Source organism: Pseudomonas sp. W15Feb9B (assembly GCF_000828175.1).
Taxonomy (GTDB): domain Bacteria; phylum Pseudomonadota; class Gammaproteobacteria; order Pseudomonadales; family Pseudomonadaceae; genus Aquipseudomonas; species Aquipseudomonas parakoreensis.
In genome coordinates, this window is sequence record NZ_JTKF01000001.1 from 1 (window position 1) to 57,671 (window position 57,671).

Here is a 57,671-nt window from a genome sequence, read left to right on the forward strand (position 1 = left end):
AGGCTGCGATCTTTTGATTTTAAAAAGCAAGATCAAAAGATCGCAGCCTGCGGCAGCTCCTACAGGGGAACGGGGCTTCAGTTGAGGCCACGTTCGGCGAGGAAGGCGGCGATGTAATCGATGAACGCGACGACCTTGGCCGTGGCTCGTCGATGGCTCGGGTACACCGCAAGAATGTGCGGGCCGAAGCTGTCCGGGTCGATTTCGTAGTCAGCCATGACCCGCACCAGACGCCCGTTGGCGATGTACGGTGCGGCGCTCCACAACGGCGTGTGCAGCAAGCCGCGTCCGGCCAGGGCGCCGGCCAGCAGCAGGTCGTAATTGTCACTGCGCAACCGCGGCGCCGTCGGCTGTGGCAGGCTCAGGCGCTGGCCGTCGCGCTCGGCCCACCAGAATTCGCGACTGAGCAATGGGTGCTGATACAGCAGCCATTCATGCTGTTCGAGGGTTTGCGGATTCACCGGCAAGCCCTTGCGCGCCAGATACTCCGGGCTGCCGCACAAGGCCAGACGATTGCTGCCAACCACCCGCGCAATCAGCCCCGGCAAGTCGTCATGGCCCTCGCGCAAGGCCAGGTCGTAGCCGCTTTCCAGCAGATTGACGAACGCGTCGCACAGATCCACTTGCAGGCTGATCTGCGGGTATTGCTGCAAGAAGCCGTCGCACACCTGATCAAGAAACGCCCGCCCATAAGCCAGTGGCGCGGTGATTTTCAGGTTGCCGCGCAGACCGTGCTGCAATTGCTCGATCTCTTCGCCGGCCTCCTCCAGCCGCTGCAACACCAGCCGTGCGGTTTCCAGGTAGACCCGGCCGATTTCGGTCAGCAGGATCCGCCGCGTGCTGCGCTCGAACAGGCGCGCACCGAGTTCCGCCTCCAGGTGATTGACCGCTTTGGTCAGGGCCGACGGAGTCTTGCCCAGTTGCTCGGCCGCGCGGCTGAAACTGCCGAGTTGCGCGGTGACCACGAACATTTTCAGTGCACCCAACTTGTCCATGCTTTTTCCATTCAGGCAAAAACGTTTTTCGTGAGGAAGGCGTTCTGTCGGCCAGTGTCAGCCACTAATCTGGCCATCAGACGCAATAACAAGGAAATCTTCAATGAAAAGATTCATCCCGCGCCTGTTGGTTGGCGCTGTAAGTTTTGCCTCGATGGAAGCCATGGCCGCCACTGATCTGGTGCTGGTCAACGGCAAGATTTTCACCGCCGACCGTGCACAGCCAAAGGTTCAGGCGCTGGCCGTGGAGAACGGCAAAGTGCTGAAAGTCGGCACCAATGCGCAGATCAAGGCGCTGATCGAACCCGGAACGCAGGTGATCGACCTCGGCGGCAAGACCCTTATGCCAGGCTTGATCGACAGCCATTCCCACGCGATTTTCGGCGGTCTGGAAATGGTCTCGGCCAATATGGAGGACGAAGTCGTCGCCCTCGATGAATTGCAAAAGCGTCTGCGCGCCTGGCGTGATGACGGCAAGGCGAAACACGGCGACGTGCTGAGCATCGCCGGCATGAGTTCAGCGTACTGGGCGCAGGCCGAAGCGCTGGGCAAGACGTTCAACCAGGGCGAATGGGCCGACGTGCCGGTGGTGTTCACCGGCAGTGACCACCACACCGCGTGGGCCAACAACGTGATGCTCAAGCGCGCCGGCATCGACGCGGCATTGCTCAAAACCCTGCCCGCTGCGGAAAAAGACACGATCGGCACACTGGCGAACGGTGAACCCAACGGTTTTCTGGTCGATGCCGGCTGGGACCGGGTCGCAGCCAAAATGCCGGTGCCGAGCCCGGTCGATATGCTCAGCGCGGCCAAATCCGCCGTGCGCTTCAACAACAGCCTCGGCATCACCGCGTGGATGGACCCCGCCGCCAATGCCGCCCCGGGCGAGGCCGTGTTCGCGCTCAAACCCACCGAGAAAACCGTCGGCGTGCTGCCGGCCTACAAAGCGCTGTCGGCAAGCGGCGACATGAGCGTGCACGTCGCAGCGTTGCTGGTCGCCAACCCGAAAAGCCTGCCGGCCGACCTCGACACGCTGGATAAAGTGCGCCAACAGTTTCAGGGCATCCCCAACCTGACCCTGCCCGGGGTCAAGATCTTCGCTGACGGCGTGATCGAGTACCCGGCGCAGAGCGCGGCGATGATCGATCCGTACCGCAATTCGCACAAACAGGGCGAACTGTTGATCGATCCGCAGCATTTCGGCGAACTGGTCAGCGCCATCGACCAGCGCGGCTGGCTGGTGCACATCCACGCCATTGGCGACCGCGCGGTGCGTGAATCGCTGAACGGCATCGAACGCGCGCGCAAGGATCGACAGAGCGGCATCACCCATTCGATCACCCACCTGCAAATGGTCAATCCGAAAGAGTTCGCGCGCTTCAAGCCATTGAACGTGATCGCCTCGATGCAACTGCTGTGGGCCAGCGCCGACGATTACACCACCGACATGATCAAGCCCTACGTCAGCGCCCTCGCCTTCCGTTATCAATACCCGGCGCACTCACTGCTGAAACAGGGCGCGACGATTGCCGGTGCCAGCGACTGGCCGGTGTCGTCACCCAACCCGTTCAATGCCATGGCCCAGGCCATCACCCGCGTCGGGCCGATGGGCGTGCTGAATGCCGACGAGCGTCTGGACCGCGAAACCATGTTTTACGCCTATACCGCCAACGCGGCGCGGACCACAGGCCTGGACAAACAGATCGGCTCACTGACGCCGGGCAAACAGGCTGATTTCATCGTGGTCGACCGCGACGTGTTCAGCGTCGACGAAAAAGCCCTGCATGACACCCAGGTCCTGCAAACCTGGTTTGGCGGGCGTCAGGTCTACACCGCCACCCCATAACAACACCGAACCCACCCTGTGGGAGCGAGCTTGCTCGCGAAGAGGCCAGTCCATTCAACATCTTCACTGACTGACCCACCGCTTTCGCGAGCAAGCTCGCTCCCACAAGGTTTTTGTGGATGCTTGGGATGGCATTCCCACACACAGTTTTCGTACTGCCCAAAAATAATCACAACACCGGGACTTCACATGAAAGCCTTGCCCTTGCTCGCCCTGAGTTCCTTGAGTCTGTTGCCCCTGAGCAGCCATGCGATTGCCTTGAACGACGATTTCGCCTTGCTGGTCGACCTGACGCTGGCTAGCGACTACCGCACTCGCGGCATTTCGCAAACCCAGAATGACCCGGCCGTGCAGGCCGGCCTGACCCTGGCCCACAGCAGCGGTTTATATGCAGGCGCCTGGAGCTCCAACGTCGATTTTGGCGGCGGCCTGAAAACCCGACAGGAAGTCGATTACTACGCGGGCTGGCTGTGGCAGGCCACCGAGGATGTCAGCCTCGATCTGGGCTACATCAAGTACGCCTATCCCAAAGAAAGCCAGTTCAACCAGAGCGAGGTGTACGGCATTCTCGGCGTCTACGGGGTGAAGCTGGCGGCGTATTACTCCAGCGATGCGCCGGGGATCGACAGCAAGCAGAGCTCGCTCTACACCTATGTCGGTTATGAAACCGAGCTGCCGTTCGATTCCGGGTTGAAACTGCGTTACGGCAACATGGATTTCAAGGACCCACACCTGTACTCGGCGTCCGGGCATACCGAAGACAGCTATCGCGAATGGGAGGTCAAGCTGACGCACAACCTGGCCGGCGTGGTGCTGGGCCTGAGCTACATCGATACCGATCTATCGCAAAGCCAGTGCCTGAGCAACTGGGGATTCAAGGATGTGTGCACGGCGACGGTGGTGGCAAGCGTGAGCAAATCTTTCTGACACCCCGCCTTGTGTAGGAGCTGCCGCAGGCTGCGATCTTTTGATTCTGAAAAGCAAGATCAAAAGATCGCAGCCTGCGGCAGCTCCTACGGGGAAACGGAGTAGTTGTTACAGGATGTTTACAAAATTTTTACCAATGTTCTTCTACAGTTACGCGCGTTACCGCGCGTGTTTTCTATTCTGCTAGAGGAATGTCTGTAATGGCTTTGGGCAAAGGACTGCGTTTACCGTCCATCACTTCAACCCGTCTGGTGCTGCTGTTTTCCCTGGCACTGGTGACGCTGTACAACCTGGCAACCTGGAAGGCGCTGGGGAATCTGATCACCTTGCAAGGCGCGCACAAACTGGCGTTTTTCGCCTCGTTCGGGCTGTTCCTGTGGGCGGCGATCACCCTGCTGCTGACCCTCGTTTCGTTTCGCTGGACGCTGAAACCGGCGCTGACCGTGGTCGCTCTGCTCTCGGCCTGCGCGGCGTATTTCATGAACGAATACGGGATCACCATTGACACGGTGATGATCCAGAATGTGTTCGAGACCAACCCGGCCGAGGCTGCGGCGCTGTTCAACGGCAAACTGCTGGCTTACGTGTTGCTGCTCGGCGTGCTGCCAGCGGTGCTGATCTGGCGCTGGCCGGTGAGTTATCGACCGTTCTTTCGCGGCGTGCTCAACAAGGTGCTGGTGATTGCCGCTTGCGTGCTGGTGATCGGCGCATCGGTGGGCGCGTTCTATTCGACCTACGCGCCGATCTTCCGCGAAGAAGACAAGCTCACCCACTTCATCAACCCAACCAACTACATCTACGCCATCAGCAAGTACACCAAGCAGCGCCTGGGTATCAAAAAGCACTTTGTGGTGCAGACCATCGGGGAAGACGCGGTGATGAGCACCAAAGCCGCCAGCCGCGAGAAAAAGTCGCTGATGGTGTTTGTGGTCGGCGAAACCGCCCGCGCCGATCATTTTTCGCTGAATGGCTATGAACGCCAGACCAATCCCGAACTGAGCAAACTGGACATCCTCAACTTCACCCAGGTGCATTCCTGCGGCACGTCCACGGCGGTGTCGGTGCCGTGCATGTTCTCGATGTTCCCCCGTGAGGACTACAGCGACAAGAAAGGCAAAACCTACGAAGGCCTGCTGGATATCCTGCAACGCGCCGGCGTGCAGGTGCTGTGGCTGGACAACAACAGCGACTGCAAGGGCACCTGCCTGCGCGTGCCGCACCGCGACATCGCGAAGAACCAGCCGGGGCCGTTCTGCGACGGCAACAACTGCCTCGATGAGGCGCTGCTGGCCGACCTGCAAAGCTACATCGACAGCCTCAAGGGCCACGCGATCATCGTGTTGCACGCCGACGGCAGCCACGGCCCGGAATACTATGAGCGCTATCCGAAAAGCATGGAGCGCTTCACCCCGATCTGCCACACCAACCAGTTGGGCAGTTGCAGCCGCGATGAACTGGTCAACGTGTACGACAACACCATCCTCTACACCGACCACTTCCTCGCCAAGGTGATCGAGTTGCTCAAGCGCAATCAGGACACCCTGGATACCTCGATGCTGTACGTCTCCGACCACGGCGAATCGCTGGGCGAAAACGGCCTGTACCTGCATGCGGCGCCGTATGCATTGGCGCCGGAAGCGCAGACGCATGTGCCGATGGTGATGTGGTTTGGCAACAACACGCTGGCGCAACTGGGGATTGATCGCGATTGCCTGCAAGGCAAGACCGGACAGCCGGATCTGAGCCATGACAACCTGTTTCATTCGGTGCTGGGGTTGTTCGAGGTGAAAACCGCGCTGTATCAGCCGGGGCTGGATGTGTTTCGCGGGTGCCGGCCAGCCATGACGGCTGCGCAGTAATCCGGATATTGCACAAAACCCTGTGGGAGCTGGCTTGCCAGCGATGGCGGTCTGTCAGTCACATAGATGCCTGATATGCCGGCCTCATCGCTGGCAAGCCAGCTCCCACAGGGAAAGCAGTGTTCTCAAGAACTGAGCTGTGCCAGATAGTCCCACGGGTAAATCCCGCGTTGATGGCCGTCGCTGAACACCAGTTGCACGCCGTAGCCCTGCGGGTTGATCTCAATCAGGCGAACACGCTCATCGACCCGCGGCGTCACACCTTTCAGGCGAAACGCGCGGCACTGCGAGCACGGGCACTGGCGGCGCAGTTCGGCGTGATTGAACAGCGATTCACGGCCGTCCGGCCAGCTCAGACGCAGTGTCCGTTCGCTTTGCGAGTTGCTCACCGACAGCGGATTCATTGCAGCTGACTCAAGGCAATCCGCACCGCTTTACGCACTTCCGGGTCACCGTCATCCTGCGCCGCCTGCAACGCCGCCACCGCACCGCGATCATTCAACTCACCGAGGGCCAGCGCGGCTTCCTTGCGCAGGTTGCTGATGCGATGGCCGAGGGTCTCAATCAAGGCGTCCAGCGCTGCAGCGAAGCGCAAACGCCCGAGGCTGCGGGTGGCGCGCAGGCGCACTTGCCAGTAGTCATCGCCAAGGGCTGCGATCAATGCCGGGCCGGCGTCGCTGTGGCCGACTTTGCCCAGGGTTGTCGCCGCTTCTTCGCGCACTTGCCAGGCAGCGTCCTGCAGTGCCTGACGCAGGGCCGGCAGAACTTCGGCGCAGGAGGCCAATCCCAAAGCCCCGGTGGCGGCGCGGCGCACTTCGGTGTCCGGGTCGGCACTGGCTAGACGCGCCAGAGCCGGCAATGCGTCGAGCTGTTTGAGCCAACCGAGCACGCCGACAGCTTCGCGGCGTACGTTGGCATCGGCATCATCAAGTGCCGCGACAGCAGCAGGCGCCGCAGCGGCGAAACGCAGTTCGCGCAAGGCACGGAACGCGGCGATCCGCACACTGACCTCGGCATGCTCGGTCCACGGCAGAATCACCCGGCCTGCCGCCTCGCTCTTGAGCAGGCTCAGACTTTGCGCGGCGGCGGCCTGCACTGCCGCAGACGGATCGGTCAGCGCCTGGCACAGCGCAGCCACCACCGGTTCGTCTTCCCACGCTTCCAGCAGCCGCGCGGCTTCGGCGCGGACGTCTTCAGCCGGATCATCGGTCAGCCTTTCGACCAGCCACAGCAGGCCGTCCGGTTCTTCCAGATCTGCCAGCTCGATCAGGGCAATGCGCCGCACACCGGCATCGTCAGCGGTCAGACGCGGTTGCAGGGCGAGGATGTTATCGTTATCGGTCACAGCAAAAAATGAGGTCATAGGGCAAATCGCGGCAAGGGGTGTTCGGGCGGCAGGCCGCCGGCGGCGCAATTGATGGTGGTGTCCTGGGTGCCGATGGCGATGCGGATGGTTTCGGCCGAGGCCGACAGAGTGAATGAAGCCAGTACCAGACCGGCGAGTGCTGCACGCAACATGGTGTGTTTCCCCTCGAATCATTGATTGGATGTTCGTCTCCGCCGCGATCAGGGCGCGGTGGGAAACGAGGGGTTTCGGTTATTCCAGCGTCCGGGGTATGCCGGATGGCTTTTGTGTTGTCCAGGCGGGCCTCATCGCTGGCAAGCCAGCTCCCACAGATTTCTCTGTGATTGCAAAGTCCGTGTCTCACTACAAATCCCTGTGGGAGCTGGCTTGCCAGCGATGGCGTCCGCCCAGTCACCGCAGGAGATAGGGGATTTCGACTTTCACCGCGCCAGTCGGGCAATCCTTTTCACAGGGCATGCAGTACCAGCATTCATCGAACGCCATGTAGGCCTTTTGCGTGGCCGGGTTGATCGCCAGCAGGTCCATCGGGCAGACGTCGACGCACACGGTGCAGCCCTTGTCGGCGATGCATTTGTCCTCGTCCACGGTGACCGGGGCGTTGGAGCGGAAGAAGATTTCCTGGGCTTGATAGGCCATGGTTCGGACTCTCTCTGGTGATGCATCAAGCGGCAAAAGCGCCCACTCGCAAGCGGTCGTAAGCCTGCATGTCTTCGGCATCGAGCGCGATGATGTAAGGCTCGACGGGTTTCTTGAAACTGGTCATGCGCCCGTCCTCGCCCTTTTTCAGGTGGCAGTGGCAGAACCACTCGCTGTCGTTGCGCTGCGGATGATCGACGCGGTAGTGGTACAGGCCCCAGCGACTCTCGGCGCGGAACAGTGAGGCGCGCGCGGCCATTTCGGCGCAGTCGCGGATTACGCTGGTTTCCATGGCGCGCATCAATTCGTGGGCGTTGTTGGCCTTCATCTGCTCAAGGTCGCGTTCGATGTCGCTGAAGCGCTGCAAGCCGATCTGCATTTTTTTGGTCACTTTCGGCGGTTGCAGGTAGTCGTTGACGAAGCGCCGCAGCTTGTACTCGACCTGCGCCGGCGGTAGCCCTTGTTCACGATCCAGCGGCGCGTAGACCCGGGCTTTCTCTGTTTCGATCTGCGCGGCATCCAGCGCCGAGAACTCGCGCCCGGCGACAAAATCTGCCGCGTTGTGCCCGGCAAACCAGCCGTAGGTGAACGCGCCGAGCATGTAGTTGTGCGGCACGGCGGCCATGTCACCGGCCGAGTACAAACCTTTGACCGAGGTCTCGGCGCGCTCGTTGACCCACACCCCGGACGCCGAATGGCCGCTGCAAAAACCAATCTCGGAGATGTGCATCTCGACCATCTGCGTGCGGTAATCGGTGCCGCGATTGGCGTGGAACTGACCACGACTCGGGCGCTCGTTACTGTGCAAGATCTCTTCGATGTTCTGGATGGTTTCCTCGGCCAGGTGATCGAGTTTGAGGAACACCGGGCCGTTGCCGCTTTCCAGTTCCTGGTGGAACTCCCACATCATCTGCCCGCTCCAGTAGTCGCACTCGATGAAGCGTTCGCCCTTGTTGTTGGCGGTGTAACCACCGAGCGGGCCGGTGACGTAGGCGCAGGCCGGGCCGTTGTAATCCTTGATCAACGGGTTGATCTGGAAGCATTCCAGGTTCGCCAGCTCGGCCCCGGCGTGATACGCCATCGCGTAGCCGTCGCCGGCATTGGTCGGGTTTTCGTAGGTACCCATCAGGTAACCCGAGGACGGCAATCCCAAGCGACCGGCCGCGCCACAGGCGAGAATCACCGCTTTGGCCTTGATCACATGGAAGTCGGCAGTTCGGCAGTCAAAACCCATCACCCCGTTGACCGCGCCCTCCTCGTCGGTCAGCAAACGGGTGCAAACGAGGCGATTGGTGATGCTCACCCGCGCCCGTTTCAACTGGCGGTAAAGGACTTTTTTGATGTCGTGCCCTTCCGGCATCGGCAGCACGTAGGCGCCCATGTGGTGGACTTTTTTCACCGCGTAATCGCCGGTCTCGTCCTTCTCGAACTTCACGCCCCAGCGATCCAGTTGCTCGATGGTCTCGAAGCTATGAGTGGCATAGGCGTACACCGCCGCCTGATTGACGATGCCGTCGTTGGCGATGGTGATTTCCTTGGTGTACTGCTCCGGCGTCGAGTGGCCGGGGATGATCGCGTTGTTCAGGCCGTCCATGCCCATGCTGATCGCGCCGCTGCGTTTGACGTTGGCCTTGTCCACCAGCAACACGCGCAAATCACGGTTCTTTTCTTTGGCCTTGATCGCGGCCATCGGCCCGGCAGTGCCGCCGCCGATCACGACGATGTCGTATTCCTGTTCCAACGTGTTGCGCGTCATGCCTGCTCCCCTTTTTGCCGGTCGATCCGCAGGCGGTACTGGAAGGCATCGCCACGGTAGTAAAGGTGCTCGAAGTCCAATGGCTGACCGTCGGCGTCGTGGGTCAGGCGCTCAATGCGCATGATGGGCGAGCCGGCTTCGACGTTCAGCGCCTGGGTCAAATCGCTGTCGGCCAGTACCGCGTCGATCGCCAGATCCGCGTGACCGAGGGCAATGCCGCAGTCGTTTTCCAGAATCAGGAAGATGTCGCGCGTCACCAGATCCGCCTTCTCCAGGCGTTCGCCGATGGCTTTGGGCAGGTAGGTGATTTCCAGCGAGATCGGTTCGCGGTTGATCAGGCGGACGCGTTTGATCTGCGCCACGGTCTCGCCTTCGGCGACTTGCAGGCGCTCGGCCACGCGTTTGTCGGCAGGGATGAATTTGAAGCTGCGCAGGCGGTTGATCACCTCGTAGCCGCGCCCGGTCATGGACTCGGCGAGGCCTTGCAGGCTGCTGACGTTCTGGAAGGTTTTCGGCTTGGCGACGAACGTGCCTTTACCGTGGATCTTGAAGATCAGCCCTTCTTTCTGCAGATCGCCCAGTGCCTGACGCACGGTGATGCGGCTGACTTTGAACAGCGCGCCGAGCTCGCTTTCGGAAGGCATTTGGCTGTCTTGCGGATATTCGCCGTCAAGAATGCGGGCGCGCAGCACGTCGCGCAGTTGCGTGTGCAGCGGGACACTTGCCAGGGACAGTACGTTATCGGTCATCACGGGATCACTTGTTATAACGAGTTATGACGTGATCTTAGAGACGTTATGACAAGCTTGAGAAATATTGTTTGGGCATAACCTTAGAGCTGGAGCAGTTCCTGAGGGCTCCCGTCTCCTGTGGCGAGGGAGCTCGCTCCCGCTCGGCTGCGCAGCAGTCGTAAACCCGGCTGAGGTGATTTACCTGGAATACCTCGTTGCCAGTATTTGGGGCCGCTGCGCGACCCAGCGGGAGCAAGCTCCCTCGCCACAGGGTTGGTTTTAAGACGTAAATCAATAACGTTTGAGGATCTGGTCCATCACCCAATCGGTTTTGAGGGCGTGTTCGGCGACTGCCGGATGCTGCGAATCACCACGGATATGCGCATTCATGCCCAGCACGTGATGCCACTGAATGTGCTCGTGATGGGGGATTTCCAGGCTGATCTGCTCATCGGCGAATAGCTGCACCGGATGTTCGTCAAACACGGAGAATGCGATGCGCCCCTGACTGCCGATTATTTCCACCCGGTCCTCGCGCCGATCCGCGACAAAACTCCAACAGCCCATGCCCAATGCTCCGGAGGCGAAGCGCCAACTGGCACTGACCGCGTCTTCCGCCGCATACAACCCGGCTTGCCGGGCGGTGAAACCGGCGACTTCAACGATGTCGCCGAGCAGGTACTGGAACAGGTCAAAACCATGGCTGGCCAGATCGGCAAAGTAACCGCCACCGGCGACGCTCGGGTCGGTTCGCCAATTGGCGCTGCCATCCAGATCCGCTGCCGAGGGGGCTTTGGTCAGCGTCCAGCTCAGGTGTCGTACCTCACCGATGCGGCCCTGCGCCAGCCATCGCCGCACTTGAGCAAAACGCGGCAACGACCGGCGGTAGTAGGAAACGAACAGGTGCAGACCGGCGTCGGCAAACGCCTGCTGCATCTCGCGGCTTCGCCCGGCGTTGAGCGCCATCGGTTTCTCAACGCAGCAATGCTTGCCGGCGGCAGCGACTTTCAGGCTGTAGGCGTGGTGGCTGTCGGGCGGCGTGGCGATGTACACCGCGTCCACCTCGGGGTCGTTGATCAGTGCGTCAACATCGGTGTAGACCCGGGCGATGCCATGTCGCGCGGCGTAATCGCTCACCGCTTCAAGGCGCCGGCCCATCACCGCCACCAGCGCCGAACCGGGCGCCTTGTAAAAGGCCGGCCCGCTCTTGCGTTCAGTGACGCTGCCGCAACCGATCATGCCCCAACGCACCACGTCCATGCTCAACTCCCTTTGTTTGAAACACTCAGCCGATGCGCAACGCGCGCAGATCGAGGTGGCCGTCCTTGATGGGCGGGCACCAGTAATAGCCGCCGGTAATCGGTCGGCTGATGCGGTACAGACCATCAGCGATACCGTCTTCCAGACCGCTCATGCGCCGCAGTTGCGCCTCGAAGGCGTCCAGCGAGAACCCGAAGGCGAGGAACATCAGACCGGCCCGGTCACCTTCAATCCATGGCATCGAACGGCGCACGACGAAGGCTTCGGGGGCGAAGCTTTCCTGGGCGGTGCGTTTGACGTGGGCAGAGACTGGCGCATCGTCGATCTCCTCGTTGTCGCTCAGGCGACGGCCCATGATGTTGTCCTTGTCTTCGCCGGACAATTGATGAAAACCCTTGAGGTCGTGCTGCCACTGCTGGATCGCGGCGAAGCTGCCGCCGACCAGACCTTCTGCGCCCTCGCCCAACAAGGCTGCAGCGATGGCGGCTTCGTCGTGCGGGTTTTCGGTGCCGTCTTCGTAGCCGGTCAGGTCATGGCCGTCCTTGTGGCGGAAGGCTTCCTGCCTGTCGACCAGGCGCAGCGCCGGGGCCAGTGCGGCCTCAACGGCGTTGCAGCGGTTGAGCAGTTCGCCACGGTCGTCACCGTGCAGCCAGACCCACAGCGCGTGCTGGGTCGAGGGGTTTTCCACGCCGACGCCGGTCATGGCCGGGAAGCTGCGCAGACCATCAATCTGTACGTTCAGCGCCTTGGTCAGGGATTCACCGAAACCGACCACCGCCGACTTGCCGTCCACCAGGCTCAGCAGGTTGTCGATCGCCTGCGGCAGTGCTTCAACCGACGCCAGGGCGAAAAACAGGTGGCGCGCTTGTGCAGGAACGGGGGTGGCGAGAATGCCCGGCTGGTAGTAACTCATGTGAACTCCTTGGGAAAGTGCGCGGGAGTTTACCTGTAGCTGAAGGGCTTGTGGGGTTGAAATACTGATGAGTGGCGCACGGAAGCCTGTGGCGAGGGAGCTTGCTCCCGCTCGGGGGCGAAGCACCCGCAAACCCCGCCGGCATGGTGTGTCTGGAGAAATGGCGTGGCAGGTTTTGGGTCTGCTGCGCAGCCCAGCGGGAGCAAGCTCCCTCGCCACAGGGGACCGATGTCTAAGCGGTGCTTGCATCCTGGCGCCACGCACTCGGGCTCATCCCGGTCCAGCGCTTGAACGCCCGACGGAAGCTGCGCACGTCGCTATAGCCGACTTCTTCGGTGATGCGTTCAATCGGCATGTCCGGATTCGCCAGCAGACTCAGGGTCCGCGCCTGCCGCACCTGTTCCAGCAGCGCTTCGAAGGTCAGTGCGTGCTCGGTGAGGCGCCGACGCAAAGTGCGGCTGCTCATGTTCAGGTCGCCGGCGATTTTTTCGATGTGACTGCCCCGGCTCAAGTCCCGGGCAATCGCCCGCTCCACGGCTTGAATCAAATCGAGTTTCTGGTGCACCTGCGCCGCTTCCAGCTCCAGCAATGCAACCGCTTGGCGCAGCGCCAGCGAATGATGATTGGGCAAGTTGACGTCCAGCCACTGAACATCGATCAACATACGATTGTGCAGACAACCGAAGCGCACATCGGGCCCGAGCAAGCGGTGGTATTCGCTCAGGTAATCCGGTGCGGCATGCACAAACTCCACGGCAATCGGCTTGAATTCACTGCCGGCCAAGGCCCGGCCATACACCAGCAGGCTGGCGAAAAACTCTTCGACGGCAAACACCTGAACGTCGGCGAACGGCAAGCGGCACTCGGCGTCGAGGTGCACCTGATCACCCGCCACATCGACGCTGGACACCACGATCCCGCCGGAGGTGTGCTGATGGCGGATGCCGAGGGCAAAGGCATCACGCAAGGTCTTGCACAGCGACAGCACATGCCCGAGCAGCCCCAGCGTACCCAGCACATTCTGCGCGCCGACCCACAACCCCAAACCCTGATTGGGCAACACTTTGAGCGCGCGCTGAATCATTGCCACAGCCTGGCGATAGGAAATCCGTTGCGCCGGATCCTGCAGATCATCGAGGGTGAAGCCCAGGCCGCGGCACAGGCTTTCGGGGTCGATGCCTTTGTTGTGCACGACTTCGGCGAGGGTTTGCAGGAGAAACGGCGAGACCAGCGCCAATTCGAAAGTGGGGTCTTGGACTTTTACGTTCATGGGAGCTGACATTCCGGATCACGCTTGATTGTTATTTTTGTAACCGGTTATGTCGAAGGAAGTTAGCACAGGGTTGGCCGACTGTCCGCAGAAGTCCCCCTAACTGTCCGCCAATACCCTGCCCCGTCGGGCCTCTAGCGCTTATTTCTATGGTGCCGGACGTTCTGCGTACCGGCGCCACGTCCCACCACAATAATAATGAGGACAGCCATGAGCCCGAACCGCGCCACTTTCCCCTTGCGTCTGGCACTGACTTTGCTCGGTTGCACCGCGTCCCTGTCGGCCCTGGCCACCGAAGCCGGCGTCGACAACATCGGCCCCGGCACCGACGGGTTCTTCATGCTGCCGCTGGAAGTCGACAGCCTTCCGCAGAACATGGTCGCGTTCAACCTTTACTACAACCATTACAAGTCGACGAAGCTCAACATCAGTTCGTTGGGCGGCAAGGTGCCGAATGTCGACATCGAATCCACGGCGGTCATTCCGCGCATCGATTACCTGAGCCCGGTACGCGTGTTCGGCGGACGCCTGGCCGGCTACATCGCCCAGCCCTGGTTGAAGCAGGAAGTGTCGGTATTCGGTCTCAGCGATACCCGCGAAGGCATGGGCGACACCACGATTGCACCGATCATCCTGTGGGATATGGGCAAGAACCTGACCCTCGGCGCCGCCCTGGAAATCACGGTGCCCACCGGTGAATACAGCGTCGATCGGCTGGCCAATACCAGCAACAATTTCTACACCTACAAGCCGCTGTTCTCGTTCACCTGGCTGCCGACCGACAAGACCGAGGTTTCACTCAAGACCACCTACAGCTTCAACGAAAAGAACAAGGACACCGACTACAAGTCCGGACAGATTTTCCACTTCGATTATTCGGCCAGTTACAAGATCACCGACGATGTGATGTTCGGTATCAACGGCTACTACCTCAAGCAGACCACCGACGACAAACAGTACGGCCATACCGTCCAGTTCGCCGGGCAGGATGTGGACGACGGCGTGCGCGGCAAGGTCTTCGCGATTGGCCCGGCGCTGCACTTCACCTTCCTCAAATACGCCAGCGCGGAGATTCGCTGGGCCAAGGAATTTGACGTGGAGAACCGGCCGGAAGGCGACATGCTCTGGGCCAAGGTCAGCATCCCCTATGCCTTCTGACCTCGACCTGCAGGAGCTGCCGCAGGCTGCGATCTTTTGACGTTGGTTTTCACAGGCCAGATCAAAAGATCGCAGCCTGCGGCAGCTCCTACACAGACGGCGGTGTTGTGGAGGAATCCGATGACAACGTGCGTCGATTTTCCCTTATGGGCAAGGGAAACGTCTGACATCTTTCCCGCCAGCGCTTGGGGATACTTGGCACTTCGTCTTGCCAGTGACGACAGCGAGCCACATCCCCCTTAGACTGCTTCACATTGATCATGGAGGTCACTATGAGCGCCGAACTTTCCCTTATCGTTTCAGACTTCGAAACCCCAGAGCAGGCCGCCAGCTATGATCGCTGGTTCAGGGCACAGGTACAGGCCTCGATGGATGATCCGCGGCCCAACATCCCCCACGAGCAGGTGATGGCCGAGATGCGCGCCCTCATCGAATCGAAACTCAACAAAAACAGTGCGGGTTGACTGGCGACCTGAAGCTCGCACTCAACTCTGGCAAACCCTGAACTACATCGCTGACCGTAACGCCGTTGCGGCCAGTCAACTGAACGCCGCCATCGAAGCGGCTACCTCCGCCCTCCCACTTCACCCCTACCTTTATCGCTTCGGCAAGGTCGCCGGCACCCGGGAAATCGTTGTCCATCCCAACTATGTCGTGGTTTATCGGGTGACCGAGCGGATCGAAATCCTAAACGTATTGCATGCTCGACAAGGGTATCCCTGAACCTTCCCACCTACACAAAAAAAGGGCGACCAACCGGTCGCCCAAAGTACTACACGAGAGTCCTTTACAACGTCAGCTGCCCCCGTTCCTCCTCGGTCAGCTGCTGTTTCGCCTGTTCATCCAGCACCCCGGCGCCCAGCACCTGCACCGGGCTGTTCGGGTTGTATCCGCTGGCCGGCGCACGACTGGCGCCATCGCGGTTTGGCGCCAGTTGCTCGTTACCGAAACTCAGCACCTGCACGGTGAACACCGACGCCTGATTCTGCCGCGCTGCTGCCTGCTGCTGACGGGCCACGTCTTCAGCGGCCTGGGTGGCTGAAGAGGCAGCGGAGCTTGCCGAGGTGATCGCCCCGGTGTTCACCGCCGACACAACTGGCACACCCGTCGCCTTGCCCTGCACCGAGATGTTGGCAGCGTTGACCACCGTCAGCGCGGCGATGTTGACGTTGCCCGAGACGCGAATCCCCGCCTCCCCGGCGTCGATGGTGCCCAGCGGCGCGATCAGGTCGATGTCGCCAGGTGCCACTTCGGCAATCGGGTTAAGGGTGGCGATACCCGCACCGGTGCTCGGCACCGATGGCGATAGCGTCACGTTGCCCCAAGTGTCATAGACACGTTTTGGCGGGGTGTAGACCACGGTGGTTTTCGAACCGCGACCGGCGTTGATGTCGCCCTCGGCCGACCAGCCGAGAATCGAACCACCGAAGGTGGTCATGATCCGGCTCTGCCCCAGCAGAATGCTGCCCTGCGAGTAGAGCTGAATGTTGCCCAAGCCCTGCGTAATGATCCCCGCCGTGGACGGTGGTGCTGAGTCTTCGATGCCGAACACCTGACCGCCGCCCGGCGTGAGCATCTGGATATCGCCGCCGAACAGGGTCTTGACCCCGGCACCACCGTAGAGCGTGATGTCGCCGTCGTAACGCAGCGGATTGCCCGCCACATCGGTGCTCGGGAACAGTGCGGCGATGGCGTTGCGACCGCGCAGATAACTGCCCTTGCGCGGGCCGTCGGCGTCGTTGTATTCCAGGCCGCCGGCGCGCAGTTCGGCGAAGTACACCTGGCGAGCGAAGATCGCCTGCTCGGCACTTGGTAGCGCGGCGTAGAACGCCTGTGCCTGCTCTGCGTTGCCGCTGAAGCCGTAGCCGAGGGTCAGCCAGCTCTGCAACTCGTCGAGGTAGGTCTTGACCACTTTGCCCGGCTGGCTGTTGAGAGCGGCATTCGGATTGGCAAGGTTCTGCGGGTTCAGGTAACGCGCGATGAACCTTGTGTAATCAGGCCCCTGTGCGCCCGTGCCCGCCTGCAATACCACGCTGGCACCGGTTCGCGTATCCCCGGCCACTATCGCGCCGAGACTGGTAATGCTGGCGCGGTTTTCCATCAGGATGTTGCGCCCGGCATTGATATCCAGCGTGCCGGGGCCGGCGATATCGAAGCTGCTGTAGAGAATGTCGCGGCCCGCCGACACCCGGGATATATCTCGCGGGTCGTTATGAACGAACAGGTTGCCGGTCGAGGTGATGCCTTCCCGACCCACGCCCATCTCATCGGGCTGCACGGCTGTCGGTTGGCCCAGGTGGGTTCCGGATGCCACGATGTCACGTCCGGCAATCATCCAGACAGGGCCTGCTGCTTCGTACCAAGTGCGTTTCGAGGTATCGAAACTCAACGTCTCGCCACTGCGTATCCCCACCAAATCGCCGGTCAGGGCATAGAACCGTGCCGGCCCTTGCACATCATTCAAACCGGAATAGCTGTCGGGCCCAAAAGCGAACAATGGATAACGCGAATTACCATCCGGTTTAACACCGTCACTGCCGTAGTTGCTGGTGAGTGGCTTGTTGGGGTTATTGCTGGCAAAGGCGAGGAATGACGGCCTGAACGGGGTGGCGATGGCCAGCGGGCTGGCACCGGACTGATTGATTGCGTAGCCGCCGGCATAGATGGAATCGCCCGCCAACAGTTCGAGTTGCCCGGATGGAGAAGGCGCCAAAAGCAGGGAATACGCGGTTTTCGGCGCAGCATTGCCGACCCCGTAAGCCGCTGATGGCCCCGCATAAATCGAACCTTGAGCTGCAACGGCCCGAAGAATCGCCGGGTAGACAAAACGACCATCGGTGGGCGAGGTATTGGCGCCCCTCACAGGAGACAGACTCCCATCGACCTGCGCCAACTGAGTGCTGGGCGTGAGATTGCCGCCGGCGGAAAACAGATCGATGGCGGTGTGATCGGTCCACAGTGAGAAGCCGCTCAGGGTGCCACCGGGAAGGATATTAGCGTCGCTATCGAGCAGTGGCGTGGCGTTGAATTGGCTCACACGACCGGGATCGGCCGCCCCCCCCAATACCAGATCACCACGGGTGCTGAGACTCATGCCGGAGTCTCCGGGAATCAGCACCAGGCCACCAGAAGCGTTGCTGGTCGTCGAGGTGAACGGATCCAGCGGTCGGGTTTCACGGACATCATGCAACTGCGAGCTGGCACCGTATTGCAGATTGATGCCGCCCAGCGCCCCACCCGTCAATTGCGCCGCACCGCGCAAGTTGATCAGTGCGCCTTGCAGGTCGTGCCTCGGCGGCTGAGTCCCGTTATCCCCGGCCCGCGCTTGCAGCGATGGGTTGAATGCGCCGCCGATGCGAATGTCCATATCGCCACCGCCGGTCATCTGCACGCTCCCATCGTCGGCGACACGCCCGGTGCTGCCCACGGCAACGATCAGCCCTTGGCTGCGCGGATAATTAACCGCATCGCCCAACGGTCTGAGCATCCCGGCGTCGCCACCGACACGCAGGCTGATGTTGCCGCCGCCCAGGGTGCCGAATCCGGTGAAGCCCACCAGGTACGGTTCGGTATTGGCGTCAGGCGTCATCAACCGAGTAGCGTAACTGCCAAAGTTGATCCACCACGCTGTGGGCACATCCGGGTTGCCCGTGCCTTGGCGCCACAACCAGTTGCCCACTGACGCACTGGCGATCTGTTCGCGGAAACCGCCATTCACCGATTGTGCTTTCGTGCCGACGGAATCCCCGGAAACCGAGCCACCGGCATTGATTGTCAGGTTGCCGCCCATCTGCGGATACCAGGCCTGATAAAGGCTGTCGCTACCGCCGTCGACCCACTTTTCATAAGCGGCACCGGCGCTGCCCAACACCGAATTGCTGTCCGACAGATGCCCACGTTTCTGGTTGTACAACGGATCGACATTCGCTGATTGAGTGCCGGCGGTATAAACGCCGAACGGTGAATCCATGCTCAGGTTGCCGGCAGCCATCAGATCGAGATCGCCTGTACCGGTGCGCAGCACACTGAACATCTGACTGTGGGCCTTGGCGGTTGTGCCGGGATTATTGCCGATGCAGAACTCCGGATAGATTTCACAAAGGATCTGATACTCCTCGGGAACAGGTTCGTAGTCAGGTCCCTGACCATTGCCCGGCGCCCAGACCCAACGTGCCATCGGCACACAGAGCCCTTCCACCTGCGCACAGATCTCCAGTTGGTCATCGGGCACAGGGTAATATCCCGGAAGGTCATACGGATTGTCTGGTGCCCACACGAGTATTCCCGTTGCCTGGGTAAGCGTGACACCGTAATGAGTGTCCGCCAGCCGCAGATTGCCATCGGTGGTGACAGGCTTCACGGCACGGCTGTCGGCCGCATCAAGATCTGCACCCGCCACCACGCGCATCGACCATGAAGCACTGCCCGACGGCAGCATGCTGGCCAGCGCCCAGTTCTTGCCCTGTTGTGTGCCGTTGAACGGCCGCAACTCGATCAGCGAAGTGCCTTCGGCGAGCTTCACATCGGTCATCGACGGAATCAGCGAACCGCGCAACAAGGCCAGTTCGCCCTTTAATTTCACCCCGGAGAACGTCGTCAGATCTGCATCGTAAGCACTTGGCAGCGGCACACCCTTGGGCCAGTTCATCGCTTGCAGGGCGGTGGCCTTGTTCAAACGGATGCCGGCGCCCAGACGTGTGTCGGCAGGCAACGTCACGCTGTCGCTGAGCAGCGTACCGGCGGCGTACAGCAGATGACCGTTGCTGTCGTGAATCGCCCCCGCCAACACCGTGCCGGCGCTGAAGGTATACGCCTCGTTCAGCACAGCTTGAGTCGGCAGCAACGTGCCACTGGCCAGAACCGCTGGTTGAATCGTCACGTCGTAATTGAGTGTCGCCCCCAGCGGAAACTGCGTGCCCTCGGCCAGCGTCACCCCACTGCCCGGCACGATCAGATCGCCACCGAACGGCTGCACACCGGCAATCAGTTTCCACCCGGCGTCATCCTGGGTTTCCGATGGCGGCGCGAAGCCGTCATTGATGCTGCCGTAAATATCGAGGCTGCCACCGGCACGAATCACCAGGCTGCCCGCTTCCCCGGAACCATATACGGCGGGGTTCAGCTGCGTGTGCGGATTGAGACTGGCGTAGCGATAACCGGACAAATCCAGATCGCCCTCCACCACCAGATCACCATCGGCAGTCTTGCTGGCGATTTCCACGCCCGGGCGCAGATGGAAGGCGTCGGCATACGTGGCGTTGTTCAACCCGGCGAGTTTGCGTTGCAGCAGATCGTTATTGCCCAGTGCGGCGTTGATAAAATCATTGCTGTCGCCGTGAATGCGTTCGAGCATGGCCTGATCAATCACCTGATACGGTCGGCCACTGACCGCCGGATCGACGCCATCGCGGGCATCGGTGTAGCGACGCATACCGTTGAGGCCGATGGATCGCGCGCCCTGAATGGTCAACACACCGCTGGCGTCGATGGCGATGTCATTGCTGCCCAGACGCGGCGCGTTCAGCTCCAGCGTACCGCGCAGCACTCCATCGTGTTGCCCGGCGAGGAAACCGGGCACGGCATCAGTGCCGTGGCGCAGGTCGATACGCGCGCCGCTGCCCAACGTAAGCAAACCATCGCCGGAATTCAGTTCGACCGTGGCGCGGTTGGGTGCATCGATGATCTTGCCGTAGCTGTCGACGCGCAGCACGCGGCCATGGGCATCGAGTACGCTGCTGCCAGCCAGCGTCAGGCCATTTTTCGCCGACAGGCGAATGCTGCCGACACGCTCGCCGCTGGCATCGATCAGACCGGCCACCGTCAGGCTGCCATTGTCCAGCGCGACATTGACCTCGCTCGCTTTGAGGCCATCGCCGATCACCAGGTTGCCTTGTTTGAGCTGCAGGCTGCGGCTGCCGTAAACCTGCCCGGCATTCAAGCGCTGATTGAGTGCGGCGAACTGCTCGGTGGCGTCACCACCCAGGCGCTGCGCGCGAATGTCCACGCCACCGGCCTTGTACGGCACCAACGTGCCTCCGGCGTCGTAGTAACCGCTGCTGCCGCCGACAATCTCGCCTTGCAGATCGACCATCCCGGCCGCATCGGCCAGAGCGACGACGCTGAGGTTACCGGCCTGATTGTTCTTCGCCGACAGATCGATCCGCGAGCCCGCAGCCTGGCGAATATTGCCGTTGGCGCTGTACAGCGATACGTCGCCGCCCCAGCTGTATTTGCTGACATCATTGAACGGCAAGGTCCGCCCGGCCATGTCCAGCACGGCACGAGTGCCCAGCGTTAAATCGCCCTCGGACTTGACGGTCAGCTTGCCGCTGGCCAAGGCGATACGGCTGTCCAGCACGATATCGCGTGCTTCAAGATTCAACTCTGCACCCAACGCATTCGCCACCCCGGCAGCCCCGGCGCCGCTGAGGGTCAGGCTGTTGCCGACCTTGAGCAGACTGACCGAAGCCGCTTCACCGGTGAGCAACGGCGTGCGCAGGTTCAGATTGCCGCCGCTGTAGCGGTAACCCTTGAGCGGATCGTAAGCGCCCTGCTCCTGATACACCGCCAGGCTGCCCTTGTGATTGGCGGTGATGCGCTCGCTGGCGCTGAGGTTGACGTTGGCAAAACCCAGCGCCAGACGATTGTTCTGATCCAGCCCGCTGGCCTGAGGCATCGGGCCGTAACCCAGCTCGATCCGCTGGGCCTGAATGTCCAGTGTGCCGCTGCCCGTACCGGCGCCACCGGTGATGACGCTGCCAGCACTTTGCGTCGCGCCGTTCCAGATCAGGTTGGCGGTGCGGATGCTCGCCACATCGTTGGCATCGCCCAGACCGTAGATCGCCGGGGTAACCAGCACCAGGTTCTGCAGTTTGCTTTGGCCGGTCTGCGGATCGATTGTGTCGAGGCTCACGCTGCCGAAGAAATTGAAGGCATCGCGGGTGGTCAGGCTCAGGGTTTCCAGCGCTGGCGCAGCATATTGGGTGTCGCCGCGCAGCAGGCGGTCGAGCACGTTCTGGTTAAGGGTCAGACCGGCCGGTACGCTACTGCCGGCCGCCGCCAGCGCGGTGGCGCTGCCGGCGTTGACCGAGCCCACTGCCAGTGCCAGTCGGCGCGTGCCGAAACGTACCGCTTCACCCAGTTCGAACTGATTGTCCGTCGCCGCCGTAATACTGCCGTTCGAATAGAGCAGCGCCGGATCGTTGCAAGATGACGTGACACACACGCCAATCCGGATGCTGCCCGCGCCGCTGATGCCGCTGGCCGCTGCCGGCGCCAGCACATGGGTCCAGCCGTTGGATACGACCAACAGGCTCGAGGCTTCAGGCTGGTAGAGGTAGCCGGACGTTGAATCGAAGGCCACATTGCCACGCTTCAGGGTGTTGATCCCGGCGCCCGCTTCGACCGTGATGCCACCGGTGGTCGAGGTGGTGCGCAGCACGACTTCCGGCGCTGACAGGATGGCCCCTTCGCGCAGCGTGATGTTGCTGGAGGTCCCCACGAACTTGATGATGTTGCCGGTCGTGTTGTAAGTCACCTCCGGCAGCGCACCGAGCGTCAGACGTCCGGCATTGAAGTTGTTCAGCGTGTCGGCGTACACCGACACGCCACTGAAACCCGGCGACGGCGCATGCCCCGCACCGAGCACCTCGAACTCGGCGCCGGCGTAACCACCGCGTAGCGCCGCCGTGCCGATCAGCCCGCCTTCGGCGGCATCAAACAGCGCTCGCCCATCGAACTGCAACGCAGTCTCTTGCTTGCCACCCGTGCTCAGGCGCAGATCGAGCACCTTGCCGTCCATTGGCGCCAACGCACGGGGCACGCCACGCCGGGCGGCATCGCTGCGGATGAACTGGGTGAACGACGTTTCGTTGTACTGCGAGTAACGGCGCAACACGTCTGCCGACGTCAGGATCACCTGACTGGCCAGACTGTCGCGCAGTCCGGTGTTGGCAATCGACATCTGCCCGCTGCTGGTCCACGACCCATTACGCAACTGCAACGCTGCCGTCGTCGCAGCCGGCGTCGCTTGACCGTTGACCTCGACCCGGAACGCGCCCGGCAACAAGGCAAAGGTGGACGGCAGCAACGTGTAAGTCCCCGCCGCCAGCCCCGGTACGCCAGCGCCAATAGTGACCTGCTGGCCGATGCGCGGATCGACCGCTCCGGCTCCGGCCAGGATCGGCGCGTAACGGCTCTGATTGCCCGGCACGATGGCGTAGACCGGATTACTCGCCAGCCCCGGCAGACTGAAGGTGCCATCGGTGGCATTGCGCACCAGCGGATTGAAGCGCGCATCGGTAGAACCGCCGCGTCCGGAAATGAAACCGGCGCCGCGAAGATCTCCACCGCCGGACAGATCGATCAGCGCACCGTTCTGCACCTCGATGTATTGCCCACCGATCGCCACGCCGTTTTTATCGCCCGTGATGCCGTTCAACACCACGGATTTACCGTTGTAGAGATAATCGATGCCGTCCGTAGTGCCTCCGTATGGCATGACCAGACCGGCGCCGCTGACCGACGTGGTGCTGCCCGACAGCAGTCGAACCTCATGACTGGTGGTCTGCAAATCGTCACCCAGAACAATCTTGCCCAGCGGGGCCCGAACCACCCCGCCCTGCTCGATGTACGCCGCGGAAAAACTCAGATTGCCGAAGACCGAGTACGGCACCTCAGCGGGTGCCGCACCGTGGCTGCTGATCCGCAGCGTATGGTCGGACACCGCAACGGCACCCTGATAGCCAACGCGCACTTCAGCCTGGACGTCACTGGCGGGATAGATTTGTGCAGCACCGAGGTTCAAGTCACCCGGCGTCCACAGCCGGGTTTTTTCGGCACCGTCGTTGGGCGCGAGGAAACGCAGATCGCCACGACTGTCGAGGCTCACCTGACCAAATGCCCGTCGGCCATACGCAACCGCCGGCGCGCCGAGTTGCAGGATTGAACCCTGCGTACCGAACGACAGGCCATTGCTCACGTCCAGCAAGTCCGCTGACGCGCTGAAGGTCGCGTCCGACAGCTGTGTCGTCGGATTATTGGTCAATCGCGGCCGTATCAGGCCGAAGCCGGCGTGGTAAGTGCCGACGCCAGACAGGCGCAGGTACGGCGCGCTCAAATCGACGCGAGTCGTACTTGCGGAGGTTTCGGCCAGCGACAGCGCTCCGGCGTACAGCGTCAGGCTCTGGTTCATGCGCAGATTGACGTCGCCGTCAAACGACAGCAAACCGTTGCTCAACAGACTCAGGTTATCGAAGCCGCCCGCCATCAGGCTGTCTGCGCTCAAGCGCGTCTGACCGTAGCGCAGGTCAGCGGCGCCCTCGCCCGGACGCAGATCCGGCGCGAGCGGTTTGTCCGTCGGCGCCTGGCCAATGATCATCTCTCGCGGCGCCCGCACGGCATTGCTTGCCGAGTCAACGTACAGCGGTGTTTCAAGCGCAACGTCCAGACGACCGCCGGCAGCCCCGACACCGCCCGCCACTGCACGCAGGTTGCCCTCAACGAACAGGCCGTTGTAGGAGCTCAGGCTGATCCGCCCGCCGTCGGTTGCGACGCGGGTCGGCCCTTGGCCGGCGATATCCAGAACGGTCTCGCTGCCGGAAGCGTCCAGCCGGGCGCCCTGACGCACGATCACATAAGCATCGGCGGCCGTGGCTGTAGCCAGTTTCGCATCGATTTCACCGCCGATGATGATGCTGCCGCCCTTGCCGACCTGCCCGTAAGTGCGGCCCAGCGCATCGACTGCCGTAGTGGTGCGTCCGGAGACATCCAGCACAGCCTGTTCACCGATCCAGATGGAGCGGTCATGTGCGCTCGGATCGGCCACGGCAATGGCGGTCGCCGGTTTGTTCGAACCAAACTGTTGCTGACGGATATCAATCGCACCACCCCAGGCATTCAGTTCACCTTCCACGGTGATCTGTCCGGCACCGCGCAGTTTGATGCTCTGCCCCGGATCGACACTGATCCGCGAACCGCGGCCCAGGGTCAAGGTGCTGTTGGCGGCGTCTATCAGCCCGACCAGCGTCGCGCCACCTTGCAGTGTCAGGCTGGCGCCGGCGCGTTGGGTCAACAGGCCCTTGGTCGGGTTTTCCTGGAACAGCGTCGGTGTCCACAGCTCCAGCGCCGTTTGCGGATCGACACCACTGACCTGATTCGGCGCGGCATCAGCGAAACGGTACACCGGCATGTGCACATCGATCGCCGTACCTTCAGCAACGTCCAGCCCATTCAGGCCAATCAGGTTATAGGCGGAAAAGCCCTTGCGCAACAGATCGGCAGACAGCTGCAGGGTATTGTCGGCCAGCGCCTTGTCGGTCTGACCGATGAGAATCTTATTGGCCTGCACCGTCAGCGTGCCGCCGCCCGTGACACCGTAGCCCCGCAGTTCGCCCGCAAGGTTCAGGTGGGTTTCACCGGGCGCCGAAATCGCACTGGATTCCAGCGTCAGGTCGCCGCCCTTGCCACCCCGGGTCTTGCCGTTGGCCAGCACAGCGCCGCCGGAGGACGCATCGAGCAGACTGCCTGCGCCCATATCGATGTCGCCACTGCTGCGGATCGACAGCAAACCGCCATTGAGATACGCCAGGCTCGCACCGTCGTCCGGGTTGCTGCGCAGGTTGCTCCATACACCACGGGTATCGAGTTGCACACCGTCGGCCACAGTGACTTGCGTCGCCTTGCCGACCTTCGCCGTGAGCCGAGTGTCAGCGGTATCGCTACTAAGAAACTGATTGAGCACGTTACCCAAGCGCAGACTACCGCCACGCGCGCTCAGGTCGGCGCCGATCTGCACCTCCGGGGAGTACAGGGTGATGTCGCCACCGTTATCGACCGTGAGCGCACCGTCGACGGCGATCTGATCGCTGGCCGCGACCTTGAGCGCACCGAGCCGGAAACCATTGAGTTGATCGTTATCCAGATACAACTTGCCCTTGCGCGACTCGGACACTGCGGCGCTCAGATTCAGATCACTGTCGGCAACCGGACGCGTGCCACCGATCTGCACCTGATCGAGCAATGGATTGAGGGTGTAGAGCAGGCCATTAGACGCCGCGACGAAGGTCGGGTCGTAACTGCCGACGATCAACTGCGCACGCCGGGCCAGTGCGGTCTGGCTCTGCTGATAGCCGTCGAGCAGCGGTTTCGGCGCCTGATTCTGCCGTTCGCCCTGATACACCTCGCCGATCATTTGCCCGTCGAGGACCGCATTGGCCGTGGCAATCACCAGTTGCCCGGCATCGCGGCCCACGGTGTAACCCGACTCGAAACGCGAGCGCGGGGCAATCAGCGGGCTGTAGTAATAAAGGGTCTGGCCCCAGCGTTGGCTGCTGTCTTCATAGCCTTTGTACAGGCCGGTATAGAGCAGGTCCCCCGGCGCGCGCGACACTTCATACAACTTGCCGTCGGCGCCACGCAGCCAGCTCTGGCGAATCTCGCCGCTCTGCACATCCAGGGTGCCGCCGGACAGGTTGATCAGCGAACCCTTTTCAGTCACCACGTCGTTGCCGGCAAAACTCACCGTGCCGCCCTGAGCCATCCATTCGCCGACGCTGTGCCCTTGAGTGCCCAGATAACCACCGACTTCCAACAGGCCACCGGCGGTGTACCAGCGATCCGTGGCGTAGCCGTTGGTGCCCGCCGGCACATACACCAGATCGCGCATATCGACCCAGATGTCATTGCTGTTGAGCGCGCCTTTCTCGCGGTTGACCGAGGCGTCGCGCTGCTCGTTGCCTTGCACGTTGATCTTGATGCTGTTGTTTTCCATCGCCACTCTGACGCCGAGGGCACCGGATACATCGATCATCGCGCCGTCGCGCACCAGGCTGCGGCGTTGTGCATTGACCGCAACCTGGCCGCCAGTGGCCAGGGTGATCGAACCGCTCTGGAACTCGACACTGCCACCGCTCTGAATCTCAACGCGTGACTGATCGCCACGGATCCGGTTATTGGCCGTGACGCCCGTCAGCGCGGCCTGACGTTGGCTGTCGAGGGCCGTCAGGTCACTGCTGTCGAGCATGACGGCCGTGGCGCTGCCCTGCCCCAGCGTGACGCTGCCGCTGCTGTCGCTGTTCGGGTTGGTCAGGTGAATCGTGCCCCGCGTCGCCACTGACGTGCTGGCGAGCAATACGCCATTTTGCACCACCTCGTGACCGGTCAGAGTGATGTCGCCCGTGGCAGCCTGGATCAGTCCGTTGTTAGTGACTTTGCCCGCAACGGCTCCGGCCTTGAAGCCGGGAATGACTTCGCTGCCGAAGGTGGTCGACAGCGCATTACCCTCGGTGCCCGAGCCCTTGCGAATGTAGAAACGGTCACCAGCGGCCAGCACGGTCTGGCCCTTGACGGTGCTGATGCTGCCGTCGTTCTGTACGTCGCTGCCGAGCAGCAAGGCATAACCCCCGGCAGCGGTAGACGATGCCGGCTTGTGGGTGTCGATGGAGGCACCACGTTCCACCAACACTTTGCCGGCCGCATCGGTGAAGGTCGGCTGGGTGGCGCTGCTGTCGAAATACAGACCCCGATCGCGGAACTGGATATCGGTGATATTCGCCGCTGCCGCCACCAGGTTGCGCACGTTGACCTGACTGCCGCCGCTGAAGACGATGCCGTTGCGGTTGATCAGCATCACCGTGCCGTCGCCCTTGATCTGGCCCTGAATCTGGCTGGCCCGGGCATTCGGATCGTTGACCCGGTTGAGCACCGCCCAGTTCGACTGCTGGGCGAATTCAACGGTGGTGTTGCGGCCGACGTTGAAGGTTTCCCAGTTGAGGATCGCCTTGTCGGCGGTCTGCTCGATCTTCACCGTTGTCTTGCCGTCGGCCCGGGTCTGTTGCGGGCCCTTGGCGTTCTGCCAACCCTGGGTCAGGCTGTTATCGACTTTCAAACCGCCCTCGCCCAGACCGTCCGGTACAAACTGTACCGTGCCCAACGCCGCCGTGCGTCCGGCCGCCTGCGCCGCCTGTTGCGCAGCAATCGCGGCAACCGTGTTGTTCAGGGTCTGGATCGAACGCTGCAACTGCGCATTGGCTTTTTGCTGTTGGGCCAATGGCGGTGTCATCCCCGGCAATCCGCCAACGCTCGGACGTGCCGCCGCAGCCTGTTGCGCTGCACCCTTGGCGGCAAACCAGCTCGAACTGAACGCCGTCTGCGCCTGCGCACTGCCCGCCACCAGACACAACGCCACCGCGTGCGCCAATGGCTTGAGCAGCCACAGCGCCGGCTCCACGGCATCACGCTGGAAGGACTGAACGTGGGTACGACGACGGGATGGGCGAGCGAGCATCACTACGAGATCCTTTTTTGATTGCCACACTTTGGTTGCCAAAGATGCCGCAGGCCTGCAAAAACCTGCTGTTACGACATAGGCCGTTGGCGAGGGGCGCGACCGAACGGATGTCACACAAACTTCATGTTCGGCGTGTATTCGAGCCAAAAAAAATGACGGCAACCCCAAGGTTGCCGTCATCGGCGTTACGACCGCGAGAGCTTACAAAGGACGACCGATAGCGTTGCAGACGCTGGCGTTGTTGATGTCCAGGTTGTTGCCCGAAGTGTTGGTGATGAAGTTGGCGGTCACAGCAGTTTTCCAGGCGTTAGGCACGGCGACGAACTTGTGGGCCTGAGTCGCAGTGTTGTTGCCCGGGTTGCTGTAGTGCTGAGTCAGGAAGGCTTTGACGGCCGCGGCCACGGTTGCATCCTTGTAGCACTGACCGAAGATGAAGTTGGTGTAGGCAGCCAGTTTGTAACCCGAAGCCGGGTTAGCCACCACTGGCGACCAGTTGGCAGGGTTTGCAGCCTGGGCGGGGGTCGAAGGAGCCGACACCGACGACAGTGCCAGGGTGACGTTGAGCGACGTTGGCTGAACGCCGTTGACGCGAGCAACAACAGCGTTGCTGGTAGCGTCGACACCGTCCGGACCGACATAACCGATCGAACCGTCAACCGCGTTCACGGCGGTGGCGACATCGGCAGTGTTGGCGACGCCGACCCAGTTCGACGGCAGCGCCGAACCGGCTGGCAGACGCGCGTTGGTGAAGGTGGAGCTGGTGGCGAACTGAGTCGGGCAGACCGAGTTCAAGTGACGGCTGAGGATTTCCGAAGTGCCGCTGGAAACGTTGCGGTAAACAACGCGAATCGGTGTGGTGTCAGTGGTGCCGAGCAACTGGCCCCAAGTGGTTTTGGCACCGGAGAACGCATCGCACAGTTGAGCGCTGGTCAGGTTCAGTGCGGTCTGGCCGGCTTTTTTGTACGGGATGGCAACCGAAGTGGCCACCGACGGCAGTTGAATCAGCGGGCCGTACGAAGCGCCGTACGTGGTGTTGTAGGTGCTGATTTCCGAAGCGCTGAGGATCGAGTCGCTACCGGCGAAATGCACGGTGCCGGTGGTGCTGAAGCCGGCCGGGTTGTTGGTCAGGAAAGCGGTCTTGCCGGCACCGCTACCCACGGCGGCGTAGCTGAAGTTGGCAGGCAGGATGCTGTCGGCCGAACCTTTGTATAGAGCGGCTGGCAGCGTGGCGCCGCCACCGGTAACGGCCATGGCCTGGGCGGAAGCCAGAGCGGCAACGGTCAGGGAAGCGGCGATCAGAGTGCGCTTGAACATGAAGAATCTCCTTTTCAACGATGGTTGTGAACACAGGTTTTCAGGGGACTTGCATGACACTGGGAAGACTCACCGCTGACCTTCGCAAGCGGGCCCGGGGTTAAGTCGCAGTGAGAAATTCGCAGTTTCCGGTGACAGATAAAGGAAAAAACCTCGGGAGCTGCGCGGGGTTTTTCAGGGGGTTTTCTCGGGTGTTTGCGGGGGATTGCGCGGCGTCTGGATCGTGGGTTTGGCTGAAACTGGCTGCAGCCGTTGCGGGGTGGTTGCAGATGACAGAAAGGAGAACCCGAGGATGGTTCTTTTGAGGCTCGGGTGATGCTGGAGTCCTGGTAAAAAAGTCTGAGTTATTTGTTGTGCTGCATGGCCCTATCGCTGGCAAGCCAGCTCCCACAGGTTTTGATGTTGTGACGCAGGTCGCATTAACAACACTGCCCCCTGTGGGAGCTGGCTTGCCAGCGATGGGGCCAGGGCAGACCACATCAATCGCAGCTACTGCACCAACTGGTTGATCTCGATGATCGGCAACAACACCGCCATCACAATCACCAGCACTACCCCACCCATCACCACAATCATCAGCGGTTCGAGCAACGCGGTCATGCCCATCGCCCGCCGTTCGATATCGCGGGACAGGGTTTGCGCCGCACGTTCGAGCATCGGCGGCAGTGCGCCGGTTTTCTCGCCGCTGGCGATCAGGTGAATCAGCACCGGCGGAAACACGTTTTCCACCCGCAACGCCGCCGCCAGGTTCACCCCTTCACGCACCTTGGCCGTGGCGTCGCTGACGCTCAGGCTCAAGCGATCATTGGATAGCGTCTGCCTCGCCGCCTCCAGCGCCCGCAACAACGGCACCCCCGCACCACCGAGAATCGCCAGGGTCGAGGCGAATCTCGCAGTGTTCAGGCCCAACACGAAACGCCCGATCAGCGGCAATTTCAGCACCCGATGATGCCAACTCAAGCGCGCCGCCGGATTGCGCAGGTACAGGCGCCAGCTCCAGAATGCCCCCGCGATCAGCACCGCACACAACCAGCCCCATGCCCGAATGAAATCACTGGCGGTGAGCATCGCCAACGTCAGCCCCGGCAAGTCCTGCCGCGCCTGGGAAAACGCACTGACCACCTGCGGCACCACATAGCTGAGCAGGAAGATCACGATGCCGATCGACACCAGCCCGACCACACCGGGATAGATGAACGCGGTGAGAATCTTGCCGCGCAGGTTGTTGCGCTCCTCGATGTAATCCGCCAAACGCTCCATGACCTGCGCCAGATCACCAGATTCTTCCCCCGCAGCGATCAACGCGCGGTAGATCTCCGGAAAATCCCGTGGCCGTGCGGCCAATGACTCGGCCAGACGCATGCCGCTGCGCACGTCGGCGCGCACCGCGCTAAGGGTGTGGGCGATGTGTTTTTTCTCGGCCTGCTCCACTGTCGCGCTGAGCGCCGCCTCCAGCGGCAGGCTGGCACCGAGCAGGCTCGCCAGTTGCCGCGTCGCCCAGGCCAGGTCGTTGTCCGACATCCGCGCACTGAACAAGCCACTGCCGCCGCCATGCTGGGCGACGTTGCTTTCCTTATGCACCGACAACGCGGTCAATCCACGACTGCGCAACATGCCGAACGCCGCGCCCTGGCTGTCCGCCTCCAGGTGCCCGGATTCGATCTTGCCAGTGGCATCGGCAGCTTCAAAACGATAGCGATTCATCAGGCGTCCCGGGTCACACGAAGGATTTCTTCAGGGGCGGTGGCGCCGCTGCGAATCCAGCGCTCACCGTCCTCGCGCAGGCTGAACATCCCGGCCTTGGCCGCTGCCGCGCGCAAGGCCTGCTCCCCTGCCCCTTGATGAATCAGGGTGCGGATGTCGTCGTCGATGCAGAACAATTCGTGGATGCCGGTGCGGCCGCTGTAGCCGGTGTGGTTGCAGGCGGCGCAGCCCACTGGCCGCCACGTGCCCGTTGCCGCCGGGTCTTCCTGCTTGCACTGATTGCACAGCCGTCGCACCAAGCGTTGCGCCAGAACGCCGAGCATCGACGAGGCCAGCAGAAACGGCTCGACGCCCATGTCGATCAAGCGGTTGACCGCCGACACCGCGTCGTTGGTGTGCAGCGTCGCCAACACCAGATGCCCGGTGAGCGAGGCCTGCACGGCGATTTGCGCGGTTTCCAGGTCGCGGATTTCGCCGATCATGATGATGTCCGGGTCCTGACGCAGGATCGCCCGCAATGCCAGAGCGAAGGTCATGTCGATCTTGGCGTTGACCTGAATCTGGCTGATCCCCGGCAGGTCGTATTCCACCGGGTCTTCGACGGTGAGGATGTTGCTGGTGCTGGCATCGAGGCGTGCCAGCGCGGCGTAGAGGCTGGTGGTCTTGCCGCTGCCGGTGGGGCCGGTGACCAGCACGATGCCGTGGGGCTGGCGGATCAGGTGATCGAGTTTGGCCAGCACCTGCGCGTCCATGCCGAGGGTTTCCAGATGCAGGCGCCCGGCCTGTTTGTCGAGCAAGCGCATCACCACGCGCTCGCCATGCCCGGTGGGCACCGTGGAGACGCGAATATCAATCGGCCGCCCGGCCACCCGCAACGCGATACGGCCGTCCTGCGGCAAGCGTTTTTCGGCGATGTCGAGCTGGGCCATGATCTTGATCCGCGACACCAGCGCACCGTGCAATGCCTTGCGCGGCGAGACCACGTCGCGCAGGGTGCCATCGACCCGATAGCGCACCACCGAATGGGTTTCGAACGGTTCGATGTGAATGTCGCTGGCCACATCGCGCGCGGCTTGAGTGAGCAAGGCGTTGATCATGCGGATCACCGGCGCGCCGTCCTGAGTGTCGAGCAGGTCGGTGATTTCCGGCATGTCCTGCATCAGGCGGTCGAGATCCACTTCGTTTTCTGCTGCTCCAACGACCGCCGCCGCACTGCCGGTATCCGCGTAAGCCGTAGTGAGCAAGCCGTCGAGTTCATCGTCGCGCACGCGCCGGAGCGACGTTTCACCGAACTGCCGCCGCACCTCGCTGATCGACCAGCCCGGTGTCGATGGGCAAACGGTCAGCACGCCGTCGCACAACAGAATGCGCTGGGCCTTGGCCCAGGCGTAGGGCAATGCACTCATCTCTTGAGGCCCCCCAATTCCCCTGTGGCGAGGGAGCTTGCTCCCGCTCGGGGGCGAAGCCCCCGTAAATCCGGGATGCAGGGTGTATCTGGAAGAATGGAGTTGCAGGTTTTGGGTCTGCTGCGCAGCCCAGCGGGAGCAAGCTCCCTCGCCACAGGAATATCAACCAGACTCAGAGTGTGTTTCATAACGATGGCCCCGACTGAATCGGCACCGCTTTGATAGTCGCACGGGGGCCCGAAGTCGGAACCGGACTCGGCACCCCCTGCGCCGCCGTCGGCAACTGCGGCGCCTGCATGTCCGGCATCGCCCAGCTGCGTTCCGGTTGCAGGCCGCCCTGGGCGCGGCGCATGAAGTCGTAGCGGTTGAGGGTGATGCTGCGCCCCGCTTCGCTGTCGCGGATGATGTATGGGCGCAGGAACACCATCAGGTTGGTCTTGCTGATCGCCCGGCGTTCGTTGCGAAACAGCGCGCCGATTCCCGGCAACGTCCCCAGCCAAGGCACCGCTTCGTTGCTCTGGCTGTAGCCGTCCTGCAGCAAGCCGCCGAGGACCATGATCTGGCCGTCGTCGAGCAGGATGCTGGTGTCGATCGCGCGCTTGTTGGTGACGATCCCCGCCGCTCGCGCGCTGACCGAAGCACGTTCGTCGATGCTGCTGACTTCCTGATAGATATCGAGCTTGACCGTGCCGCCCTCGGAAATCTGCGGCCGCACATTCAGCTTCAAGCCCACCTCTTCACGGGTCACGGTCTGGAACGGATTGTTGCTGGTGCCCCCGCCGCCAGTGACGTAACTGCCGCTGACAAACGGAATGGTCTGGCCGACAAAAATGCTCGCCGCCTCGTTATCGAGGGTCAACAGGTTCGGCGTCGACAGCACGTTGGTGCCGCCCTTGCTCTTCAGCGCCCGGGCCAGCACTTTCAGGTCGAGAATCTTGCCGATGCCGGGGATATCGACGGTGCCGTTAACGTAGCCGATGTTCAAACCCTGCGGCAGCACATCAAGGCTGGTCTTGCCGTTGAGATTGATCCCCGAACCGCCAAGGTTCGCCCCGCCGATCACGCCGTTGCCGCCGAGATTGCCGGTCTGCCACTGCACGCCGAATTCGCTGGCATCATCCTCACCGACCTCGACGATCAGGCTCTCGATCACCACTTGCGCACGGCGCTGGTCGAGCAAATCGATGACCTCGCGCAGGTTGCGATACAACGGTTCCGGCGCGGAAATCAGCAAAGTGTTGGTGGTGGCGTCGGCCTGGATCGTCACCCCACCAGCGCTGAACGCGACATTCTGCTCGCTGGCCTGATTGCCGCCGCTGCTGGTCGAACTGCTGCCCTGCGCGTAACTGCCGCCATTGCTGCCAGTGCTCGACGTGGTCGAGGTGTTACCACTGGTTTGCGTGCCGCTCTGCGCACCCGAACCGCCATTGTTGTTGCCGTTGCTGCCCATGGCACTGAGCACCGAGCGCGCACTGTCGCTGGTGCCGCTGTCGCTCTCGCCAGTCAGCAGCCCGCGCAAGGCCTGCGCCAGTTTCGCCGCTTGCGCGTTACGCAAATAAACCACGTGCAGGTTGCTCGGATTGCTCTGTGCGTTGTCGAGTTTGTAGATCAGGTTGCGCGCCAGCTCCGTGCGCTCGGGGCTGCCGGCGCGGATGATGATGGTGTTGGAACGCGGGTCGCCGATCACTGCGATTTTCTGCGTCGGATCGTTGCCCGGCGCGTCGAGCAGATCGGCGACCATCGGCGCGATGTCGGCGGCGATGCCGTTCTGGATCTGCACCACATCGGTGTCGATCGCGCTCGGGGTGTCGATGGTCTGGATCAACTGGGCAACGCGCGTGAGGTTCTCGGCGTAATCGGTGACGACGATGGTGTTGTTGCCGGGGTAGGCATTGATCGGGTTGTTCGGCGAGACGATCGGACGCAGCACCGGAATCAGGTTTACCGCGTTCTCGTATTGCAGGCGAAAGGTGCGGGTGAGCATGCCGTTACCGGCCGGTTTGTCCGGGCTGTAGATCGGCCCGCCGAGCAGTTTCGCGTCGGCTTCCGGCACCACCTGGGCGACGCCGCCGACATCGACCACGCTGAAACCCTGCATGCGCAACGCCGCGAGCAGCATGTCGTAAGCCTGGCGCGCCGGCACCTGCCCTTCCGAGACCAGCGTCAGGCTGCCCTTGACCCGAGGATCGACCAGAAACTGCTGGCCAGTGGAACGCGACAACGCGCGCACCACCGCCTGAATATCGGCATCGACAAAATTCAGCGTCACCGGCTGATCGCCCAGCGGATTGCTCGGCAGTGTGCTGCCGCGCGGGGCGCCGCCACTGCGCGCGCGTTCGGTGATGTTGTGCATCTGCCGGGGTTGCGGCGCGGTTTGAGCCTGGGCGCGTTGCCGATCGAGCAGCGCATCACCGCTGCGCTGGGTGTTGGCCAGTGGCCGACCCAGTTCGCTGTCCACCAGCAACGGCGGCTGATTCGGCGGCGTGGTGGTGTTGCTGCACGCGCTCAACGCCATCAGCAGCATCGGCAACGCCAGACGTGCCGGTTTGGATCCTGACCCCTTCATGAAGCTTCCTTAGCGCCCAGCGCCTGATCCATGCGAACGGTGCCTGACAATGTGCCGGCAGTGACTTCGGTCGAAGCGTTGTCGGCGCGTTGCAGACGGGCCTCGACCACTTGCAGAGAAAGTTGTGCAGGGGTGCTCAACAGCCAGTCGAGCACGGCATCGGCCGGCGCCGCGTCGAACGTCAGCTGCCAAGCGCCGGCCTCTCCGGCTTGCAATTGGTAATGCCCGGCCAAGCCGCTGGCCTGCAGCGTCTGTTCAAGCGACTGCGCGAGACTTTGCCCTTGCGGGCGTACGCTGACCTCGCGCAACAACACTTCGAGGGCTTCGGTCTGCGCGCGCAACTTCGGCGTTTCGCTTTGCCAGTAAGTGATTTTTTTCAGCGGCGGCTGGATCAGCGCGACCCACACCAACAGCGCCAGCAGCACCACCGCCATGCCGCCGACCATGCGTTTCTCGCGCAGGGCCAACGCTTGCCAACGCGCCTGAAGTTGCGCGCTGAAACGCTGCCAGCGAGCGCGGTACACCGCGAGCGATGCCTTATTCATCTTCTGCTCCGCTGTCGTCAGCGCTGTCATCTGGAGTGCTGACTTCGTCGCTCGGGCGCAGCAGCCAGCCTTCATCGTCAGCCGTCGCACTGATCCCGACCTGAGCCAATGCGGCTTGCCAATCCTTGTCCTTGTCATTGGCGCTGCGCCGGGCGTCGGCCAGCAGACTCAACTGCAAGCTGCCGTCGACAAACGTCAGGCGCTCGACCGTGCCGGCCATGAATGGCATGCCACTGCCGGCCTGCAACACCAGCCGATTGAACGGCTGCGCCGGATCCTCCGCCGCGCCCTTCTGCCGCGCCGCCAATTGCTGACGCGCCTGCTGCAGTGGATTGAGGATCACCGGCAACTCGGGAAAGGCCTGCTTCACCCGCAGCGCCATCTGCGCCTTGAGCTGCTGGCCCTGACTGGCTTCGCGGGCGGCATACAGGTTCAGGCCGATGACCCACACCGCCACCGCCAAGGCGCAAAGCCCCAGCGCCCGGCCCCACCCGCGATGCTCGCTGCGCTGCTGTTGCACCGCACCCTGCAGACCCCAACCGGGCAATGGCCCGGTCCAGCGTTGCGCCTCGGCCATCGGCAATTGCGCATCCGGCGGTGGCGCCGAGCCGATCCAGTGCAATGGCGTACCGCAACTCAGCAGCCAATCGCCAATCTCGTCGTCGAACAGCGGCTGCACCCGCGCCACCTGCACGCTTTCGCGCAGCAACAAATGGCCGTCCTGCCGACAAGCCACCGTGCCCGGCAGCACCGGCAAGCTGTACGCCGCCGGATACAAGCCGCGCAGATTCAGCCCGGCCTGCTTCAGCAGTTGCCCCAGATGCTGCAAGCGTTGACGCGGCGCCCAGGCAATCTGCACCTGCCCCGCTTCATCCCGCGAACTGTGAGCGATGTGCATGTCATTGCAGTCGCCGAGCATCAAGGCCTGCGCCGCGCATTGCACCGCCGCTGCGGTCTTGTTGGCCGGCAATGGCGGCAGGTCGATGCTCGCCAGCAGGCTATCCGCCGGATGCAGAAAAACGCTGAGCGGTGGCTGCTTCGCTAACTGCCCCAATTGGCTAAAGGTCTGACGCTGTTCACGAATAACCTGCCCCTGACGGTCCAGCCACGCGCAATCCATCTCACTGTCGAGGCTTAACTGCGCCATTGGCGGCAAACTCACACGCAACTGACTCATACGCCCACCCGCGACCAGATCACCTGTGGCAGACGATCCTCGCTGCGATGCAACAACGCATCGAGACTGACCCGCCGCTGATCACGCCGCGCCTCGCCACGCAGGCGAAACCAGTCACTGGTGATGCCGACCTTGACGCTGGTCAGCTCCAGATTCGGCATGCGCAAGCGGTTGACGAAATCGCCCCGGTTGATGAACCAGCGCCCGGCATCGCGCTCATTGATCAGCGCCTGCGCCCGCTCCAGCGACAACCCCGGCACATACGCGGCCAGCACCGGCGCAGTGGCGGTATTGCCATTGAGCCAGGTGGTCGCCGGAATCACCGTCAGGTACGGTGCCAGTTTGCCGATGACCGCCTCATTCACGCCCTCGACGCTGCGCAAATCATCGACACTGCGCAGCATCGGCAACTTCGGATTCTGCGGTTTACGCGAAGCATTCGGCGACGTGGCGCGGCCACTGTCAAAGGCGTTTTTGCTCGCGGTGTTTTCGGCAATCTGCGGGTTCAACAGATACGGATAAGAGCCGATCACCCGCTGACTGATGCGCTGACTCAACCCGGCGCTGATGCCGATCAACGCGCACAGCCGCTGAAACGCCTGCACCTGCGCCTCATCGACACGCTCGTTGGCCACCAGATTGCGCAGGTTGAACTTGCCCTGCTCATCCTCCAGCCGTCCCTCGAAACCTTGCGCATTCAAGCGCTGCGCCCACGGCTGATCGAGCCGGGTCAGCGGATCACGCTGCCGCGCATCCCAGAGCAATTGCCGGCTGATCTCCAGCCCGCCGTGCAACACCCAGCGCCCCTGCACCCGCTGCTGATCCGCCTCCAGCGCGCGGGTCGAAACGCTCTGCCGGGTCAACATCCCCGCCGCAATCACCGCGACCACCGCCGCGATCAACAGCGCACTGATGATCGCCATCCCCTGCTGGTTCGATTGGCTGTTCATCACCGGCCTTACAGCTGCCAGGAACCGATATCGGCATTCACGCCGTCGCCGTCAGGCTGACCGTCGGCACCGAGGGAAAAGATATCGATCTCGCCATTCGCGCCGGGGTTGAGGTACTGATAAGGACGACCCCAAGGGTCATTCGGCAAACGCTCCAGGTACGAACGCCAGTTGCTGTTCTTCGCGTCCGCCGGCCGCTCCACCAGCACTTTCAGACCCTGCGTCATGCTCGGATAAGTGCCGTGATCGAGGCGATACAACTTCAGCGCCTGCATCAAACCGCCAATATCCTGCTTCGCCGCCGTGGCCCGCGCCTGATCCGGCCGATCCAGCACCTTGGGCACCACCATCGCCGCCAGAATCCCGAGAATCACCACCACCACCATGATCTCGATCAGGGTAAAACCCTGCTGCCCACGGGGCATCCGGCTCGGTCGTCCGGGCTGTTTGAACTGCGCGATATCCATCTCGACATTCCCTTGGCTTGATTCGATTCGACGCGCAGTGTTGCAAGAAGATATGTCAGGGATGTTGAAAATCCTCGGGAGTTTTCGTCGTCAAGCCGTCAAGGACGGGGGTTAGCGTCAAGGGCTGCCCGACCGCCCGAGCCCCCGATGCGCACCCCCTCGCCGCAAGCCGGATTCACCCTGATTGAAGTACTCGTCGCGCTGGCGATCATCGCTGTGGCCATGTCCGCCGCTGTTCGTGTGGCGGGATTGATGACCCAGAGCAGCGGGGTTTTGCGGGATCGCTCGATTGCGATGATTGCGGCGCAGAGTCGGATGGCGGAATTGCGGTTGGAAGGGAGATTGCCGATGGGGGTTAAGGCGATGGAGTGTGATCAAGGGAGGTTGTTGTTGCGGTGTGAGCAGGTTATCTCCGCAGCGGAAAACGGCCGTTTGCTCAAGGTTGGTGTGCAAGTCTTTGATCGCAGCCAGGAGGCGCCGGCGTTGGCGAGGCTGGAGACGTTGCTCATTCCTCAGGAAAGACTCCCACAGTAAAAACGCTCCCAAGCAGAGGAAAACGGTCTCGGATCATCAGGTGCCTGAGATCTATGAGCGACGCAAATCCCTGTGGGAGCGAGCTTGCTCGCGAAGGCGCCAGAATTGACACCAGCTTAATCAGCAGGTGATCCCGAGGTCTGCTTCACCGGCAATTGCAAATTATCCAACGCCCGATTCACCGCCAACTCCCCGAGCATGATCAACTGCGCAATCCCCAACAACGTCCGACGCTGCGAAGCCGGCAACAGACTGGCGACGTTCTGGGCAATGGTTTGGGCCGAAGCGAGAGTTTCACTGGCATCAATCAGCAGTTCTTCGTTTTTATTGTCCGCAGTCACGGCATACATTCCGCGGGTTCTACGTGGGGGCGGCGTAGAGCCGGGCGGACAGAGGTAATGGTCGAGCGCACGGTCGGCGGCTTCGTGGAGTTTTCTGGAATCGATGGATTCGTAGGGCGAAAACGAGTCGGTTTCGGGCGGGTTGGGAGTTGGTTTGATCATGGTGAAGCTCCATTTTTATACCTGGTGGAACCACCAATACCTGTCGCTAAACAAGTAAGGGTGGCAGCTGTACGCGGGTTAGCGAACCGAGAGGTATAAGACCCGGCAGACCCGAAGGTCTCCCACGCACAGCCACCATATCGTCATCGCAAATGTATGCGACAAACTGGAGCGTCGTTGAACTTATACCTGGTCAGGTCGCTAAACCCGGTCGCTGGGTTGCCAGCGACACGTAGACGATAAAGACCAGGTACAAAGCGCACAAGCCGGCGGATTCTGGCGTAGCTGTAGGCAACGGCGCAAGGGTGTGTAGCCTGAGAGAGTGTTTGGAGATGTCTTTTTAAACGTTGGCGTTTATCGAAACCTTACAGCGGCACCTCCATGAGGTGGGGAGGCCGGCCAGATGATTCTCAGATTTATTTTCTGGACATAAATCAGTTCCCTTTTTCCACCCACATCTTGCTTATTAAGAGGTAAAAGTGTTTCCACATCAAATAGATGGAGCTACGGAAAACTCTCGTACGAGATGACCTTGATTGAGTTCCGCTATGCAAAAAATAGCCTTGGTGATCTTCGCGATAGCGAACCTCGGCATGACGCGAGGCCGTTCATGAGGCTTATTGGCACCTGCAATTGAGATAAAGGAACTGAAATTTAGAGGAACGGTAGTTGACGCCGGGCAATCCCGAGGCAATGCTGGCCATTAGCCAATCGCATGAAGCTGAAGGGACTCTAGATGAACGAAATTGCAACTATATCTGAAGAAGCCGAAGAGCTAGATCAGACCCAATCAGTTATTACCAAAGACTTTGAGGTTGAGAAGCAACGCGTGTTATCTGCAATATCTGGCAATAGCCCTAAACGCTTGGTAGATCGAGTTGCTTGGATTCTGAATCACTACACCAACGCCCGCGACTCAGATATCGCTTGCCAGCTACACTACTGGAGAACATTCCAGGGAGATCTTTATAGCGGTGGAAACATTCTGCAGGAAAACTACCCTAAACTCGAACGCTTAAACAATGTCACCCGAGCGCGGGCAAGAGTGCAGAATGACCTTAAAATGTTCATTGCATCCCCTGAGGTTAGAAAACGCAGAGGAAAACTGGAAGAGGAAGAGAAACAGCGAGCTCTTGATGAGCGCCCCACCTTTCCAATATATTGCATATATGCGGACGAAAGTGGAAAGACGAGCAAATATCTATTGGTCGGTAGCGTTTGGGTGTTACGGAGTTACGAAACAATAAAAATAACCAATGCCATCATCCAAAAGAAACAATCCATGGGCTTTAGAGGCGAGATGCATTTCAAAGATATAAACAAGGGCAACTTAGGTGTCTACTTGGAGCTTTTGAATGCCATAATTGAAAACTCATCTTCAATCTCATTCAAGGGTATTGGCGTCCTCAGGAGTGGCCTAACAAACCTCGACGACACATTAAACAAGCTCTTCTATCACATGGTCATCCAGGGTATTAAGGAGGAAGATAGATCAGGACGAGCAGTACTTCCGAGAAATCTACAATTTCGCAAAGATTCCGAAGAAGAGTCTAAAGATAGGCTGTCAATGATGGAGATTGAGCTGCAGCTAAAGAATGCGGCAAAATCTATTTTTAACGACCGCCTGTATGTTGACGTAGTTGAGGCTGAGAACTCTGAAAGATCCCCGCTTATGCAGATTGCGGATCTTTTTGTAAGCTCAATTTCGCGACATTTAAATAAAGGTGAAGGCGCCGAGGGGCCAAAGGACATCTTTGCAAAAAAATTCCTTCAATCATTTGGTGTGAATACAGACTCCCAAGAGCTTGATGGCTTTAGCGATTGCGTCCGTTTCTCCCAGCCTAAGGATCAACGGTAATAATAAGTTAATTCATAGAGCGCTACGGAGCGGCCTACGATTAACTCAGGTGTCAGCGTCCACTCAGAGCTCGCATCGGGGCGTAAGTGAGTGGTAGACGCCATTACAGGTTGCCAGCACAGAACTCTTGGCGCATTGTAATTTGCGATAGATCATTTCGGAGCGGCTTAAATCAGCAGCCCAGGAGTAGATGGCAACTATCGTTCAAAAGCTTGCACCAATGGTAATCTAAAAGCACAGAGCATTTATCCAGCCCGTGGATTTATAAAGTCTCTTTACAGTTGTTTATAGGCTCTATTGCGCTATTTTTAGATTTTTTAACTCAAATTTTTAATTCAAGCCTCTACTAGATGACCTAATGCTTTCATTCGTAATCGAATCGCTGTCAAAGACACCTTAAAATACCTACTCAGCGCCGTCGCGACCATCCAGAAGTTATTAACATTGTCACGCTGTCCATCCAGATACAAAACGCCATGCCCCCGGTTTCGAATTCCATGGTGTTTAATCAAAAGCCCTAGTGCCATGTTGAATTCATCCCGGGGCATAAGCAGACATGAGGCAAAAGTATTTGCCTGCCACTCAAGTCGCTCCACTTCCCCCTTTGGAATATTGATGGACTGGCTTTCATCAATATCTCGAGCCTGAATGCTCTCGCGAGTCATATATCTTCCATGTTCAAGAAAGTAGTGCCCCAGCTCATGAGCTAGCGTAAACCTCGCCAAGTGTGATTGTTCGTCGGCGGTGAAAATTTTTATTTCAACAGGCCTGAAGGTAATGCTACCCAGAGCTGAGCAATTCTCCGCAAGAAAGCGTACAACCAAACCATTGGTATTTCTCTCGTGTACAACAATCTTATTCAAATCTACATCGCCCTTGATATAGGAGATCGACTTCAATACACGATCAGCCAAGTCTTCAAGGTTGTTTTTTGAGATAAATGCAACGCGCGGCTTGGCTGTAGGTACAAGTGGATGGATTAAACTCAGTTCATTTTCACTAAAGGCAGCTTCAAAACTGAGCCCTTTCCAAATACCTTCCCACCCATCCGTGTAACCAGAAGGAGTCACCGCGTAGGCACTGTAAATAGTGGGTCTAAAGTCTGGATGTGTCAGAGCGTATTCAATTTCCGCTCGCTTACGCGAGTTTGCGCTTTGAGCTCCTGTCAGCAGCGCACGAGGAAGCTCCCACCGAAACTCAGATTGGTCAAAATATCGCAGAAGACCGAAGCCTTTATTTCGCGCTATGTTGAACGTACCAGACTGAAACGCGCTCATGGAGGCGAAAATTCCTTTGACGTTGAAGCCGGCAACCTGACTGACCTTGGAGCTGAATTCTTCAATGTCACATACGGGAACAGACCCGCTGTAGTTTTTACACTCGATTATTACGATCATCGAAGGTTTCTCGAAACCCGGCAGGAACACCTCGATCGCAATATCAAAGATGATGAAATCTTCTCGATCGCGCGAGTAATAGCCTTTTTTTCTGTAAATCTGACAGTGCTCAGGTCGACAGAAGAAGCGGCCCTCTTGGATCTCACGAGACAGGAACTGGAAAACCTGCTCTTCAAACTTGTCGCCCTTGGCGTAAGTGCTTAGCTTTTCACTTTCCATATTTACTTAAAATGTCGCTGATTGAACTCTGAGAATAACCGATGGCGCAGGCGAATTTTCTTTCCGCACTACTGTTTTTTCACAGTGCATTTTTGAGGGGGCTCGTGAGCGCTTGCCTAGTAACCCAAGTGAAGTACGAGCAGGGCTATAGAGGTTTTTTTTGGCAGTGAGCTGCTCATTGGAAGAGTCAGCTTTTAGCCGTTTTCTGCCCTCCACGAATGGCGCAAATCGGTCAAGAGCACTCATACGATATTTACGATCCTAGCGATTCGTTGAGTCAATTTGAGAACTTCTACCGATAGAAGGCGATACTCATCCGTAACTTGTTCCTGACTCTTGTTGGCTAGGAAAAAAAGTTTATCGGCCGACTCGCAGATTGCACGGGGCAGATCGGCGGCGGGATCAATTCCATTGACACGAACCCAACGGTCAATTGCGCCACTAGAGAGACCATAAAGCTCCTCCTTCCAGATCCCGCGATTAACAAGATTAAGAATTACGCGCTGAGCGTCAATTCGATTGTTGAATTCAATCATGGCGACTGCTGGCTCCGTAACGCTTCCATCCAGCGTGGAACGATGGCGACTGCGTTGATAGCAGCGACGACTTCTTCATGCGTGATGTTTTCTCCATAACCTCGTGTCGATAGTAATCGCGCGCGTGTCAGGATGGAGAATGCTTGGGGGTCGATATCGAGGCTTGGCAGCACCATCAGAGGAGACTTCCTCGAGAAGATGGGTTGTCCGAGGGAAAGCGAATGACAGGTTGCGAAATTTCGGATGGCCAAGAATATGCAGGATAGGTGAAAGGTCGCACTGTTCGAAGACTGCCTCAATTCTTGGTAAGAGCGGTTGAAAAGCTTTTGGAATTTAGTGCAGTCTCGGACATCCGCGATGTAACGCGCCGGCTTCCCTAGGTCGTTCAGAAAGTCCGTGCCATCCGGGGAGAAAAGTAACCTCGACTCTAGATGCAGGTGCCAGGCAAACGGATTGCCTTCTTTCCACAAAGCCTGAATTCGCTCATATCGATACACGGAGTATTTTTCGTGATCAATCTGCTCTGCTGGGCCGCCGACGCAGGCCAGTAGATCGACATCTGATCCTAGGTCAATTTCCCCCCGGCAGATGGAGCCGAAGGCGTATATGTGCATGTTCATCGCCGACCAAACCTTTTAACAAGAATAGCAGTGAGAAATGCGAATCCAACCAGACGCGTAGCAGCAATAATCGATGAGAACCAAATTGGGTAGGCGTGCGGGGTGGCTATGCCGAAGAACACTCCAGGAGAGGCCGCGAGGCTAGTGAGATAAGCAGTCAGATCCCAAGGATTGCCGAAGTGATAAGTATCATAGAAAGCTATTAGGAGATGAACTACTACGATCGCCCGCAGCAGCTTAAGCGTATTCTCGCCATTGCCCCAGATGGCATCTAGCACTCTGAACTCAAACCATTTGATGAACTGTGGCACCTTTTTCCAACCCGGATACTTATCCCGGTAATATGTCTCTCTTGATGACCAAGATTTTTTCAGATAGCTCGATGTAGCTTCCAACTCGTGTGAAATCGCTCTGTTGACAGCTTTGGCATCGCCGATTTGCTGAAAATTCATTCGAAGCGATCTGGCAAACCGCATTTTCAGGTTTTCCTCACGCGGTGCCTCCCGCTCAAGGATGTCGTCGTCGATTTGGCAACGCTCGAAGACCGCATACTCAAACTTGCATCCGGAGAATGCGGACTGATGGAAATTACAGCCAACGAACCGGCAGCCGGTGAAGTCGCAGGAATCGAAATTACAGTTATTGAAGTAACAAGCGTCGAAAACGCTATGCTGGAAAGAGACCTTCCGAAGCGTCTGTTTCTTGGCGTTTAGCCTGACATACACCTTGAACGCATAGTCTTTAGGCTCGTTCTCTACATTCCTGCTGACGTAAAGATCAGTGATGACTTCCCGGTTACCTGGCAGCAGTGCCTCACGAGGCTTTCTCTGCACGATACTGGTAACCCCGTCCGTCCTTAGTGCCTCGACGCTTGCGTTCTCTGAGGGTGGGTTCTCGTCCATCATGTTCAGCTTATGCTGCCCTTATCGCTCTATTGTTGGAATGCATAGTGGCCTAAATAGCCGGTGTTTCAAAGCTCCATGGAAGTCCTGCAATTATCAACATTCGCGGGCAGAAAAATTCCGGATGACGCGGCTTTCAGGAGCAACAGCCCTATTGCGTGCTCGTGATTTTCGATGGGTTGCTTTGGGTCAACTGTGGCCCGCCGCGTATCCAGGCTGTTGCGAATCAAGTATTGCGGTGTCGTAGCAAGATACACCGCTCCCTGGGCTTCCCGAAACAAAGGGGACTGATTTATTTTTTGGAAATGAATTAGTCCCCTTTTTAGTCTTTTTATTCCTATTTTTAGCAGCTATTACAAAATACTTTGCTGCTCCTTCGCAACTTGATTATTGAACACTAAAACCAAATAATCATAACCTGGATCACCAGCGAGATAATAAAAACTTTCACTCCCTACGGCAGCCAAAAAAAACATTCCTTTAACCTGATCAACATCTACGCACACCGGAAACTGACCCTTATAAGTAACTGTTATTCTCTCAGCCCAACCGTAGAATTTTCTAAGCTCCCTCTCCAGACTACCAGTATCATGAGATGGAAATGGACGTATTATTTTTTCTTTATCCGCCGTAATAATTTCCGCATCAAAAAACAAACCATGCGTTGCCATACCGACTCCCTCAAGATAACTCTTCGACAATTCAAAATTACGAGTTTGTACCAGAAAAAACTTGACACCTTAATAGCTTAGCACCTTTCAAGCTCATTCATTTCGTGCACAACAACGAAGCTCGAAACTAATTATTATAATCGCTCAAATTCAACACTATAATAATCCATATTTCTAGCGGCTTTCCAGACATCAAAATATCCGGTAGAGCACGCATGCTTGCCTTAAAAGGATCGTTCAATACGCTCAGTTGCGAAAGACGTACAAATCCCTCTTCAAAAAAATCACGAGGCTCGTTCATGTATTTAAAGAGCTGTTTCAACGACACCTCTACTTAGCATCTCATAGAACACTTTAAACACTTATACTGCCAAACACCTTGAAATGCTTTTATAACTTTTATAACTTTTATCAAATTAAATCAGGTAACAAAGATAACAAAGGGCACCAACAAAGAGGACTGAATTGTTTCTTGCGGACAATTCAGCCCCCTTTTTCTTTTTTCTGATACAAATTTTTCAGATGGATTGGCGTTATTTTTCTTGTGTGAGCTCATGGATTGACATCTTTGTTTAGCTCCCATCTGCGAGATGTTGTGCCGGTTAGTTTTCGGCTTAAAACTTTTTTCTCCAGTTCAAGCTTTTTCAAAATTGTGAAGGCATATGAGGGGTTCATATTTAGAGTTTGACTAAGCTGCATAGTTGTGGCCGGACTATCTTGAAGGAAGTCTATAATCTGATCGCTTCGCGAGAGCGATGCGGCTTCGTTGATAGTGTTTACGACGGTTGTTTTCGCCTTTTCTATTTCTTCTCTGGAAAGTACTCTGCCTTTTTTATTGAGCTCCGCAAAAATCTCTTCGATTTTTAACGAGACAGTTTCTTTCATTTTGTTAGCTTCAAGATAGTGATTTTGGTCTTCAAAATCACTTGGAGCATACAGTACGGTATTCTTGTAGTAGAGGACGAAAAAAAACAAGGCCACTATTCCCGACGGAAAGGCTATTACAAAATAAACAAAAATTTTTTGTATTTCCAGTGGCAGCTTTACTAGTGCAACACATGCGAGTGTTTCGGCCAAGCCTGCGAAAATAGCGATGATTGTAAGTGGGTTGGTGACTTTCATAAGAGCCCGGCCTCGAAGGGGTTGTTAAAAAGCAGGATGATGCTCTTTCAAGACGGTATCAATATCCGCTTCTACCGGAGCAGTCGCTTACTATAGCCAGCAAGAAAAACCGAATCATATCAAGATAGAGCCTTGAATTAATCTTTTTAAAAAACTCATAGTAAAGGCTGGTCATTTTTCTCAAAAATCATCTTTTGAAGTGCAGATATTTGCGACGTAAAAGCCTCATTGCGGGAACGAATAATATCGTTTAAATAGATGATTTCATCTCGATATTGTTTGCGGGAACTTTCAGCATAGCTAGCTGTTAGATTGCTCGACGCATCATTCAATACGTTTTGCAGGGGCTCCATATCTTTTTTATGCATTTCTTGCAAAGATTTTATCTGTTCCATGACGATGGCAGTTGTACTTTTCTTAGCATTCGCAGCCTCAAGTTCCTTTGAGGCCCACAAGTAACCTACTCCTCCGCCGCCAATAGAAATGACGACAAAAATAGCTATCAAAATAACGGCTTGCGAAAATGACCATCTACTATCCTTTACGACAATCCGATAGCTGAGATAAATAACAAGTCCTAAAAGACCTAGATAACCAAACTGTAGAAAGCCAGACATCCAATTCAATCCCTTTGAGCGGCGCTCAAGCGCAGTGATATACCATGCTGGAGGGCCTAGATTTGAGCCGTGTAACATTACCAGAGAAAATGTAGTGGCGCATTGACCTCATGCACAATGTAAAGCAGCAGTGTTTACTAGTCGTCCTATAAGCGTGCTAACGACTCCTTTTGGCCGAAAGCGGACAGCCGCGACATGCTTCTTCTGGTTGGTCCAAAAGCAACCAAACTCATCCCCGTCGATCCAGTACCCCGGCACTCGACTGAAACGCCAAAATAACTGCCACCGCCCAATTCACGGCCTAACCAACCTAGGCATCTCCACCCCCTCCCCCAACCTCTCCCCCCCCAACCTCACCCTCTCCCCCCCCTGCTCAATCACCACCCCATCCCCCTCCACCGCCACCAACTTCACCCCAGGCCCCACCCTCTCCCCCTGCAAAAAACTCCGCGGCGGGCCATCGTTCAAACTCAAAATCGCCACCGCCCCGCGACTCCCCGCCATCACCCCGCTCACCTTGATGTCCACCGGCGCCGTCTGGTTGGAAAACCACTGCAGCGCCGGGCTATCACTGCGTGCCGCGAGCATTTGCGGGGGGGCTGGTGGGGTGTGGGATTCGGCGGAGGTCAGGAGTAGCGACGACCAGGTCGCGACGCCGACCAGGGCGGCGAGCAGTGCGAGGGCCTGGACGGTTTGCGGGGGGGAAATGCGGGTGGTGAGCATCATGGGCTGAATCTCCTTTTAGTCCCTGCTGACAGGCTACGCGGCAATTCTCACGGTTTTATTTCACACGTCTTACATGTTGGCCGTGCAGGATGTTTTTTTGGACGGGGCAGGATGCAACGGAGTGCGCAACCGATGAATGTGGGCAAGCAACAGGGTTTTACGCTGATCGAGCTGATGGTGGTGCTGGTGATCATCGGGATCGCGAGTGCGGCGATCAGTCTGAGTATCAAGCCGGATCCGCTGCAGTTGCTGCGCAAGGACGCTGAGCGTGTGGCGCAGTTGCTGCAGGTGGCGCAGGCGGAGGCGCGTGCGGATGGTCGGCCGATTGTTTGGGTGAGTGATGGCAAGGGCTTTCGGTTCAGTCGGCGCAGTGACAGTGGTCGGGGGTTCGAGCATTTCCAGGATGACCCGCAGTTGCGGCCGCGCACCTGGCAGAGCCCGAAGCTGGAGGTGCGGGTAGAGCCGAAGCAGAAGGTGGTGCTCAACGCCGAGTGGATCAATCCGCCGCTGCAATTGACCCTGTCTGATGGGCTGAATCGGCTGAGTGTGCTGCGTGATGCCAGTGGCAGGATCAGTGTGCAATGAACGATCAACGGGGCTTTACGCTGATCGAGGTGATGGTCGCGATTCTGCTGATGGCGGTGGTCAGTCTGATTGCCTGGCGCGGGCTGGACAGTGTGACGCGGGCGGACAGTCATTTGCAGGCGAGCAGTGAGCAGAGTGACGGTTTGTTGCGGGCGTTGAATCAGTTGCAGCGTGATGTGGAGATGCGCGCTGGGGTTGAATTGACCGAGCCGAAGAAGGCTGGCGTGGACGATGAACCGCCGAGTGCGCCGCCTGCGCTGACGGTGCGAAGCAGTGACAGCAAAGGGTTTCGGCTGGACATTATTCGCCGTGCGGCGGATCAGCCGGGGGCGTTGCAGCGGGTGCGTTGGTGGGTCAAGGGGGATACGTTATATCGGGCGGTGGCTGAGGCGCGCAGTCGGTATCCGTTACCGGCGCCTGGAAATGGAGTAGCGGTGTTGCAGGGGGTGAGTGATGTGCAGGTGCGGGTTTGGGAGGTGGATAAGGGATGGCGGCAGTTGAGTGGGAATCGGCGGGAGGATCCGTTGGGGTTGGAGGTTCGGTTGACGCGGGAGACGGCGCAGGGGGTGGAGCGGTATCGGCAGGTGATGGGGCCGTTGGAGTGAGGCATGCGGGTTATGCCGATATCTCTGCGTATCGGAGATTTTTGTAGGAGCTGCCGGAGGCTGCGATCTTTTGATTTTGATTTTGTAAAAACAAGATCAAAAGATCGCAGCCTTCGGCAGCTCCTACATGGGATTGGGGGCAGTCAGTTGGGGATTGGTTGGTTGTGAGATCGTCTTCGCGAGCAGGCTCGCTCCCACAGTTGGATTGGGTTTGGTCAGTTGGAGGGGGGTTGGCTGTTAGGGCGTCATCGCTGGCAAGCCAGCTCCCACAGGGGGTGGTGGGGTTGGAGGGATTGGGGTTAGCTGAGGACGACGACGCCGCCGGGCAGTTCAGTGCATTTGACGCCGTAGGCGTCGCGGATCAGCAGGGCGACGCCGGCGAGTTGGTCGAGGCTGAAGCGGGCCTGGACGCGGCGTTGGCCGAGTTCGCGGTTGAGCAGTAGCAGCATGCCTGGGCGGTAGCGGTTGATCTCGTCGATCATCTGGCTCAGGGTTGCGCCGTTGAATACCAGCACCTGTTGGCGCCAGTTCATTACTGCTGCGGTGTCGACGCTTTGCACTGCGCCCACTTGCTGCGCGTCGTAGGTCAGTTGTTCACCGGGCTGCAGGCGCAGGCTGTGGCCATCGACATTGACGTCCACCGAACCATCAAGGCATGTCACGCACACTTGCTGATCGGTGTTGCGCAGGTTGAACCGCGCCTGACTCGCCCGCAACCACCCTCCTCCAGCCTGCATCGCCAGCGGCAGCCGCGCGGTCTGCACTTCAACCTCGCCGCTGACCAGTTCGAACCCCTGCACACCGTCGTCGCCGGCGCGCTGGTTGATGCGGGTCTGGGTGTTGAGTTCCAGGCGCACGCCGTCGGCCGGTTCGAAGCGTTTCTGCTGGCCGACTTCTGTAATGTAATCCGCACCGAGCCCTTCAAAGCCACCCGGAATCGTGCCGCGCACCAGCAGGAACGCCGCCGATGCCGCGATGGCGCCACCGAGAAACGCCCGCCGACCGAAGCGCCGAGGCGACTGCAGCCTTTCAGCGGCAGGCTGCAGGTTGTGCCACAACACCTTGGCCTGCTCGAAAGCCTGGGCATGTTCGGCGCTCTGCGCGCACCACTGGCGCAAGGCGCGGGCGTCGGCCACGGTGGCGCGGCCGGAGGTCAGCAGGACCAACCAGTCGTGGGCTTCGCTGTGCAGATTGTCGGCCGCCGATGGCTTGGCAGGTGTCAGTCGAAAGATGTTCAAACGCGCAGATTCTCAACGAAATGATCGGGCACTATTCAGAAGACGGTTTTCCGGCCCCGCGACCGAACCGCTGAAACACTTTTCTTTCCAGTTTCGCGGCGCAGAAGCCCAACGCGGCTTTGATTTCCTTCTCGACCATGCGCGTGGAGATGCCGAAGCGCTGGGAGATTTCCAGGTGCGGCGCCTCCTCCAGTCGCGCCGCGATGAAGATTCGGCGACGCCGCGCGGGCAGCTCGTAAAGGGCGCTGAGCAGCGACTGGATTTCCTTCTGCCCACCGACCACTCGCGCCGGGTCCAGCGCCTCGTCGCCGACTTGCAACAGCTCTTCGACTTCCTCGCCGGTGAGCAGGCGCGCATCGGCCTGACGGCGGTCGGCGGCGATGTTCAGGGCCATGCGATAGAGGTAAGCGTTGGGTCGCAGCAGGTTGGGCGGCGTTTCCATGCGGTCGACCCGCAGGTAGGTTTCGTGCAACACGTCGTTGGCCAGATCTTCCGAGCCGAGACGGCGTCGCAAGCGCACCCGAAAGTCCTCGTAGGACGTCAGGAACAGCTGGACCATCGAACCTTGTCCGGTGTCTTTCATCCCCCGGAAACTCCTTCCCATTTGGTGCATTCCATGCGTTTCCCTGACGACTCCGGTAACAACAGCAACGTGACCGGCTGACGCAACGCGCTGGGCGTCGGCCGGTCGATCCTGAAATTGCGAAAGCTCTCCACCAGCGCGGTATCGCGCCGTACATCACCGGTCGAAGTGACCAACCGGTTGTGCTGCACCACGCCGTCGCGCCCGACCCAGACCTGCAACACCGCGCGATAACTGCCCGGACGAGTCAGTGCCGAACGGCACAGGTTGCGCTCGATCGCCGCTTGCACCGCAGTGGCGTAGCTGCGACTGACAGCGGCACTGGCCGGGGTGGTTTTGTCCTGGGCCGATGGCACGTCTTCGACCTGCGCCACTTGCAGGGTGAACGCGTCGTCGCGGGCATAACGCGCCATCAGGCCACTGCCGCCGAGCAAACGGCGCAAGGCGTCGGCAGCGGTGTATTCGCCATCGACCGCCAACGAGCGCCGGCCACGACTCAACTGACTGTCGACCAGCACCGCCACCCCGGTGGCATGGCTGTACTGATCCAGCGCCCGGGCCAGGTCCTGCGCCGGAATGTGCAGGGTCATGCGCAAGTCCGCCGGCAGCGGTTCGGCGGTCGCCCCGCCGCTGAACCAGCCAAACAGCAGCCCCAGACTCACCCGGCGCACGAGAGTCGCTGAACGCTGAAGACCGTCCCTGGAACTGCCTCGCTGCACGGCTGACGTACCCCTGAAAACCGTCATCCTGATGGCTGTTTATGAATCTGGTGTGACGGGCGGTGCAAAAAAACCATCACGGGATTCGCTCAAGGCTTGCACTAGACTGCAAACAGACAACGGCCGCTTCGGGCCGGCCAGGAGGCTTGCATGAAATCACTGTGGAAAATCGCCCTCGGCGGGCTGCTGCTGAGCGCCTTCGCCAGCGCCCACGCCGAACAGCCGTTGGGTTGTGTGGAGGTGACGGTGGGTGGCTACAAGGCGCCGAATTACGACTGTCTGAGTCAGCAGATGGGCAACAATCCCCAGGGTGCGGCCGCCGCGCAGAAGAATCAGGAAGCGCTAAATGTGCCGGTGAACAAGCGGCCACCGAATCAGGTCGGGCTGGCGACGCCGGCGGCGACCAGTACGCGGATGGGGAATACCTTCGGGACGTCAGTCAAACCACAGCGCCCACCGAATTAGGAAAACATCAAAGTCAAAAGATCGCAGCCTTCGGCAGCTCCTACATGGGATCGAATATAGGAGCTGCCGAAGGCTGCGATCTTTCCACCGAACTGAAGACTAAACGTTGTGGCGAGGGAGCTTGCTCCCGCTGGGGTGCGTAGCGCCCCCAAATCTGCCGAACCGGTTTTCACTGACAGACCGCATGCAAAGGTTTTGCGACTGCTGCGCAGCCGAGCGGGAGCAAGCTCCCTCGCCACAGGTTATGTGTACGTCAGTCGCTTGGGATCTGGCGGAAACTTACCGCCAGACGATTCCAGCTGTTGATCGTGGTGACGGCCATGGTCAGATCCACCAGTTCGGCCTCACTGAACTGTGCTTTGGCCAACTGATAAACATCGTCCGGCACATGACTTTCAGCCAACAACGTCACCGCCTCGGCCCAGGCCAACGCGGCGCGCTCGCGGGGATTGAAAAAGCCGCTGTCGCGCCACACCGCAATCGCATACAAACGCCGTTCACTCTCCCCGGCGCGCCGCGCATCCACTGAATGCATGTCGGTACAGAACGCGCAGCCGTTGAGCTGCGAGGCGCGGATCCGGATCAGTTGCAACAGTGGCGCCTCGATGCTCAGGTCGCGGGTCAGCGCTTCCATGGCGAGCATGGCCTTCATCGCCTTGGGTGAGGCGTTGTAATAGTCCAGACGCGGGGACATGGGCAGGTCTCGGAGTGCGGGATAGTGGTTTTACGGTAGGCGCTGATGCGCCGGCGTTACAGCCCCAATTCCACGAAAAACCGCCACACCACTGAAATCCCGGCCCCACACATTTCCCCTGTAGGAGCTGCCGTAGGCTACGATCTTTTGATCTCGCTTTTGCTTATAAAAAATCAAAGTCAAAAGATCGCAGCCTGCGGCAGCTCCTACAGGGATGGTGACCAATTTCGGGTTTTTGTGCTGCGCAACTACTGCCAATCACGCAACAGCGGTAATCTGGCCGACACCCCAATCGCCCCCCGGAGCCGCGTCGGTATGGAACTTCACGTCGTGATCAATGGCCGCAAGGACCTGGCCGGCCAGTTGTATAACCAACTGCGCGGCGCCATCGAGTCCGGGCGTCTGGCCGCCGGCACCCAGTTGCCGCCCAGTCGCTTGCTGGCCGAGCAGCTGGGGATCTCGCGCAAGACCATTTCCGACACCTACGCGCAGCTGACTTACGAAAACTTCCTCACCGGCGTCATCGGCAAAGGCACCTACGTCAACGCCCGTCCGGCGCAGATTCAGCGCAAGCAAAGCCACACCGAACTGGCCAGCGCCGAACAGATCGAGCGCTGGCGCAACCTTCCGATGTTCCTGCAGCACCCGACGCTGGAAGGCTCGCTGCGTTACGATTTTATCGGCGGCGCCACCAGCAAGGGCCAGTTCCCGCATGACGACTGGCGCCGTTGCGTATCGCATGCGATGCGCCAGATGGCCGGCTCAAAAGGCTTCTACAGCGTCCCCGAAGGCTTGCCGGCACTGCGCAATGCGATTGCCCGGCACATCGCGTTTTCGCGCGGGATCAACGGTCGGGACGAGGACATCGTGGTGTGTAACGGCGCGCAGCAGGCGCTGGATCTGATCACCCGCGTGCTGATCAGCCCCGGCAGCCGAGTGGCGATGGAAGACCCGGGGTATCCGCCAGCCCGCCTGCTGTTCGGCAGCCACGGCGCCGCAGTCAGTGGAGTTCCGGTGGATGCCGAAGGCATTGTGGTCGAACAGATTCCCGAGGGCACGCGGCTGATTTACGTCACCCCGTCGCACCAGTTTCCGCTGGGCATGCCGATGAGCCAGGCGCGCCGCGAGGCGTTACTCGCCCGGGCGTATGAACTGGGCGCGATCATCATCGAGGACGACTATGACAGCGAGTTCCGCTATGAAGGCCGGCCTACGGACTCTCTGTTCAGCCTCGACCAGCGCGGGATCGTTGCCTACGTCGGCACCTTCTCCAAGACCCTGCTGCCGGAGCTGCGCCTGGGTTACGCGATTCTGCCGCCGGCGATCCTCGAAGCGGTGATCCGCGCGAAAAAGCTCACTGACCAGCACGCTTCGACCTTGCCGCAATGGGCGCTGGCCAAGTTCATTGCCGAAGGTTGCCTGCTCAAGCACATCCGCCGCTGCCACGCGATTTACGCCCAGCGCCGCGAGCGGATTCTGGCGCGCATGGCCACGGATCTGTCGCCGTGGCTGGAGGCGATAGCGCCCAGTGCCGGGTTCCACATGGCAGTGCTGTGCAAGGTGCCGGTCGATCTGGCGCTGGTGATCGAGCTGGCGAGAAAGGTCGAGGTCGGGTTGTATCCCATCGACATTTTCTATTATCAACAGCCGGTGAGGAGCGGCCTGTATTTCGGCTTCGGCGCCATCGAAACCCTCGACATCGACACCGCTCTGGATCGCCTGCGCGACATTCTGCAACAAGTGGCGTGAATGATTGGTCTGCGCGATTAACCGCCGATTGGTTATTGGTGATCAACCGGTGCGGGCCTATTCTGCATGGGCGTTATCCCTCAATGAGCAGGATTCGTCCGGCCTGATTCAGGAGAGTGAGCAATGTCCAACGAAGTGATCAACACCGTCCAGGTGCGCGCCGCCGCCGGCCGTTCGGAAGAGCTCGGCCGGCAGCTGCAGAAGATCGTAGACACCCTGCGCCAGACCCCGGGCTGCGACGCCTATATGGTCGACCGCTGCCCCGAGGACAGCCAACGCTGGACAGTGAGCGCACGCTGGCAGTCGGAAGCGGCGATGCAGGCGCACTTCAACCGGCCCGAGGCGCAGGGGTTTATTGACCTGATCGATAGCCGTCTGGCCAATAGTGTGGATTTCAACAGCTTCCCCATCGTCTGACCGGACGCCTTCGCGAGCAAGCTCGCTCCCACATTTGGAATGCGTTCAACTGTGGGAGCGAGCTTGCTCGCGAAGACGTATTCAGCTGCACCGCCGAACGACTGATTGGTCACCCGATCTTCCCGAATATTGGCCGTTTGCATGCCCCACCGCGCAGACTACTGTGGTCACCACCCCTCCCCAACTGGTGATCGAACATGAAAGCCCTGCACCTCTTCACCGCCATTCTCGCCCTGTCCATGTCCGCTGCCGCCTTGGCCCACGACCCATCCGAAAAAGTCACCGTCCTGCAAGACCAGATGCTGAAAAACGCCCCCGGCAAGAAAGCCATGATGATCGAAGTCGACTACAAACCCGGCCAATCCTCGATTGCCCACAAACACGACGGTACCGCCATGGCCTATGTGCTAGAAGGCGAAGTGATTTCCCAGGTCAAGGGCGAACAGCCGATCACCTACAAGAAAGGCCAGTTCTGGTACGAACCGGCCGGCTCCGAACACCTGGTATCGAAAAACGCCAGCAACAGCAAACCGGCGAAGTTGCTGGTGTTCATGGTGTTGGCGCCGGACGAACAAGTGCTGATCCCTTTGAAAAACTGATGGTTGTTGGCACAGCCATAAATAAAAAGGCGCAAAACACTGTTTTGCGCCTTTTTATTTCCCGAGGCAATTAACCGATTTGCCTTAAAGCCAATAAAACTAATGCATTGCCACAACACGGAAAATTGTCAGCTTATTTACAGGTTGGCGGGTTTAGTCTGAGTCAACTGTCGTGCGCCTTTGACAAACAGCCGCGACAACTATGACGTTCCGACTGAAGTTGCTTCACGGGAGACTCACCATGAAACTTGCGTTTGCCAGTACCTTGGCGATATCGGTTTTAGCTTTGTCCGCCTGCTCAGTACCCACCGCGCCGAAAGCGGTTTCGTCCCTCGATACGCTGTTCACCCAACCGGTTGGCCGCAGCAGCGCCGCCCAGGTGCAAAGCGGCCCCGGCGTGTCACTGGGCGTGGTCTACAGCCCCAGCACCCTGACCAACCGCGAATACCTGCGTAACTATCAAGCCAACGCCGGCACCGGTTTCGGCCAGAGCCTGCTGGTGCAGCCGATCCATGACGCCTACGTCAACACCTCGAAACCGGACATGGCGGTGGATTGGGTCAAGGCTTCGCTGCAACGCCAGTTCGGCTCCGTCACGGTGTACCCGGACATGCAGAGCCTGCGCGCGGCGCATCCCGACGTGGTGGCGATCATCGACACCCACAGCCAGTTGATCACCTCGCGCAGCTCCGACATCAAGGCTGATGTGAGTGCGGATTTTTATGATGCGAAGTTGAACTACATCGGTACAGCAAAAGGTTCTGAAGCGAAAGAACTGACGCCAGTTTGGGCCGACTTCAAAGGTTCGGACGAGATCGTCGCTGATATTAATCAGCAGCAGGATGTGCAAGTTCGGGCGCTGCAGAAGTTTGATCAGTCGCTGAGTAATTTATTGACCAGACCGACAGATAAAGTGTCGATGCTGGATAACAAACAAGCACCTGACTTGTATTGAAAGTAAGGCCCTCATCGCTGGCAAGCCAGCTCCCACAGGATTTGTGGTGACACTCAAACCCTGTAGGAGCTGCCGAAGGCTGCGATCTTTTGACTTTTAAAATCAAAAGATCGCAGCCTTCGGCAGCTCCTACAGGGAGCGCATCAACGATGCATAAAAAAGCCCCGGTATCTCACGACACCGGGGCTTTCTCATTCAACCACTACTCAGGCCGGTTCAAGCTCGGCATTCGCAGCAGCCGCAGGCACCACCGCTTGCCCGCTCAACGCGAGGTCCAGCAGCTCACGGTTGGCCACGGCATACATGGCGTAATCAGTGCCGCTCGCAGCACGGATTTCCACCAGCATGGCGCGCCAGCGCTCGATCATGCTTTCGTGCTGTGCCATCCACAGCGCCAGGCGTGCTTCCACGTCCTGGGTGCCGTCGCCCTGTTGCAGGACGGAGATGGTGATCGCACGTTGCTGCCAGTCCACATCGTCACGGAACGCTTCACGGGCCAGGGCCTGCCAGTTGTTTTCAACCGGCAGCGCGCTGATCTGTTGCAGGTACCAGGTGATGTCCAGCGCACTGCCCACGGCGAAGTAGGCCTTGGCCACTTCGGCCGGATCCTGGCCAGTGACGTCGGACGCTTCGATGATCGGCAGCAGCGTGTACAGGTGCGAGGTACCCGCCACCATACGCGCCAGCAACTCCGGCACACCGGCCGCGACGTACGCCTGATAACGCGCCTGCCAGTTTTCACGGATTTCGCCGCTCAGCAGTTCGTCGAGCTTCAGGCCCAGCTCCTTCAGGTGCGGACCGAAGTGCGCGACATCACGGGCAGCGTTCTGCTCGTTGCGACGGGCACGCAGGAACCAGCGGGTAGCACGGCGGCCCAGACGCATCAGTTCGTCCATCAGCTCCAGCTGCACGTCAGCGGAAACCTGGTAGTCCAGCGCTTCGATCTGACGGAACCAGTGCGGGAGGTGGAAGATGTCACGCACGATCACGTAAGCGCCAGCCACGTTCGCCGGGCTCATGCCGGTCGACTCTTTGAGTCGCTGAACGAAGGTGATGCCCATGTGGTTGACCAGGTCGTTGGCGATCTGGGTGCTGACGATCTCGCGCTTCAGACGGTGACGACGCATGGCTTCGGAGAACTTGCTGACCAGGGTCAGCGGGAAGGCCGTTTCCATGTCGCGGGTCAGGTAGTCGTCATCCGGCACCAGCGAGTTCAGCAGCTG

General features: G+C 59.6%; 47 protein-coding genes and 1 pseudogene (1 of these 48 running past the window's edge). 15 read left to right on the forward strand and 33 right to left on the reverse strand.

Going from position 1 to position 57,671, the window contains the following annotated elements; all coding sequences use genetic code 11:
* Nucleotides 1-77: 77 nt before the first annotated feature.
* Nucleotides 78-995, reverse strand: a complete 918-nt coding sequence (locus tag OC71_RS00005; protein ID WP_041062327.1) for a LysR family transcriptional regulator — start codon at nucleotides 993-995, stop codon at nucleotides 78-80.
* 103 nt (nucleotides 996-1,098) lie between these two features.
* On the opposite strand from OC71_RS00005, the gene OC71_RS00010 reads away from it, so the two are divergent.
* The 3 genes from OC71_RS00010 to OC71_RS00020 all read left to right on the forward strand — a co-directional run bounded on the left by OC71_RS00010 (nucleotide 1,099) and on the right by OC71_RS00020 (nucleotide 5,627).
* Nucleotides 1,099-2,841 (forward strand): amidohydrolase, encoded by a 1,743-nt coding sequence (locus tag OC71_RS00010; RefSeq protein ID WP_041062330.1) that lies wholly within the window; start codon nucleotides 1,099-1,101, stop codon nucleotides 2,839-2,841.
* A gap of 189 nt (nucleotides 2,842-3,030) precedes the next feature.
* A complete protein-coding gene (locus tag OC71_RS00015) occupies nucleotides 3,031-3,768 on the forward strand; it encodes a TorF family putative porin (RefSeq protein ID WP_041062333.1) in 738 nt (245 codons plus the stop codon).
* Nucleotides 3,769-3,968: 200 nt separating this feature from the next.
* Nucleotides 3,969-5,627, forward strand: coding sequence for a phosphoethanolamine transferase (locus tag OC71_RS00020; RefSeq protein ID WP_041062336.1), 1,659 nt, complete (start codon nucleotides 3,969-3,971; stop codon nucleotides 5,625-5,627).
* 125 nt (nucleotides 5,628-5,752) lie between these two features.
* Here the strand turns inward: OC71_RS00020 and OC71_RS00025 are convergent, their stop codons facing one another.
* The 9 genes and pseudogenes from OC71_RS00025 to OC71_RS00060 form a co-directional block, all read right to left on the reverse strand.
* Nucleotides 5,753-6,031 carry a DUF971 domain-containing protein gene (locus OC71_RS00025; RefSeq protein WP_041062338.1) on the reverse strand — a complete coding sequence of 93 codons (279 nt, stop codon included), beginning with the start codon at nucleotides 6,029-6,031 and terminating at the stop codon, nucleotides 5,753-5,755.
* Nucleotides 6,028-6,990, reverse strand: a complete 963-nt coding sequence (locus OC71_RS00030) for a HEAT repeat domain-containing protein (protein WP_041062339.1) — start codon at nucleotides 6,988-6,990, stop codon at nucleotides 6,028-6,030. Before OC71_RS00030 ends, OC71_RS00025 begins: the two co-directional genes overlap by 4 nt.
* Before the next feature lie 32 nt (nucleotides 6,991-7,022).
* Nucleotides 7,023-7,145: pseudogene (locus OC71_RS28310) on the reverse strand (hypothetical protein); the annotation flags it as partial.
* 238 nt (nucleotides 7,146-7,383) lie between these two features.
* The gene (locus tag OC71_RS00035) at nucleotides 7,384-7,629 is read right to left on the reverse strand and encodes a ferredoxin family protein (protein WP_041062341.1); all 246 of its coding nucleotides are present in this window, start codon (nucleotides 7,627-7,629) and stop codon (nucleotides 7,384-7,386) included.
* Between the two features lie 25 nt (nucleotides 7,630-7,654).
* Nucleotides 7,655-9,385: a fumarate reductase/succinate dehydrogenase flavoprotein subunit gene (locus OC71_RS00040; protein ID WP_041062344.1), complete on the reverse strand. Its 1,731-nt coding sequence runs from the start codon at nucleotides 9,383-9,385 to the stop codon at nucleotides 7,655-7,657.
* Complete coding sequence (locus OC71_RS00045; protein WP_041062347.1) at nucleotides 9,382-10,134, reverse strand: GntR family transcriptional regulator; 753 nt, start codon at nucleotides 10,132-10,134, stop codon at nucleotides 9,382-9,384. The genes OC71_RS00040 and OC71_RS00045 overlap by 4 nt, the downstream gene beginning before the upstream one ends.
* A gap of 273 nt (nucleotides 10,135-10,407) precedes the next feature.
* Nucleotides 10,408-11,376 (reverse strand): Gfo/Idh/MocA family protein, encoded by a 969-nt coding sequence (locus OC71_RS00050; protein ID WP_041062350.1) that lies wholly within the window; start codon nucleotides 11,374-11,376, stop codon nucleotides 10,408-10,410.
* A gap of 25 nt (nucleotides 11,377-11,401) precedes the next feature.
* Nucleotides 11,402-12,289, reverse strand: a complete 888-nt coding sequence (locus OC71_RS00055) for a Dyp-type peroxidase (protein ID WP_041062352.1) — start codon at nucleotides 12,287-12,289, stop codon at nucleotides 11,402-11,404.
* A gap of 232 nt (nucleotides 12,290-12,521) precedes the next feature.
* Nucleotides 12,522-13,559 carry an AraC family transcriptional regulator gene (locus tag OC71_RS00060; protein ID WP_041062355.1) on the reverse strand — a complete coding sequence of 346 codons (1,038 nt, stop codon included), beginning with the start codon at nucleotides 13,557-13,559 and terminating at the stop codon, nucleotides 12,522-12,524.
* 210 nt (nucleotides 13,560-13,769) lie between these two features.
* Between OC71_RS00060 and OC71_RS00065 the strand changes: the two genes are divergently transcribed.
* From OC71_RS00065 to OC71_RS26890, 3 genes are all read left to right on the forward strand, one after another.
* Nucleotides 13,770-14,717: a transporter gene (locus OC71_RS00065; protein WP_041062358.1), complete on the forward strand. Its 948-nt coding sequence runs from the start codon at nucleotides 13,770-13,772 to the stop codon at nucleotides 14,715-14,717.
* A gap of 272 nt (nucleotides 14,718-14,989) precedes the next feature.
* Entirely contained in the window at nucleotides 14,990-15,181 is a 192-nt protein-coding gene (locus tag OC71_RS00070) for a hypothetical protein (protein ID WP_003225628.1), read from the forward strand.
* Nucleotides 15,171-15,440: a type II toxin-antitoxin system RelE/ParE family toxin gene (locus OC71_RS26890; RefSeq protein ID WP_084234091.1), complete on the forward strand. Its 270-nt coding sequence runs from the start codon at nucleotides 15,171-15,173 to the stop codon at nucleotides 15,438-15,440. The genes OC71_RS00070 and OC71_RS26890 overlap by 11 nt, the downstream gene beginning before the upstream one ends.
* A 64-nt stretch (nucleotides 15,441-15,504) precedes the next feature.
* Here OC71_RS26890 and OC71_RS00075 read toward each other — a convergent pair whose 3' ends face one another.
* The 9 genes from OC71_RS00075 to gspG all read right to left on the reverse strand — a co-directional run bounded on the left by OC71_RS00075 (nucleotide 15,505) and on the right by gspG (nucleotide 38,134).
* Nucleotides 15,505-28,002: a filamentous haemagglutinin family protein gene (locus tag OC71_RS00075; RefSeq protein ID WP_041062365.1), complete on the reverse strand. Its 12,498-nt coding sequence runs from the start codon at nucleotides 28,000-28,002 to the stop codon at nucleotides 15,505-15,507.
* A 204-nt stretch (nucleotides 28,003-28,206) separates the two neighbouring features.
* A complete protein-coding gene (locus tag OC71_RS00080; RefSeq protein ID WP_041062368.1) occupies nucleotides 28,207-29,319 on the reverse strand; it encodes a substrate-binding domain-containing protein in 1,113 nt (370 codons plus the stop codon).
* Nucleotides 29,320-29,808: 489 nt separating this feature from the next.
* Nucleotides 29,809-31,023, reverse strand: coding sequence for a type II secretion system inner membrane protein GspF (gene gspF, locus OC71_RS00085; RefSeq protein ID WP_041062371.1), 1,215 nt, complete (start codon nucleotides 31,021-31,023; stop codon nucleotides 29,809-29,811).
* Nucleotides 31,023-32,429 (reverse strand): type II secretion system ATPase GspE, encoded by a 1,407-nt coding sequence (gspE, locus tag OC71_RS00090; protein ID WP_041062373.1) that lies wholly within the window; start codon nucleotides 32,427-32,429, stop codon nucleotides 31,023-31,025. The genes gspF and gspE overlap by 1 nt, the downstream gene beginning before the upstream one ends.
* A gap of 184 nt (nucleotides 32,430-32,613) precedes the next feature.
* Nucleotides 32,614-34,995, reverse strand: a complete 2,382-nt coding sequence (gene gspD / locus OC71_RS00095) for a type II secretion system secretin GspD (RefSeq protein WP_041062376.1) — start codon at nucleotides 34,993-34,995, stop codon at nucleotides 32,614-32,616.
* On the reverse strand, nucleotides 34,992-35,540 hold the full coding sequence (gspM, locus tag OC71_RS00100) for a type II secretion system protein GspM (RefSeq protein WP_041062379.1): 549 nt from the start codon (nucleotides 35,538-35,540) through the stop codon (nucleotides 34,992-34,994). The genes gspD and gspM overlap by 4 nt, the downstream gene beginning before the upstream one ends.
* A complete protein-coding gene (gene gspL / locus OC71_RS00105) occupies nucleotides 35,533-36,717 on the reverse strand; it encodes a type II secretion system protein GspL (protein ID WP_041062382.1) in 1,185 nt (394 codons plus the stop codon). The genes gspM and gspL overlap by 8 nt, the downstream gene beginning before the upstream one ends.
* Nucleotides 36,714-37,667, reverse strand: coding sequence for a type II secretion system minor pseudopilin GspK (gene gspK, locus OC71_RS00110; protein WP_041062385.1), 954 nt, complete (start codon nucleotides 37,665-37,667; stop codon nucleotides 36,714-36,716). The genes gspL and gspK overlap by 4 nt, the downstream gene beginning before the upstream one ends.
* An 8-nt stretch (nucleotides 37,668-37,675) precedes the next feature.
* Nucleotides 37,676-38,134 carry a type II secretion system major pseudopilin GspG gene (gene gspG / locus OC71_RS00115; protein WP_041062388.1) on the reverse strand — a complete coding sequence of 153 codons (459 nt, stop codon included), beginning with the start codon at nucleotides 38,132-38,134 and terminating at the stop codon, nucleotides 37,676-37,678.
* A gap of 147 nt (nucleotides 38,135-38,281) precedes the next feature.
* On the opposite strand from gspG, the gene gspI reads away from it, so the two are divergent.
* Nucleotides 38,282-38,668 (forward strand): type II secretion system minor pseudopilin GspI, encoded by a 387-nt coding sequence (gene gspI, locus OC71_RS00120; RefSeq protein WP_041062391.1) that lies wholly within the window; start codon nucleotides 38,282-38,284, stop codon nucleotides 38,666-38,668.
* 116 nt (nucleotides 38,669-38,784) lie between these two features.
* On the opposite strand, the gene OC71_RS00125 is transcribed toward gspI, so the two are convergent.
* On the reverse strand, nucleotides 38,785-39,171 hold the full coding sequence (locus OC71_RS00125) for a DUF6124 family protein (RefSeq protein WP_041062394.1): 387 nt from the start codon (nucleotides 39,169-39,171) through the stop codon (nucleotides 38,785-38,787).
* 736 nt (nucleotides 39,172-39,907) lie between these two features.
* Between OC71_RS00125 and OC71_RS00130 the strand changes: the two genes are divergently transcribed.
* Nucleotides 39,908-41,029, forward strand: a complete 1,122-nt coding sequence (locus OC71_RS00130; protein ID WP_041062399.1) for a DUF3800 domain-containing protein — start codon at nucleotides 39,908-39,910, stop codon at nucleotides 41,027-41,029.
* Nucleotides 41,030-41,364: 335 nt separating this feature from the next.
* Here the strand turns inward: OC71_RS00130 and OC71_RS00135 are convergent, their stop codons facing one another.
* The 8 genes from OC71_RS00135 to OC71_RS00170 form a co-directional block, all read right to left on the reverse strand.
* Nucleotides 41,365-42,645: an ImmA/IrrE family metallo-endopeptidase gene (locus tag OC71_RS00135; protein ID WP_041062402.1), complete on the reverse strand. Its 1,281-nt coding sequence runs from the start codon at nucleotides 42,643-42,645 to the stop codon at nucleotides 41,365-41,367.
* A gap of 242 nt (nucleotides 42,646-42,887) precedes the next feature.
* A complete protein-coding gene (locus OC71_RS00140) occupies nucleotides 42,888-43,181 on the reverse strand; it encodes a hypothetical protein (RefSeq protein WP_041062405.1) in 294 nt (97 codons plus the stop codon).
* Nucleotides 43,178-43,801 (reverse strand): hypothetical protein, encoded by a 624-nt coding sequence (locus OC71_RS00145; RefSeq protein WP_052510562.1) that lies wholly within the window; start codon nucleotides 43,799-43,801, stop codon nucleotides 43,178-43,180. The genes OC71_RS00140 and OC71_RS00145 overlap by 4 nt, the downstream gene beginning before the upstream one ends.
* Nucleotides 43,798-44,706 carry a pentapeptide repeat-containing protein gene (locus tag OC71_RS00150; RefSeq protein ID WP_218186285.1) on the reverse strand — a complete coding sequence of 303 codons (909 nt, stop codon included), beginning with the start codon at nucleotides 44,704-44,706 and terminating at the stop codon, nucleotides 43,798-43,800. Before OC71_RS00150 ends, OC71_RS00145 begins: the two co-directional genes overlap by 4 nt.
* Before the next feature lie 350 nt (nucleotides 44,707-45,056).
* Nucleotides 45,057-45,374, reverse strand: a complete 318-nt coding sequence (locus tag OC71_RS00155) for a hypothetical protein (protein ID WP_041062408.1) — start codon at nucleotides 45,372-45,374, stop codon at nucleotides 45,057-45,059.
* Between the two features lie 552 nt (nucleotides 45,375-45,926).
* Nucleotides 45,927-46,496: a hypothetical protein gene (locus tag OC71_RS28325; RefSeq protein ID WP_052510563.1), complete on the reverse strand. Its 570-nt coding sequence runs from the start codon at nucleotides 46,494-46,496 to the stop codon at nucleotides 45,927-45,929.
* A 155-nt stretch (nucleotides 46,497-46,651) separates the two neighbouring features.
* Complete coding sequence (locus OC71_RS00165) at nucleotides 46,652-47,113, reverse strand: hypothetical protein (protein ID WP_041062411.1); 462 nt, start codon at nucleotides 47,111-47,113, stop codon at nucleotides 46,652-46,654.
* A 294-nt stretch (nucleotides 47,114-47,407) separates the two neighbouring features.
* Nucleotides 47,408-47,839 carry a type II secretion system protein N gene (locus OC71_RS00170; RefSeq protein ID WP_041062414.1) on the reverse strand — a complete coding sequence of 144 codons (432 nt, stop codon included), beginning with the start codon at nucleotides 47,837-47,839 and terminating at the stop codon, nucleotides 47,408-47,410.
* 132 nt (nucleotides 47,840-47,971) lie between these two features.
* On the opposite strand from OC71_RS00170, the gene gspH reads away from it, so the two are divergent.
* Nucleotides 47,972-48,424 (forward strand): type II secretion system minor pseudopilin GspH, encoded by a 453-nt coding sequence (gene gspH / locus OC71_RS00175; protein WP_041062417.1) that lies wholly within the window; start codon nucleotides 47,972-47,974, stop codon nucleotides 48,422-48,424.
* Nucleotides 48,421-49,029, forward strand: a complete 609-nt coding sequence (locus tag OC71_RS00180) for a prepilin-type N-terminal cleavage/methylation domain-containing protein (RefSeq protein ID WP_041062419.1) — start codon at nucleotides 48,421-48,423, stop codon at nucleotides 49,027-49,029. Before gspH ends, OC71_RS00180 begins: the two co-directional genes overlap by 4 nt.
* A gap of 299 nt (nucleotides 49,030-49,328) precedes the next feature.
* Here the strand turns inward: OC71_RS00180 and OC71_RS00185 are convergent, their stop codons facing one another.
* The 3 genes from OC71_RS00185 to OC71_RS00195 are packed head-to-tail and all read right to left on the reverse strand — an operon-like array spanning nucleotide 49,329 to nucleotide 51,512.
* Nucleotides 49,329-50,267, reverse strand: a complete 939-nt coding sequence (locus OC71_RS00185; RefSeq protein WP_041062421.1) for a FecR family protein — start codon at nucleotides 50,265-50,267, stop codon at nucleotides 49,329-49,331.
* Between the two features lie 31 nt (nucleotides 50,268-50,298).
* Entirely contained in the window at nucleotides 50,299-50,850 is a 552-nt protein-coding gene (locus OC71_RS00190; RefSeq protein ID WP_041062424.1) for an RNA polymerase sigma factor, read from the reverse strand.
* Nucleotides 50,847-51,512, reverse strand: a complete 666-nt coding sequence (locus tag OC71_RS00195) for an STN domain-containing protein (RefSeq protein ID WP_041062427.1) — start codon at nucleotides 51,510-51,512, stop codon at nucleotides 50,847-50,849. The genes OC71_RS00190 and OC71_RS00195 overlap by 4 nt, the downstream gene beginning before the upstream one ends.
* Nucleotides 51,513-51,719: 207 nt before the next feature.
* Between OC71_RS00195 and OC71_RS00200 the strand changes: the two genes are divergently transcribed.
* A complete protein-coding gene (locus OC71_RS00200) occupies nucleotides 51,720-52,034 on the forward strand; it encodes a hypothetical protein (protein WP_041062430.1) in 315 nt (104 codons plus the stop codon).
* A 253-nt stretch (nucleotides 52,035-52,287) separates the two neighbouring features.
* On the opposite strand, the gene OC71_RS00205 is transcribed toward OC71_RS00200, so the two are convergent.
* On the reverse strand, nucleotides 52,288-52,728 hold the full coding sequence (locus OC71_RS00205; protein ID WP_041062432.1) for a carboxymuconolactone decarboxylase family protein: 441 nt from the start codon (nucleotides 52,726-52,728) through the stop codon (nucleotides 52,288-52,290).
* Nucleotides 52,729-53,043: 315 nt separating this feature from the next.
* Here OC71_RS00205 and OC71_RS00210 point away from each other — a divergent pair, with 315 nt between their 5' ends.
* The 4 genes from OC71_RS00210 (at nucleotide 53,044) to OC71_RS00225 (ending at nucleotide 56,448) form a co-directional block, all read left to right on the forward strand.
* Complete coding sequence (locus tag OC71_RS00210; protein ID WP_041062435.1) at nucleotides 53,044-54,477, forward strand: PLP-dependent aminotransferase family protein; 1,434 nt, start codon at nucleotides 53,044-53,046, stop codon at nucleotides 54,475-54,477.
* Nucleotides 54,478-54,600: 123 nt separating this feature from the next.
* The gene (locus OC71_RS00215) at nucleotides 54,601-54,894 is read left to right on the forward strand and encodes a putative quinol monooxygenase (protein ID WP_003225668.1); all 294 of its coding nucleotides are present in this window, start codon (nucleotides 54,601-54,603) and stop codon (nucleotides 54,892-54,894) included.
* A 197-nt stretch (nucleotides 54,895-55,091) separates the two neighbouring features.
* On the forward strand, nucleotides 55,092-55,493 hold the full coding sequence (locus OC71_RS00220) for a cupin domain-containing protein (RefSeq protein WP_041062438.1): 402 nt from the start codon (nucleotides 55,092-55,094) through the stop codon (nucleotides 55,491-55,493).
* A gap of 241 nt (nucleotides 55,494-55,734) precedes the next feature.
* Nucleotides 55,735-56,448, forward strand: a complete 714-nt coding sequence (locus OC71_RS00225; RefSeq protein ID WP_041062440.1) for a hypothetical protein — start codon at nucleotides 55,735-55,737, stop codon at nucleotides 56,446-56,448.
* A gap of 206 nt (nucleotides 56,449-56,654) precedes the next feature.
* Here OC71_RS00225 and OC71_RS00230 read toward each other — a convergent pair whose 3' ends face one another.
* Nucleotides 56,655-57,671 carry the 3' portion of an NAD-glutamate dehydrogenase gene (locus OC71_RS00230; protein WP_041062444.1) on the reverse strand. Its footprint extends 3,879 nt past the window's final position, so the window shows 1,017 of its 4,896 coding nt (coding positions 3,880-4,896); its start codon lies beyond the right edge, outside the window — the gene reads right to left on this strand; its stop codon occupies nucleotides 56,655-56,657.

Excerpts from the sequence above, each read along its gene's own strand:
- OC71_RS00005 (WP_041062327.1), bottom strand. The coding sequence starts at position 995 with ATGGACAAGTTGGGTGCACTGAAAATGTTCGTGGTCACCGCGCAACTC.
- OC71_RS00010 (WP_041062330.1), top strand. The coding sequence starts at position 1,099 with ATGAAAAGATTCATCCCGCGCCTGTTGGTTGGCGCTGTAAGTTTTGCC.
- OC71_RS00015 (WP_041062333.1), top strand. The coding sequence starts at position 3,031 with ATGAAAGCCTTGCCCTTGCTCGCCCTGAGTTCCTTGAGTCTGTTGCCC.
- OC71_RS00020 (WP_041062336.1), top strand. The coding sequence starts at position 3,969 with ATGGCTTTGGGCAAAGGACTGCGTTTACCGTCCATCACTTCAACCCGT.
- OC71_RS00025 (WP_041062338.1), bottom strand. The coding sequence starts at position 6,031 with ATGAATCCGCTGTCGGTGAGCAACTCGCAAAGCGAACGGACACTGCGT.
- OC71_RS00030 (WP_041062339.1), bottom strand. The coding sequence starts at position 6,990 with ATGACCTCATTTTTTGCTGTGACCGATAACGATAACATCCTCGCCCTG.
- OC71_RS00035 (WP_041062341.1), bottom strand. The coding sequence starts at position 7,629 with ATGGCCTATCAAGCCCAGGAAATCTTCTTCCGCTCCAACGCCCCGGTC.
- OC71_RS00040 (WP_041062344.1), bottom strand. The coding sequence starts at position 9,385 with ATGACGCGCAACACGTTGGAACAGGAATACGACATCGTCGTGATCGGC.
- OC71_RS00045 (WP_041062347.1), bottom strand. The coding sequence starts at position 10,134 with ATGACCGATAACGTACTGTCCCTGGCAAGTGTCCCGCTGCACACGCAA.
- OC71_RS00050 (WP_041062350.1), bottom strand. The coding sequence starts at position 11,376 with ATGGACGTGGTGCGTTGGGGCATGATCGGTTGCGGCAGCGTCACTGAA.
- OC71_RS00055 (WP_041062352.1), bottom strand. The coding sequence starts at position 12,289 with ATGAGTTACTACCAGCCGGGCATTCTCGCCACCCCCGTTCCTGCACAA.
- OC71_RS00060 (WP_041062355.1), bottom strand. The coding sequence starts at position 13,559 with ATGAACGTAAAAGTCCAAGACCCCACTTTCGAATTGGCGCTGGTCTCG.
- OC71_RS00065 (WP_041062358.1), top strand. The coding sequence starts at position 13,770 with ATGAGCCCGAACCGCGCCACTTTCCCCTTGCGTCTGGCACTGACTTTG.
- OC71_RS00070 (WP_003225628.1), top strand. The coding sequence starts at position 14,990 with ATGAGCGCCGAACTTTCCCTTATCGTTTCAGACTTCGAAACCCCAGAG.
- OC71_RS00075 (WP_041062365.1), bottom strand. The coding sequence starts at position 28,002 with ATGCTCGCTCGCCCATCCCGTCGTCGTACCCACGTTCAGTCCTTCCAG.
- OC71_RS00080 (WP_041062368.1), bottom strand. The coding sequence starts at position 29,319 with ATGTTCAAGCGCACTCTGATCGCCGCTTCCCTGACCGTTGCCGCTCTG.
- gspF (WP_041062371.1), bottom strand. The coding sequence starts at position 31,023 with ATGAATCGCTATCGTTTTGAAGCTGCCGATGCCACTGGCAAGATCGAA.
- gspE (WP_041062373.1), bottom strand. The coding sequence starts at position 32,429 with ATGAGTGCATTGCCCTACGCCTGGGCCAAGGCCCAGCGCATTCTGTTG.
- gspD (WP_041062376.1), bottom strand. The coding sequence starts at position 34,995 with ATGAAGGGGTCAGGATCCAAACCGGCACGTCTGGCGTTGCCGATGCTG.
- gspM (WP_041062379.1), bottom strand. The coding sequence starts at position 35,540 with ATGAATAAGGCATCGCTCGCGGTGTACCGCGCTCGCTGGCAGCGTTTC.
- gspL (WP_041062382.1), bottom strand. The coding sequence starts at position 36,717 with ATGAGTCAGTTGCGTGTGAGTTTGCCGCCAATGGCGCAGTTAAGCCTC.
- gspK (WP_041062385.1), bottom strand. The coding sequence starts at position 37,667 with ATGAACAGCCAATCGAACCAGCAGGGGATGGCGATCATCAGTGCGCTG.
- gspG (WP_041062388.1), bottom strand. The coding sequence starts at position 38,134 with ATGGATATCGCGCAGTTCAAACAGCCCGGACGACCGAGCCGGATGCCC.
- gspI (WP_041062391.1), top strand. The coding sequence starts at position 38,282 with ATGCGCACCCCCTCGCCGCAAGCCGGATTCACCCTGATTGAAGTACTC.
- OC71_RS00125 (WP_041062394.1), bottom strand. The coding sequence starts at position 39,171 with ATGATCAAACCAACTCCCAACCCGCCCGAAACCGACTCGTTTTCGCCC.
- OC71_RS00130 (WP_041062399.1), top strand. The coding sequence starts at position 39,908 with ATGAACGAAATTGCAACTATATCTGAAGAAGCCGAAGAGCTAGATCAG.
- OC71_RS00135 (WP_041062402.1), bottom strand. The coding sequence starts at position 42,645 with ATGGAAAGTGAAAAGCTAAGCACTTACGCCAAGGGCGACAAGTTTGAA.
- OC71_RS00140 (WP_041062405.1), bottom strand. The coding sequence starts at position 43,181 with ATGATTGAATTCAACAATCGAATTGACGCTCAGCGCGTAATTCTTAAT.
- OC71_RS00145 (WP_052510562.1), bottom strand. The coding sequence starts at position 43,801 with ATGAACATGCACATATACGCCTTCGGCTCCATCTGCCGGGGGGAAATT.
- OC71_RS00150 (WP_218186285.1), bottom strand. The coding sequence starts at position 44,706 with ATGATGGACGAGAACCCACCCTCAGAGAACGCAAGCGTCGAGGCACTA.
- OC71_RS00155 (WP_041062408.1), bottom strand. The coding sequence starts at position 45,374 with ATGGCAACGCATGGTTTGTTTTTTGATGCGGAAATTATTACGGCGGAT.
- OC71_RS28325 (WP_052510563.1), bottom strand. The coding sequence starts at position 46,496 with ATGAAAGTCACCAACCCACTTACAATCATCGCTATTTTCGCAGGCTTG.
- OC71_RS00165 (WP_041062411.1), bottom strand. The coding sequence starts at position 47,113 with ATGTCTGGCTTTCTACAGTTTGGTTATCTAGGTCTTTTAGGACTTGTT.
- OC71_RS00170 (WP_041062414.1), bottom strand. The coding sequence starts at position 47,839 with ATGATGCTCACCACCCGCATTTCCCCCCCGCAAACCGTCCAGGCCCTC.
- gspH (WP_041062417.1), top strand. The coding sequence starts at position 47,972 with ATGAATGTGGGCAAGCAACAGGGTTTTACGCTGATCGAGCTGATGGTG.
- OC71_RS00180 (WP_041062419.1), top strand. The coding sequence starts at position 48,421 with ATGAACGATCAACGGGGCTTTACGCTGATCGAGGTGATGGTCGCGATT.
- OC71_RS00190 (WP_041062424.1), bottom strand. The coding sequence starts at position 50,850 with ATGAAAGACACCGGACAAGGTTCGATGGTCCAGCTGTTCCTGACGTCC.
- OC71_RS00200 (WP_041062430.1), top strand. The coding sequence starts at position 51,720 with ATGAAATCACTGTGGAAAATCGCCCTCGGCGGGCTGCTGCTGAGCGCC.
- OC71_RS00205 (WP_041062432.1), bottom strand. The coding sequence starts at position 52,728 with ATGTCCCCGCGTCTGGACTATTACAACGCCTCACCCAAGGCGATGAAG.
- OC71_RS00210 (WP_041062435.1), top strand. The coding sequence starts at position 53,044 with ATGGAACTTCACGTCGTGATCAATGGCCGCAAGGACCTGGCCGGCCAG.
- OC71_RS00215 (WP_003225668.1), top strand. The coding sequence starts at position 54,601 with ATGTCCAACGAAGTGATCAACACCGTCCAGGTGCGCGCCGCCGCCGGC.
- OC71_RS00220 (WP_041062438.1), top strand. The coding sequence starts at position 55,092 with ATGAAAGCCCTGCACCTCTTCACCGCCATTCTCGCCCTGTCCATGTCC.
- OC71_RS00225 (WP_041062440.1), top strand. The coding sequence starts at position 55,735 with ATGAAACTTGCGTTTGCCAGTACCTTGGCGATATCGGTTTTAGCTTTG.